This window comes from Cellulomonas sp. PhB143, from assembly GCF_003752595.1.
GTDB lineage: Bacteria > Actinomycetota > Actinomycetes > Actinomycetales > Cellulomonadaceae > Paraoerskovia.
The window spans coordinates 1-57471 of the sequence record NZ_RKIJ01000012.1 but is presented as its reverse complement, the minus strand read 5'-3'; the positions used below and the strand labels follow the sequence as shown (position 1 = coordinate 57471).

Genomic DNA, 57471 nt, shown 5'->3' with positions numbered 1-57471 from the left:
GGTGCTCGCCGGGCAGGTCTCGGTGGGCTGGTCCAACGACTGGCTGGACGCGGGGCGGGACCGCGCCGTCGGGCGCACCGACAAGCCGTCGGTGGCGGGCGCCGTCACCCCGGACCTGCTGCGGACCTGCGCCGTCGCGGCGCTCGCGGTGTGCGTCGTCCTGTCGTTCGCGACGGGGTGGGTCGCGGGGTCGCTGCACGTGCTCGCCGTCGCCGGGGCGTGGTCCTACAACGCGTGGTTCAAGTCGACCGTGCTGTCGTGGCTGCCGTACGCCGTCTCGTTCGGGCTGCTCGCCGCCTTCGTGGTCGCGGCGCCGCAGGACGGGCGCGTCGTGGCCTGGTGGGCGGTGCTCGGCGCCGCGCTGCTCGGCGTCGGCGCGCACGTGGCGAACGTCCTGCCGGACCTGGAGGACGACCGTGCGACCGGGGTGCGCGGGTTCCCGCACCGGCTCGGACGGCGGGGGGCGAGCGTCGCGGCGCCGGCCCTGCTCGTGGCCGCGAGCCTCGTCGTCGTGCTCGGGCCCGAGCGGGTCCCGGGCACGGTGACGGTCGTGTGCGGCGTGCTCGCGCTGGCGCTCGCGGTGGCCGCCGGCGTCGTGGGCGCGACGCGTCCCCGCAGCCGGGCCCCGTTCGCGCTGAGCATGGGCGTCGCGGCGCTGTGCGTGGTGCAGCTGGTCGCCGCGGCGCCGTACGTGGCGGTCGCGTGAGCCTGACCCACGGCCTGGTCCCGATGCGCGGGCGGGACCCGCACGAGCCGCACCGGGCGTCGACCCCGCTGGAGCTGCTCTTCGACCTCACCCTCGTGGTCGCCTTCGGGGCCGCGAGCGACGAGCTCGCCCACCTGCTCTCCGAGGGCTACGTGGCGAGCGCCCTGCTCGGGTTCGCCGTCGCGGTCTTCGCGACGTGCTGGCCGTGGGTGAACTACTCGTGGTTCGCCTCCGCGTACGACACGGACGACTGGGGCTTCCGGCTCCTGACGATGGTCCAGATGCTCGGGGTGCTGCTGGTCGCGCTCGGCCTGCCGGAGTTCTTCGAGTCGGTGGCGCTGCGCGAGAGCCCGGACAACGCCGTGGTGATCGCGGGGTACGTGGTGATGCGCGTGGCGATGGCCGCCCTGTGGCTCCGGGCCGGCCGGAGCGACGCGGCGCGGCGCTCCGTGTGCCGCACCTACGCCCTGCTCATCGTGCTCGTCCAGGTCGGATGGGTCGCCTCCGGGCTCGTCCACCTGTCCTTCGGGGTCGAGATCACCATGGCCGGTGCCCTCGTGGTGCTCGAGATGGCGGTCCCGGTCGTGGCGGAGCGGCGGGGGACGACGTCGACCCCGTGGAACCCGCACCACATCGCCGAGCGGTACGGCCTGCTCGCGATCATCGCGCTCGGCGAGGGGGTGCTCGGCACGACGGCGTCGATCTCCGCCGTCGTCCAGGAGCAGGGCTGGTCGGCCGACGCGCTGCTGGTCGGGTTCGCTGGCGTCGCCCTCATCTTCGGCATGTGGTGGGTGTACTTCCTCGTGCCGTCCGCCCAGGTGCTGCACGCGCGGCGCGACCGCTCGTTCGTGTGGGGGTACGGCCACATGCTCGTGTACGGGGCGATCGCGGCGGTCGGGGCCGGCCTGCACGTGGCGGCGTACTTCGTCGAGGGGCGCACGGAGCTCGGCGAGACCGGGACCGTGCTGGCGGTCGCGGTGCCCTGCCTGGTGTTCGTGGTGCTCGTCTTCGCGCTCTACGGCTACCTGCTGGCCTCCCTCGAGCGGCTGCACCTGGTGCTCCTCGCGGTCACCGCCGCGGTGCTGCTGGTCGCGCTCGGGCTCGCCGCGGCCGGGGCGTCGCTCGTCGTGGCCCTGCTCGCGGTGGCCGCCGCGCCCTGGGTCACGGTCGTCGGGTACGAGGCGACGGGGCACCGGCACCCCGGGGGCGACCTACCGTAGGACCGAACGAACGACGCATCATCGAGAGGACCCAGCATGACGAGCCCCACCCCCAGCACCGGCCCCGTGGCCGTGGTAACCGGAGCGAGCAGCGGCATCGGCGCGGCGACGGCGCGGGCGCTCGCGGGCGCCGGCTACCACGTCGTGCTCGGCGCCCGCCGCGTCGAGCGGCTCGAGCAGGTCGCCGCGGAGTGCGGGGGCACCGCCGTGGCGCTCGACGTGACCGACGACGCGTCCGTCGCCGCGTTCGTCGCGCAGGTGCCGCGCTGCGACGTCCTCGTGAACAACGCCGGCGGCGCCAAGGGCACCGACGCGGTCGCGGACGCGGACCTCGAGGACTGGCGCTGGATGTACGAGACGAACGTCCTCGGCACGGTGCGCGTCACCAAGGCGCTGCTCCCGGCGCTCCTCGCCTCGGGCGACGGCCAGGTCATCACGATCGGCTCGACCGCCGCCCGCGAGGCCTACCAGGGGGGTGCCGGGTACAACGCCGCGAAGTTCGGCGTCGCCGCGCTCTCGCGCGTGCTGCGGCTCGAGCTGCTCGGGCAGCCGGTGCGGGTCAGCGAGATCGACCCGGGCATGGTGCAGACCGACTTCAGCCTGGTGCGCTTCAAGGGCGACCAGGAGAAGGCGGACGCGGTCTACCGCGGCGTGGACGCGCTGACGGCCGACGACGTCGCGGAGACGGTCCGCTGGGTCGCGACCCGGCCCTCGCACGTGAACATCGACCAGGTGCTGATGATGCCGCGCGACCAGGTCTCCGCGAAGGTCGTCCACCGCACCGAGGCCTGAGCCCGGCGCAGCCCGGCGCTCAGCGCCGCGCGCCGGGCCGTCGCGCCTCGCGGGCGGCGAACCCGAGCGCGACGGCCGTGACGACGGCCGCCGCGAACGGGCCGACGGTCTTCACGGTGTCGTCGATCGTCAGCCCGATGAGCCCGTCGAAGGCCTGCACGATCGTCATGGCGCCTCCGACGACGAGCAGCACCCGCGTCGAGCGGGCCGTGAGCACGGCGATCGCGGCGGCCGCGAGGGCGACGCTCCGGCTCGCGGCGTACAGGGCGTACTCGTCGCTCGCCCCGTCGGCGATCACGCCCGCCACGGAGTACCCGAGGCTGACGAACGCGCTGACCAGCGTGACCGCCGCGGCGACCCAGAAGGCCGGCCCGAGGGTGGGGGCGGCCGCGCCGCGGGCCGTGGAGGAGGTCATGCGGCCGAGCCTAGGGCTCGTCGCGGCTCAGGGCGCCGCGAGCAGGTCGTCCAGGTGCGCGTACCCCTCGCTGAGACCGCCCTCCATGCCGCTCGCGATCATCCCGTCGCGGTCCTCGACGGACTCGAACACGGCGTGCGAGCGGGTGCGCGTGCCGCCGCCCTCGAGCGGCTCGAACGTCAGCCGCTCCAGGCTGGCGTGCCCGGGGTAGCCCCCGAACTCGAAGGTCTGGGTGATCGACTCGTCGGGCACGACGGAGTGGAACGTCCCGTGGAAGGCGTACGCCTCGCCGTCGGGCCCGCGGTGGGAGTAGGCCCACGAGCCGCCGGTGCGGGCGTCGTAGTGGTCGATCTCCATGGTCAGGCGGTCCGGCCGGAGCCACTGCGCCACCAGCGAGGGGTCCGTCCAGGCGCGGAAGACGGCGGCGGGCGGTGCGTCGAAGTCGCGGACGACGTCGATGTAGGGCAGGCCTTCGGGGGCGGTCACGGTGGTGGGGTGCGTGCTCATGGCTTCTCCTCGGTGGACAGCAGCCGGTCGAGGCTGCGGAAGCGTCGCTCGGCGGCGAGGCGGTACCGGTCGATCCAGCCGGTCAGCGCCTCGAGTGCGGCCGCGTCGAGATGGCACGGTCGCTTCTGGGCGTCGCGCGTGCGCGTGACGAGCCCGGCCTCCTGCAGCACCCGGACGTGCCGGGAGACGGCCTGCGTGGTGATGGGGAAGGGGGCGGCGAGCTCGGTGACGGTCGCGGGACCCCGGGACAGGCGGGCGACCATCGCGCGCCGGACCGGGTCGGCGAGAGCCAGGAAGGCCCGGTCGAGCCGCGCCTCGTCGGTGCTCGTGGCCATGGGCACGGGTCCCCTCCTCTCTTCATCAACCCATCGGTTGATCAACGGATATGTTGATCACGGTACGCCGCCGGCGCCACCCCCGCACGACGGCGCCCGCCCGTGATCATCGACACGCCCGCACGGTGCGGGCGGCCCGTCGGGGTCCGCCTAGGCTCGGTCCGATGAGCACGGAGAACGGATGAGCACCGAGATCGAGAAGGCACGGAAGAAGGCCGAGAAGGCCTGGCGCCGCGCGCAGAACGACGCCGGCGGGATCGACGGGTTCTTCAGCCGGCGGCGCATCGACGCCGTCGAGGGCGCGGGCGCGCCGGAGCCGCGCCGCGAACGCCGCGAGGCGCGCCCGGCCGAGCGCGACGAGGGTTCCTGGGGCCTCGGGCACAGCGCCTGGTAGGCGTTCCGCGACCGCTCGTGACGTCGGTCACAGTACTTGGACGAGTGTCCGGAACCCGCCATAGTGGGAGCAGCCCCTGACCACCTCTGCGCTGCAGCTCCTGCCGCGGCACCGGCGAAGGACCCCGATGAACCGACGCACGATCCTCCCCGCACGCGCGCGCACGTGGATCGCGGGGTCGACGGCCGCGGTGCTGCTCGGGGCCTCGGCGTTCGCGGGCGCCGTGGTCACGGCGGGCCCCGCCGCCGCGGACCCGCCGAGCGGCGGCACGGCCGTGACGGACGAGACCTTCGAGGGCTCGACGGTCACCGACCCGGCGTGGACCGTGCAGGGGGACGCCTGCCTCACCGGCACGCCCGAGGGCCAGGCCGCCCCCGCGGACCAGGCGCAGATCCCGGACTGCTCCGCCCACCAGGTCGTCGAGCAGCAGAACGGCCCGCACCCCGGTCCGCCGACGGTGGGCGGGACGCCCGGCTACCTGCAGATGACCGACGCCGCCGGGTTCGCCCGGGGCAGCATCCTGTACAACACGCCGCTGCCCTCGTCGGCGGGCATCTCGTTCACGTTCGACAAGTACCAGTACGGGGGCACGGGCGCCGACGGGATCGGCTTCTTCCTCGTCGACGGCGCCACCGACCTCACCGCGCCCGGCGCCGACGGCGGCAGCCTCGGCTACGCGCAGCGCAACGGCACCCCCGGCATCGGCGGCGGCTACCTCGGCGTCGGCATGGACTCCTACGGCAACTTCTACGACGACGGCGAGGCCCGCGGCAACCAGTGCCCGGCCGGCCAGCGCTCGACGAGCTTCACGGAGGGCCCGGCGGCGCCCAACGTCGTCACGCTCCGCGGCCCCGGCAACGGCACGACCGGCTACTGCTTCCTCACCTCCACCGTCGAGCAGCCGGTCGTGGACCCGGAGCGACCGGTCAGCACCCTGCACGGCAGCCTGCGCGGTGACACCCTCGAGGCGTCCGAGCGCACCATCAACGTCCAGGTCACCCCGAAGACCGGTGACGAGGCGCCCCAGGTGATCGTCCAGGTGCAGTACGCGCCGGGCGGCCCCTGGGTCGAGGAGCTGCGCACCGTGGCGCCGAAGGGCACGCCCTCGACGTACAAGTTCGGCCTCTCCGCCTCGACCGGCGGCTCGACGGACATCCACCTGGTCCGTGGCGTGAAGGTGCGCACCATCGACCCGCTCAACGAGCTCAACCTCGAGAAGGCGGTCGACCGGTCGGGCGAGCCGCTGCCCGCCGTGATCACCCCGGGCACGAAGATCCCGTACGTCTACACCGTGACGAACGCCGGGCAGGAGCCCGTCTCGGCGCTCTCGATCACCGACGACAAGATCGACACCGGCGACATCACGTGCCCCACGGACCCGCTGCCCCCGGCGCCCGCCCAGGGGTCGACCGTCACGTGCCACGGCACGTACACGGTCACCGCGGCCGACGCGGGCTCGGACGCGGTCACGAACGTGGCCACGGCCCACGGGACCGCCCCGGTCGCGGGCGACGTGGACTCGAACGACGCCACCGTGACGGTCCCGCTCACCTCCGCGCTCACCCTCGACAAGTCGGTGACGACCCCCGGCCCGTACGCCGTCGGCCAGGACGTGCAGTACTCCTACGAGGTCACGAACACCGGCGGCTCCGCGCTGCGCGGGGTCGCCGTCACGGACGACAAGCTGCCCGGTGCCGACCAGGTGGTCTGCGACGCGGGGGTCCTCGCCGCGGGCGCGTCCACGACCTGCACCGGCACCTACACCGTGGCCGCGGACGACGTCGACGACGCCGGCGAGGTCACCAACACGGCCTACGCGACCGCGGAGACCGCCCTCGGGCAGCAGGTCACCTCGCCGGAGGACCGGGCGACGATCGGCGTCGCCACCGACGTCGCCGTCACCAAGACGGTCGACGACGACACCCCCGTCGTCGGCGACGACGTCACCTACACGGTCACCGCGACGAACGACGGGCCCAGCCTCGCGCAGGACGTGGTCGTCACCGACGACCTGCCCGCCGGCCTTACCTTCGTCTCGGCCGCCTCGCCCGACGCCGACCCCGTCGACTACGACGAGGACACGGGCGCCTGGTCCGTCGGCGACCTCGAGCCGGGCGACGCCGCGACGCTGCACCTGACCGCGACCGTCGGCGCGGGGTCCGAGATCACCAACACCGCGACCCGCACGGGGATGGTCCAGCAGGACACCGACCCGAGCAACGACTCCGCGTCCGCCACCATCGACCCGGTGACGCCGACGCTCGACATCGCGGTGCACAAGTCCGTGCTCGACGCCGACGGCGCCCCGCAGCCCCGCGCGGACGTCCCCGCGGGCTCGCCGGCCACGTTCCGCGTGACCGCGACCAACGACGGGCCGTTCGACGGCACCGGCGTGACGCTCACCGACGCGCTGCCGCAGGGCCTGACCTACGACGCCGACGCCTCCGGGGGCGACGGCACGTACGACGCGAAGACCGGGACCTGGACGATCGGCGACCTCGCCGAGGGCGACACGGCGACCTACGACTTCGTGGTCGGGACGACGCGGCTCGGCGACTTCACGAACGTCGCCACGCTGAGCGCCTCGACGCCGTCCGACACGGACCCCGACAACGACACGGCGTCCGCGACCCTCACGGTCCGCGGGCCCGAGTCCGATCTCGGGGTCACCAAGTCCGTCGACCCGGCCGAGGGCGTCGTCGTCGGCGACACCGTGACCTACACGGTCGAGGCGACGAACCACGGCGACGAGACGGTCGGCAAGGTCGTCGTGCGGGACGAGGGCCCGAAGGGCGTCGACGTCGTCCCGGGCTCGGCCGACGTGACCCAGGGCAGCGTCGACGACGCCGTCCGGCGCTGGCAGGTCGGCACCCTCGAGCCGGGGCAGACGGCTCGGCTCACCGTGCAGGGCACCGTCACCGGTCCGGGCACGCACACCAACACGGTGACGATCGACTCCCGCGCCGCGGGCTTCGTGGACACCGACCCGGACAACGACTCCGACTCCGCGGAGCTCGCGACCACGAAGGCGCCGCTCGACATCGCCGTGACCAAGAAGGCCGCCGCGGTGACGCCCGGCGTGCCCGTCTCCGCGGTGCCGCTGGGCGACCAGGTCGCCTACACGATCACGGCCACGAACCTCCCGGCCGAGGGCGACGCCGGCCGGACCGCGACCGGCCTGGTGCTGAGCGACGTCTTCCCGGACGGGATGACCATCACCTCCAGCGACACCCAGGACGGCACGTTCGACCCGTCGTCGGGCGACTGGACCGTCGGCACGCTCGGGGCGAACGACACCGCGACGCTCACGGTCACGGCGACCGCGGACGCCGTCGGGCCGCAGAAGAACGTCGTGTCCCTGAACCACGTGGACCAGCGGGACACGGACCGCTCGAACAACCGGGACACGGCGCGGGTGAACGTCGTCGCGCTCTCGGACCTCGTGCTCACCAAGGACGTCTCGACGCCGACGGCGCAGCCCGGGGACGGCGTCGACTGGACCGTCACGGTCCGCAACGACGGGCCGGACGACAACAGCGACGTCACCGTCGCCGACCCGGGCCTCGCGGCCGGGGGCGCCGCCGAGGTGACCGACGTCGACGCGCCGGACGGTACGACGTTCGACAGGGCCACGGGCACCTGGACCGTCGGGGACCTGCCCGACGGCGCCTCGCGCACCCTCACGGTCGGCGTCGTCGTCCCCGCGGGGGCGTCCGGCACCGTCCGTAACACGGCGCAGATCGCGAGCCACGCGGTGCGGGACCCCGACCGCTCGAACGACAAGGACTCCGCGGTCTACCGCGTCCCGGTCGCGGACGTCGCGGTGACCGAGGCCGTGGACCGGCCCGTCGTCGCGGTCGGCGACACGGTGACGTTCACGGTCGACGTCGACAACCTCGGCCCCGACCCGGCCGAGGCGGTGGACGTCGACGGCGTCCTGCCCGACGGCCTGACCTACGTCTCCTCCGAGGCGACGGTCGGCTCGCTCGACACCGGCACGTCCGTGTGGACGGTGGGCGACCTGGACGTGGCGCGCGCGGCGAAGGACGAGCCCCAGGCGCAGCTGACGGTCGTCGCGACCGTGGACGAGGCGGCGACCATGACGAGCACCGTGAAGGCGCCCCGCGACGGGAGCCACCCGTACGACCCGGTGCTCGTGAACAACGCCGACTCGGCGACCGTCACGGCGGCGGCCGCGACCGCGGACCTCGCGGTGACGAAGTCGGTCGACCAGCCGCAGGTCGGCGTCGGCGGCACGGTGACCTACACGCTCGGGGTGACGAACCTCGGGCCGGGGACCGCGACCGACGCGACCCTCGAGGACCCGTTCCCGGCCGGCGTCGTCCCGACGGCCGCGCACGTCACGGGTGAGGACGGCGCGGGCGACGGCCGCTCGTGCACCGTCGAAGGGCAGGACGTCGCGTGCGACCTGGGCGACCTCGCCGTCGGCGACGACGTCACCGTGACGGTGACCGCGACGGGCGCGAAGGCCGGCGAGCACACGAACACGGCGACGGTCGCCACGACGGCCCTCGACCCGGTGGCCGCGAACGACACCGCGTCCGCCGACCTGACGGTCGTGGGCGACGGCGGCCCGACGCCGGGCGGCGGCGGGTCGGACGGCGGCTCGGGGGGCGCGGGCGGCAGCCCCGACCACCTCGGCGTCACCGGTGCGGACGTGCTCCCGTGGCTCGCCGGGGCCCTCGTGCTGCTCGTCGTGGGCGGCGGCCTGGTCGTGGTCTCGCGGCGGCGGCGGGGCTGAGCGTGGCTCGTGAGCTGACGGGCGGCGCGTAGGCCATACTTGGTCGGCCGAGCGCGCCTGCGCGCCGGCCGGGACGCTGCCGTCGGCGCGGACCGTGGCACGCACGATCGGCACAGCCATGGCGACCATCACCCCGCAGTCCCTGCCCCACCGCGACGAGGAGCCGGCGGTGCGGCCGCCGGAGATCCGGCGCCGCTTCTGGGGCCTGGTCCCGGACAACCAGCGCCGTAGCCTCGCCGAGCTCACGGACCGGCTCGACCTGGACTCGGGCGACACCCGCGCGAAGCGGTCGGCCTTCTGGGCCATGCTCGTCCTGTCGGGCGTCATCGCCGTCGCGGGCGTCATCACGGACTCCACGGCCACGGTCATCGGGGCCATGATCATCGCGCCGCTCTCGACGCCCATCCTCGGGATCGGGCTCGGCATCGTCACCGGACGGGGCCGGCAGATCGGCCGGTCGCTGGTCTACGTCGTCAGCGGCGTGGCGCTCGTCGTCCTCATCGGCGTGCTCGCGGCGCTCGTGCTGCCGGACGGGTCCGACGTCCTGTCCAACCCGCAGGTCACGGGGCGCACGTCGCCCGGGCTGCTCGACCTCGTCGCGGCCTTCGCGACGGGCTTCGCGGGGTCGATCGCGCTCTCCCGCCGCGACCTCGGGGACGTGCTGCCCGGTATCGCGATCGCCATCTCCCTCGTCCCGCCGCTGGGGGTGGTGGGCGTCTGCCTCGGGGAGGGCGCGCCTGCCCTCGCCGTCGGCGCCCTGCTGCTGTTCACTTCGAACGTCGTCGCCCTGGTCATCGCCTCGACGGTGGTCTTCACCGTCGCCGGCTACCCGCGCGAGGCGGTCGTGGTCCGCGCGGCGACGGCGGAGGGCACCCGGCGCCGCCGCCGGACGTACGTGATCATCGCCCTGGTCGCCGTGGTGGTCGCGGTGCCGATGGTCGCCAACACGGTCAGCGTCGTCCTGCAGTCGCTGTGGACGGTGCAGGTCCAGGGCGCGGCGGAGCGCTGGCTCGCCGACACCCCGGGCGCGAGCGTCGAGGACGTGACGTGGCAGGCCGACCAGGTGCTCGTCTCCGTGCGCAGCCCCGCGGACCTGCCGGACGTCGACGCTCTCCAGGACCGGGTCGACGAGCTCGTGCCGCTCGACCCGGACGTGGTGGTGCTGCACACCGTCGGCGAGCGGGTCACCGAGGCGCCGTCGGGCGACTGAGGCCCCTCAGAGCCCGACGGTCTCGTTCTCGCCGCCCTCGAAGCGCTTCCCGGTGACCTTCGCGCGGACGAGGCTCACGGCGGTGACCAGGCGACCGCCCGGGGCGTCCCAGTACTCCGCGGTCTCGGCGTGCAGGCGCAGGAGCACCACGCCGGGCGTCTCGGGGCCGTCGGGGAACCATGCCTCCGCGGACGGGCCCCAGTGCTCGCGGATCGCGTCGAGGTCGCGGACGACGGCGAGCCGCCCCGAGACCGACAGCCACGACGAGGACGTCGAGAACGCGGCGTTCGCCCGGGCGTCGTGCGCGACCTCACCGGCCGTGTGGGCGTGGGCGTCGGCGAAGAACCAGAGGTCGGCGTCCTCCTCCGTGGCCTGCACGCCCATGGGGCGGCTGACCAGGGCGCCGTCGGCGTCGAGCGTGGTGAGCATGGCGATCCGGGCGTCCCCGACGATCGAGCGGACCGTCTCGCGCTGGGCGTCCGTGGCCTCGGCGCTCACGCCGCGAGCTCCTCGTCCACGGCGGCGAGGAAGTCGTCGAGATCGCGGGGCGTGCGCGACGTGATCAGCGTCCAGCCGCTCGCCGGGCAGGTCTTCACGGGCTCGTCGACCCACTCCGCGGCCCCCGCGTTGCGCAGGTCCGGGGCGAGGGAGGCGTAGGACGTGAGCGTCTTGCCCTCGACGACCCCGGCGTCCACGAGCAGCCACGGGCCGTGGCAGATCGCCGCGACGCTCCGGCCGGAGGTCGCGAACTCCTTCGCGATGCGCCGCGCGTCGTCGTCCTGGCGCAGCGTGTCGGCGTTGATCGTGCCGCCCGGCACGAGCAGCAGGTCGTATCCGGACGGGTCGACGTCGGCCAGGGTCGTGTCCGGCGTGACCGTCCGCCCGGGGTCCTTGTCGCCCACGAGCGTCTCGACCGCGTCGGACGTGGCGGCGGCGACGTCGACCACCGCGCCGCGCGCCCGCAGGTGCTCGACGGGGACGACGAGCTCGTCCTGCTCGACGCCGTAGTTCGTGACGACGGCGAGCACGCGCCGTCCTTCGAGGGTCTGCTCGGCCGGTGCCGGCGGTGTCTGTGTCATGCGTCGAGCGCACCACGCGCCCGGAGAGCTCGCACGCCGGCCTGCTCCGCGCTGCGCGGTGCGGCTCTGCGCGGTGCTGCTCAGCGCGGTGCTGCTCAGCGCGGCCCGGTGGCCAGGGGAACCAGCACCTCGCCGAGGACGCGGTCGAGGAACTCCCGGTCGGCGGGCAGGCCCGCGATCACGCGGTGGTAGGACACCATGGCGGGGACGACCGCCGCGAGGAGGTCCAGGTCGCGACCCGGCGGGACCTCGCCGCGGCGCTCCGCGCGCTCGAGCAGCCCGCGCATCAGGCGGACCTTCGACGCGACGGCGCGCTCGTGGACGGACTGCGCGAGGAGGGGCTCGCGGCGGACCTCCGAGAGCAGGGCGGAGACCAGCGCGTCGTCGGTGTCGTGGTGCATGAGGCGGCGGGCGGCGTCGAGATCCCCGCGCAGGCTGCCGGTGTCGGGGACGTCCTCGACGCCCAGCGTGGGCTTCGCGCACGCGACGGCGTCGACGACGAGGTCGGTCTTCGAGCCCCACCGGCGGTACAGCGTGGCCTTGCCGGTCCCGGCCCGCGCGGCGACCGCGTCCATGGTCGTGCCGTCGAAGCCTCGCTCGGTCACCAGGGCCCGGGCGGCGTCGAGGATGGTCGCGTCGAGGGCGGCGTCCCGCGGGCGCCCGCGGCGGCAGACCGCGGGGCCGGCTGCTGCGGCCTCCGCGAGGATGCTCCCGCTCGTAGGGTTCGTGCCCGCCGTCGTCGCCGAGTCCACCTGAGGTTCCGTCCCTGTCTCTCGTCCGCTGACTCTCGTCCTGCTGCTGCCGTCCATCATACAGAACTCCCCAGTTTCGAAACTCACGGGTTCTGTATTAGGCTGGACGTCTCGAACCCCCAGTCTTTCCCCCGGAGCGCACCCATGCCGTCTGCCCACCCCAGCCACAAGGCCACGACCACCGCCGTGCCGCACCGGCGCCGATGGTTCGTCCTCGCGACCGTCGCCCTGGCCCAGCTCATGGTCGTGCTCGACGCGACCATCGTGAACATCGCGATGCCGTCCGCCCAGGCCGACCTCGGCTTCAGCGACAACAACCGGCAGTGGATCGTCACCGCCTACGCGCTCGCCTTCGGGAGCCTCCTGCTCCTCGGCGGGCGGCTGTCCGACCTCGTCGGCCGGCGCCGGACCCTGCTCATCGGTCTGGTCGGCTTCGCGGGCGCCTCGGCGCTCGGCGGCGCGGCCGGAAGCTTCGGCATGCTCGTCGGCGCCCGCGCCCTGCAGGGCGTCTTCGGCGCGCTGCTCGCGCCGGCCGCCCTGTCGATCCTCACGACGACGTTCACCGACCCGAAGGAGCGCGGCCGCGCCTTCGGCGTCTTCGGGGCGATCGCCGGGATGGGCGGCGCCGTCGGCCTCCTGCTCGGCGGGTACCTCACCGAGAACTTCAACTGGCGCTGGAACCTGTACGTCAACCTGTTCTTCGCCCTCGTCGCGTTCATCGCGGCGCTCGTCCTGCTCCCGAGGCACGAGGAGACGCGCCGCCAGAAGCTCGACATCCCCGGCGTCCTGCTCGTGACCTCGGGCCTGTTCGCCCTCGTCTACGGCTTCTCCCGGGCCGAGCCCGAGGGGTGGGGCTCGCCCTGGACCTGGGTCCCGCTCGCCGCCGCCGTGCTGCTCCTCGCCGGGTTCGTCGCCAGCCAGCGCCGCAGCCCGCACGCGCTGCTGCCGCTGAGCGTCGTCGCCGACCGCGACCGCGGCGGCTCGTACGTCGCCATCCTCGTGGCCGGCTCGGGGATGTTCGGCGTGTTCCTGTTCCTGACGTACTACCTGCAGTCCTCGCTCGGGTACTCACCGATGGAGACCGGCTTCGCGTTCCTCGGCATGGTCGTCTCGATCATGATCACCGCGCAGGTGTCCACGAACTGGGCCCTCGGCCGGTTCGGCCCCAAGGTCCTCGTGCCCTTCGGCCTGACCCTCTCCGGGATCGGCCTCCTGTGGTTCACCCAGCTCGGCGCCGACAGCACGTACGCCTCCGGGGTCCTGCCCGGTCTCGTCCTCATGGGCATCGGCGCCGGCTGCACCATGCCGCCGGCCTTCCAGCTCGCGACGCTCGGCGTGGACCGGGAGCACGCGGGCGTGGCGTCGGCCATGGTCTCCACGAGCCAGCAGATCGGCGGGGCCATCGGCACGGCGGTGCTCAACACGCTCGCCGCGACGGCGGCCGCCACCTACGTCTCGTCGCACCTGCCGGCGTCCCCGGCCGTGGCCGCGGAGGCCGCGCTGCACAGCTACGACGTCGCCTACCTCTGGTCGGCGGGGTTCTTCTTCGTCGGCGCCGTGGTCGTCGCTCTCCTGTTCCGCACCAAGGCCCGCCGCGCGCGGTTCACGGAGCAGCGCGATGCCGCCGCCGCCGGTGCCGTCCGTGGCGCGCACCGGGCCGAGCCGGCGGTGACCGTCGACAGCCCGGAGGACCGCGCCGGCGAGCCCGTGGCCGCGGGCTGACTCAGGCGGTCCGGGGCGTGCGCGGCAGCCAGTCGAGCACGTCCCGGACCTGCCGGTCCCACAGCCCCCACTCGTGCTCGCCGGGGCCGAGGTCGGCGGTGACGGGGACGCCGAGGCGCTCGGCCTCGGCGAGGAAGGCGCGGTTCCCGTCGAGGAGCTCGTCCTCGGTCCCGCAGGCGACATAGAGCGCGGGGAGCTCCGGTGCGCCGTGCCCCGCGGCCTGCTGCTGCGCGCGCGTGCGCAGCAGGTGGAGCAGGTCGCTGTCCGTGCCGACCGGGGAGCGGCCGCCGAGGACGAGGTCGAAGACCTCGGGCCGCCGCTCGCGCACGTCGTCGTCCGCGAGGTCGAGGACGCCCGAGAGGCTCGCCGCGGCCGCGAACTTGTCGGGGTGGCGCAGCGCCCAGCGCACCGCCCCGTACCCGCCCATGGACAGCCCCGCCACGAAGGTGTCCTCGCGGCGCGCGGACACCCGGAAGAAGGCGTGGACGACGCGCGGCAGCTCCTGCGTGAGGAAGGTCCAGTACCGCCGCCCGTGCGCCTCGTCGTGGTAGAAGCTCCGCTCCACGCGGGGCATGACGACGGCGATCCCCCGGTCCGCGACGTAGCGCTCGATCGAGGTGCGGCGGGCCCAGGTCGTGTCGTCGTCGCTCAGCCCGTGCAGCAGGTACAGCACCGGCGGCAGGGCGACGTCGGGGTCCGCGGCGGCGCCGGCCATGCCGATCTGCTCCTCGGTGCGCTGGGGCAGGATCACTGTCATCGAGGTGCTGACCCCGAGGACGTCGGAGAAGAAGTCGCAGCGCATCAGGGCCATGGTCGTGAGGCTATCGCCGGTCAGCCGTGGGCGAGGAGCACGGCGCGACCGGCGCTCGCGAGCCGCGCGGCGACGGCGTCGGGCCCCCCGACGTACCCCGCGACCATCGCGCCGTCGCGCAGCATCATGAGCTCCTCCGCGACGTCCGCCGGGTGGTCGACGCCGAGCTCGGCCGCGAGCCGGCGGAAGGTCTCCGTGTACCAGGCGCGGTGCGCGGCGATCACGGCCCGCACGGGGTGGTCGGCGTCGGGGTGCTCGGCGGCGGCGTTGATGAAGGCGCACCCCCGGAACCCCGGCCGGCACGCGAGCTCGCCGGCGAGCGTCGCGAGGAAGCGCAGCGTGTCGGCGGGGCGGCCGGGGTTCGCGGCGCAGGCGCGGTCGATCAGCGCCCGCTCCCGGGCACCGGTGGCCTCGAGGGAGGCGACCACGAGGGCGTCCTTGGTGGGGAAGTGGCGGTAGAAGGTGACCTTCGAGACCCCGGCCGCGGCGATGATGCGGTCGGCGCTCACGGCGCGGACGCCGTCGGCGTAGAAGAGCTCGGTGGCGGCGGCGAGGATCCGCTCCCGCGCGGATCCTCCGGGGTCTCGCGGGCCACCGGCGCCCGACGACGTCACAGCACCGGTCGCTTGCATCGCACCCGCCTCCGTGGTCTCGTAGTAGACGAACTAGTAACTCTACCGGAGGAGCGCACCATGGCAACCATCTACACCGCGATCGCCACCGCCACGGGCGAGGGCCGCAACGGCCGCTCGCGCACCGACGACGGCATCCTCGACGTCGAGCTCGCGGTTCCGACCGAGATGGGCGGCGCGGGCGGCGCGACGAACCCGGAGCAGCTCTTCGCCGCCGGGTACGCGGCGTGCTTCCACTCCGCCCTCAAGCTCGTCGCGGGCAAGCAGAAGGCGCCGATCACCGACTCGGCCGTCGTCGCCGAGGTCGGGATCCACCCGCTCGAGGTCGGGTTCCAGCTCTCGGTCGCCCTGCACGCCGAGCTCGGCGGGGTGGACCAGGCGACGGCCGACGCGCTCGTGGAGGCGGCCCACCAGGTCTGCCCGTACTCGAACGCGACGCGCGGCAACATCGAGGTCACGGTCGACGCGACGGTGGCCTGACCGGCGTCCCGCCGGCCCCTCACCGACCTTGCCGAACCCTGGCTCCGCCGCGGCTCAGCCGCGGCGGAGCTGGCGGAACATCGGGCAGTCGAACGGGTCGCGGGCCTTGAGCCCGACGGTGTTCAGGTACCGCACGACGATCAGGTACGAGGTGCGCAGGCGGGTCTCGGTGTACGGCATGCCGAGCCGGGCGCAGTGCTCCTTCACGAGCACCCGGGCCGCCATCAGGTGGGGGCGGGGCATGCTCGGGAACAGGTGGTGCTCGATCTGGAAGTTGAGCCCGCCCATGAGCAGGTTCATCCGTCGTCCGCCGATGATGTTGCGCGACGTGAGGACCTGCTTGCTGAGGAAGTCGAGCTTCGAGTCGGCGGGCAGGATGGCCATGCCCTTGTGGTTCGGAGCGAACGAGGCACCCATGTAGACGCCGAACACCGCACCCCAGACGCCGAAGAACGCGAACGCCAGGCCCAGGGGGAGGGCCCAGAAGACGAGCGCCCCCACGATCACGAGGCGCGCCGCGATCGTCGCGAGCTCCTGGACCTTCTCGCGCGACGGCGGCGAGGCCAGCAGGGAGCGGATCGAGACCAGGTGCAGGTTCGCGCCCTCGAGGGTGAGCAGCGGGAAGAACAGCCACCCCTGGTAGCGGTGGATCCAGGTCAGCCAGGTGTCGCGCATCGTGGTCGCGTCGTCCTCGGTGAAGACGATCGTGTCCATCGCGATGTCCGGGTCCTTGCCCACCTTGTTCGGGTTCGCGTGGTGGCGGGTGTGCTTGGACATCCACCACGAGTAGCTGATGCCGACGACGCCGTTCGCGAGCAGCCGGCCCACCCGGTCGTTCGTCCGGCCCGACTCGAAGACGACGCGGTGCGCGGCCTCGTGGGTGAGGAACGAGAACTGGGTCATGACGATCCCGAGCGCTCCGGCCACCAGGAGCTGGAACCACGAGTCCCCGAGCAGCACGAACCCGGCGACGCACCCGGCGAGGGCGAGGGTGAGGACCCCGGCCATGACGCCGTAGAACACCGGGGTCTTGCGGAGCAGGCCCGCCTCGCGGACCGCTCGGGAGAGCTCGGTGTAGGTGCTCGTGACGTTCCGCGCCGAGCCGCTGCGGGGCGTCGTCGGGCGGAAGCCGGGGGTGACGGTGGTCATGCGGGGTCCTCGCTGTCGCAGCTGTTGCACGGTGTCGACTTCCCAGCCGTGGTCCACGAGCGGCGTGCCCGCACATGCAGATCTGTCGATCGTAGGCGGGGGGCGCACGCCGCACAGGGGGGACAACCCACCTCTTGTGGGTGGGAGACGTGTGGGTGCTGTGCCTGCGGCGGCGCTCAGCCTGCGGCGGCGAGGGGCCGGGGCGCGGGGAACAGCGCCCAGACGTGCTTCGCGGTCTCGGTCGAGAACCAGCCGACCTCGCGGGCGAGGCGGTCGGCCACGCGCAGGCCGAAGCCGCCGCGGCCGGCGGGCCGCTGTCCCGCGACGTGCGGCGCCGCGGCGGGGGCGCCGTCGATCACCTCGACGAGGTACGAGCGGCCGTCGCTGCGCAGGCGCACCAGCGCGGGCGTGCCGCCGTGGCACAGCGCGTTCGCGGCGAGCTCGCTCGAGACGAGGACGATGTCCTGCGCGGTCTCGGCGGGGGGATCGGCGCGGGGGTCGCGCTGGAGCGCTGCCCCTGTCCCCGCTGACCCTGTCCCCGCTGCCGCGGTGCCGGCCGGCTCCGCGGTCAGCGACCGCAGCGCGGAGAGCATCGACTCGCGGAAGCGGGAGAGGTCGTCCGTGCCCCACACGCTCCAGCACCGCAGCTCGGCGAAGCCGTCGGGGGCGGGGCGGGAGCTGATCGCTGCGGACACAGACGTCTCCTCACGGCCCCCGGCTGATACGTGTCACGGAGAACCGCAGGGACACCGAGCTGTCCCTTCACCCGTGCTGACCCGTCCAGGATGCACGATGCGGGCGCCCTCCGCAGAGGGACCTCGGGCGGTGTGGACGAGGCGGTCGCGATCTCTGGCGGGGACGTGGCACGGGGCGATACCGTCGAGCATGGTTCAGCGGGAGATCGTCGAGACACGGGTGATGGACGCTCCGCGAGACGCTGTCTGGCGTGTCGTCACCGACACCACGAACGCCGCGCAGGTGCTGCGCGGCGTCGAGAAGATCGAGGTCCTCGAGGGAGAGGTCTACGAGGTCGGGCTGCGATGGCGCGAGACGCGTCGCATCCTCGGCAGGTCCGCCTCCGAGGAGATGGAGGTCGTGGCCGTGGAGCCGGGCGTCTCCACGCGCATCGAGGCGTGGAGCTCGGGCGTGCGGTACACCACGATCTTCGAGCTCCAGGCGATCGGCCCGAAGACGCGGGTCGTCGTGCACTTCCGCGGTGACCCCACGGAGGAGGCGGGCGCCGTGCAGAAGTCGCTCGTCAAGCTCTTCGGCGGGATCGGTGCCATCGCCACCAGCGCAGGCCTGCGCCGCGACCTCGGCGACATCGAGGTGGCAGCGGCGGGCACGCCCAACGAGATGGGCTCGGCGCTCCAGGGCTGATCGCGCCCGTCAGAACGGCGGCGGCAGCGGCGGCTCGGGCGCCCGCACGGCCCGAGTGTCCGCTCGGCGCGGTGCGCGACGGCTGTGGAGGGGCGGGAGAGTCAGGCGACCTGAGCGCGCAACCAGGCCACGTCGTCGGGCGCCGTGGCGTGGGTCTCGCACACGACGGGGGCGTCCGCGGCGCGGACCAGGTCCACGAGCACCTGCGGGTCGATGGTGCCCCCGGTGAGCGCCGTGTGCCGGTCCTGTCCGGAGTCGAAGGCGCCGATGCTCCCGTTGGCGTGCACCAGGTCGATGCGCCCCGTGATCGCGCGGATCGCGTCGACCGCCCCGGCCAGGTCGATCCCGCCCGCGTGCGCGTGGCAGGTGTCGAGCGTGAGACCGACCTCGGCGCCGCCCTCCGCCGCCGTGACGGCCGCCCAGAGCTGCTCGATCCGCTCGAGGCGCCGCGCCATGGAGTGCTCGCCGCCGGCCGTGTTCTCGATCAGGACCGGCACGTCCGTCTCGAGCGCCTCGACCGCCTTGCGCCAGTTGTCGAAGCCCTTCGCCGGGTCGTCGGCGGCGGTCACGTGCCCGCCGTGGACGACGACGCCCGCCGCCCCGATCTGCGCCGCGCCGTCCATGATCTTCTGCAGGAGCTTGCGCGACGGGATCCGGATGCGGTTGTTCGTCGAGGCCACGTTGATGACGTACGGGGCGTGCACCACGAGCCGCAGGTCTGCCGCCGCCGCGTCCGCGCGCAGCGCGTCGGCCCCGCCGGGGTACGTGATGTCGCACCCCTTCCAGGACTGGGGGTCGCTCAGGAACACCTGGGCGACGTCGGCCCCCATCTGCTGGGCCTGGGTGATCGCGTCCGCCTGGTCGACGTGGGCTCCGATGCGCATGTGCCGAGCCTAGGCGGTGCCCGGCGCAGCGCCACGCGCCCGCGCGCCGAGCGCGCGAGGATGAGGCGATGAGCGCCCCGTCACCTCTCACCCGCCCCGCCCCGCGCACCACCCACGAGGTGCGCAACCAGCCGCCGCCCCGCACCGAGGTCGACGAGTACGCCGCCGCGCCCGTGCTCCGCGAGGGCGTCGCCGCGTTCGGCGCCGCCTGGGCCGAGGAGCACCTGACGCAGGTCGGCAGGCTCGTCGGCTCGGCCGGGTTCCAGGCGGACGCCGAGGCGGCGAACGTGCACGAGCCGGTGCTGCGCACCCACGACCGCTGGGGCCACCGCGTCGACGAGATCGACTACCACCCCGCCTACCACCGGGTGCTGGGGGCCGCCGTCGGGCACGGCGCCCACACCAGCGCCTGGGCGGAGCCGCGCCCCGGTGCGAACGTGGCGCGCGCCGCCGTCTTCGGGCTGTTCGCCCAGGTCGAGCCCGGCCACGCCTGCCCCGTCTCCATGACGCACGCGGCCGTGCCGTCCCTCGCGCACGCGCCGGCGCTCGCGGACCTGTGGCGGCCGCGGCTCCTGTCCCGCGGGTACGACGGTCGGCTCGCCGCGCCGGCGGACAAGCCCGGGGCGCTGGTCGGGATGGCGATGACCGAGAAGCAGGGCGGCAGCGACGTGCGCGCCAACACCACCGTCGCCGTCCGGGCCGACGCCGCGGGCGGGGACGGCGAGGTCGGGACCTACCTGCTCACCGGGCACAAGTGGTTCTGCTCGGCGCCGATGTCCGACGCCTTCCTCGTGCTCGCGAAGGTGGCCGACGCCGCCGCGCCCACCTGCTTCCTCGTGCCGCGCGTCCTCGAGGACGGGGCCCGCAACGTCTTCCGGGTCCAGCGGCTCAAGGACAAGCTCGGCAACCGGTCGAACGCCTCGAGCGAGGTCGAGCTCGACGGGACCGTCGGGCACCTCGTCGGCGAGGTCGACCGCGGGGTGCGCACGATCATCGAGATGGTCGGGCGCACGCGCCTCGACTGCGTGCACGGCTCCGCCGCGGGCATGCGGCAGGGCGTCGCCGAGGCGCTGTGGCACGCCGAGCACCGGGCGGCCTTCGGCGCCCGACTCGTCGACCAGCCGGCGATGACGGCGGTGCTCGCGGACCTCGCGCTCGAGTCCGAGGCGGCGACACTGACGTCGCTGCGCCTCGCGGCCGCGTACGACGCCGGCGACGCCGTCGAGGCCGAGCAGGAGCGCGCCTTCGCGCGGCTGGCCACCGCGGTCGGCAAGTACTGGGTGTGCAAGCGCGGCCCCCACCACGCCGCCGAGGCGATGGAGTGCCTCGGGGGCAACGGGTACACGGAGACGTTCCCGCTCGCGCGCCGGTACCGCGAGCAGCCCGTCATGGCGATCTGGGAGGGCTCGGGGAACGTCATCGCGCTCGACGTGCTGCGGGCGATCGCCCGGGAGCCCGCGTCGCTCGAGGCGTTCCGGGCCGAGCTCGCGACCACCGCGGGCGCGCACCCGGTGCTCGACGCGCACACGGCCCGCACCGACCGGCTCGTGCGGGACGCCGTCGCCGACCCGGGCGGCGCGCAGGGGCAGGCGCGCCGCCTCGTCGAGGCGATGGCGCTCGGGCTGCAGGCCTCGCTGCTGGTGCGCCACGCGCCGTCGGGCACCGCGGAGGCGTTCGTCGCGGCCCGGCTGGGGGAGGAGCGGGCGCACGGCTACGGTGCCCTGCCGCGCGGCACGGACCTGACCGCGGTCCTGGCGCGCCACCGCGCGCCCTGACGAGACCGCCCGGGCCCGCCGAGCCTTCCCGCCGAGACGTCGAACTCTGCCCCCGTTCTGGCCAGAACAGGGGCAGAGTTCGACGTCTCGGCGGACGTCGGGCACCGGGCCGCGGGTCGGCATGTGAACGCGCCGTCTGCACGAAACACGGTGCCGCTACCCTCGTGACCGTGACTGACACCGAACCCACCCCGGACCCGTCGGGAGCCGGCCGCGGCCTGGCCCGGCACGACGTCCCGGACCAGCTGCGGGACGACGTCCGCCTCCTCGGCGGCCTGCTCGGGACCGTCCTCACCGAGTCGGGCGGGCAGGCGCTGCTCGACGACGTCGAGCGGCTGCGCGAGCTCGTCATCGAGGCGTACGACGAGTACGACCCGTCCGGCGAGAACCAGGGCGCCCTCGAGGAGGCCGAGGGCCTCGTCGCCGGCTTCAGCCTCGAGCGCGCCGAGCAGGTGGCCCGCGCGTTCACCTGCTACTTCCACCTCGCGAACCTCGCGGAGGAGTTCCACCGCGTGCGCGTCCTGCGCGAGCGCGAGTCGCGGACGACGACGGTCGTGGCCGCGAGCGACGACAGCCTCCCCGCCGCGTTCGAGCAGCTCGTCGGCGAGGTCGGCCACGACGAGGCGCTGCGCCGCGTGCAGGCCCTGGAGTTCCGCCCGGTCCTCACGGCCCACCCCACCGAGGCGCGCCGCCGCGCCGTCTCGCAGGGCATCCGTCGCATCTCGCGGCTGCTCGAGGAGCGCGACACGCTGCACCTCGGCGGTCCGTCGCTCGCCGAGAACGAGCGCGCGATGCTCGCCTCGATCGACGCCCTCTGGCGCACGTCGCCGATCCGCGCGGCCAAGCCGACCGTGCTCGACGAGGTCAAGACGGCGCTCGGCGTCTTCGAGTCCACGATGTTCGAGACCTTCCCGACGGTCTACCGCCGGCTCGACGACTGGCTCCTCAAGGACCAGGCGGGACGCCAGGAGCCGCTCGCCCGCCCGTTCGTGAGCCTCGGCAGCTGGATCGGCGGCGACCGCGACGGCAACCCGAACGTCACCTCGGAGGTCACCCGGGCCGCCGCGGCGCTCGCGTCCGAGCGCGCCGTCGCCGCGCTGCGCGGCTCCGCGGACGAGGTCGTCGCCCGGATCACGCTCGACCAGGACGGCACGCCCGCCTCGCCGGCCCTGCTCGCGCTGCGCCAGCGCCAGCGCCAGCTCTCGCCGGAGGCGAGCGACCACGCCGACGCCGAGTCGCCGAGCGAGCCGCACCGCGCGGCCCTGATGTTCGTCGCCGCGCGCCTCGAGGCCACCCACGCCCGCGACGCCGACCTCTCCTACCCCTCACCGGAGGAGCTGGAGGCGGACCTGCGCGTGATCCAGGAGTCGCTGCTCGCGGCCGGGGCGCCGCGTGCCGCCTACGGCTCCCTGCAGAACCTCCTGTGGCAGGTGCAGACCTTCGGGTTCCACCTCGCCGAGCTCGAGGTGCGCCAGCACTCGCAGGTGCACGCGGCCGCGCTCGCGGACCTCGAGGAGCACGGCGTGCACGGCGACCTGGCGCCCATGACGCGCGAGGTCCTCGACACCTACCGCGCGATCGGCTCCGTCCAGAAGCGCTACGGCATCCGCGCGGCGCGACGGTACGTCGTCTCGTTCACGCAGGCCCCCGAGCACATGGCGGCCGTCTACCGCCTCGCCCGGTACGCGTTCCCGGACCCCGCCGACGCCCCCGTGATCGACGCGGTCCCGCTGTTCGAGACCTTCGACGACCTGAACAACAGCGTCGACATCCTCGAGTCGATGCTCGAGCTCCCCGAGGTCCAGGCGCGCCTGGCCGAGAACGGCCGCAAGGTCGAGGTCATGCTCGGCTACTCGGACTCGTCCAAGGACGTCGGCCCCGTCTCGGCGACCCTCTCGCTGCACGACGCCCAGCAGCGCATCGCGCAGTGGGCCCAGCGCCACGACATCGCGCTGACCCTCTTCCACGGCCGCGGCGGTGCGCTCGGACGCGGCGGCGGCCCCGCGAACCGCGCCGTGCTCGCCCAGCCCCCGGGCTCGGTCGAGGGACGCTTCAAGCTCACCGAGCAGGGCGAGGTCATCCTCGCCCGCTACGGCGACAAGGACATCGCCGAGCGGCACATCGAGCAGGTCGCCGCGGCGACCCTGCTGCAGTCGGCGCCCTCCGTGGAGAAGCGCAACGCGGAGGCGACGGCGCGGTTCGCGGACATGGCCGCCGAGCTCGACCGCACCTCGCGCACCCGGTTCCACGAGCTGGTGCGCGCCGACGGGTTCCCGCAGTGGTTCGCGGAGGTCACCCCGCTCGAGGAGGTCGGCCTGCTGCCGATCGGCTCGCGTCCCGCCAAGCGCGGCCTCTCGGTCAACTCGCTCGACGACCTGCGCGCGATCCCGTGGGTCTTCTCCTGGTCGCAGGCGCGCATCAACCTCGCCGGCTGGTACGGCCTGGGCACGGCGCTGCGGGACTTCGGCGACGTCGAGGAGCTGCGCCGCGCGCACCAGGAGTGGCCGCTGTTCGCGACGCTGCTGGACAACGTCGAGATGTCGCTCGCCAAGACGGACGCGCGCATCGCCGAGCGGTACCTCGCGCTCGGCGACCGCGCCGACCTCGCCGAGATGGTGCTCACCGAGCTGCGCCTGACGCGCGAGTGGGTCCTGAAGATCACGGGCAGCCGCTGGCCGCTGCAGCAGCGCCGGGTCCTCGGGCGTGCCGTCCAGCTCCGCTCGCCGTACGTGGACGCCCTGTCGCTGATCCAGGTACGGGCGCTCGCCGCCCTGCGCAACGGCAACGACGACGGCCTCAGCGAGGCCACCACCGACCAGCTGCGGCACCTGCTGCTGCTCACGGTCAACGGGGTCTCGGCCGGTCTGCAGAACACCGGCTGACCGGGCCCGCCCGTGCCCGACGACGGGGCGCACCCTCCGCGCGAGGGTGCGCCCCGTCGTCGGGCCGGCCGGCGTGCCCTAGGCGGCGCCGTCGGGCGCGGAGATGACCTTGAACGGCGAGCCCTGCGGGTCCGCCAGCACCGCCATCCGGCCGTACGGGGAGTCCTCCGGTGCCATCGACACGCTGCCGCCGAGCTCGACCGCCCGCGCGACCGCCTCGTCGGTGTCCTCGACGAGCAGGTACACACTCCAGTGCGAGGGCTCGTCGCCCAGCCAGGCGGAGGCGTCCATGATCCCGGCGTGCTGCTCGCCGTCGACCTGGTCCACGCAGTACCGGAACTCGTCGCTGTCCCCCTGGACCTCGACGGACCAGCCGAACGCCTCCTCGTAGAAGGCCACGGCGGCGCGGTAGCCCGTGCTCAGCAGCTCGTGCCACGCCGGTGCGCCCGGCTCCGCGACGACCGCGAACCCGGGGTGGCCGCGCGGCTCCCACACGGACACCGCCGCGCCCGACGGGTCCCGCACGCCCGCCATGACGCCCTGGCCGGGGACGTCGTGCGGCCCCCAGAGCACGGTCCCGCCCGCCGCGCGCACCCGCTCGAGCGTCGCGCGCGCGTCGGCGGAGCGCAGGTAGACCGCCCAGCCCGGCGCGCGCGACGGGTCGGGCACCGGCCCGACGCCGGCGACGAGCTCGCCGTCGAGCGTGAAGCTCCCGTAGTGGCCGACGTCGGCCCCGAGGTCGGTGTGCTCCCAGCCGAAGAGCGCCGTGTAGAAGGCGACGGTCGACCCCAGGTCGCGCGTCGCGAGATCGTTCCAGACGGGCGCCCCGACGGGCACCTCTGAGCGTGCGGGCACGGGCGGGCTCCTTCGCTGTCGCTCACGGACGGTCCGGCGGACGCTCGACGACGCTACCGGCGCGGGTGCGCGGCCGCGCGCCGGCGGGGAGTCCCTCAGCCCACCCCGAGGTACGCGACCCAGGTCCCCGCGAAGGCCAGCGCGGCGCCCGACCACGGGTACGGCCAGGCCGGCCTCACCGTCCGGTAGCGCGCGACGGTGAGGCCGGTTCCGCCGACCACGCCGACCGCGACCATCAGCAGGCCGAGCAGCACGACGGCGTCGAACCCCTGCGCGAGCGCGGCGCGGTAGGACGGGAGGGTGCCGAGCGTGGAGACGGCGACGGTCGCGAGCGCGACGACGCCGAGGAACACGCTCGCGCGCTCGCCCCCGGAGCGCGGGGTGACGCGGGGCAGGTCACCGGGGCTCATGGCGCCCAGGATGCCACGGGCGCGCGGCCGCACGAGAGTGGAGGGATGAGCACCTCGATCGACACCTCCGCCCACCTGTCCCTGCCCGACGTCCCCACGCAGCTGTTCGTCGGGGGCCGATGGCGCGACGCCGCCTCCGGGGAGACGTTCACGGTCGAGGACCCGGGCAACGGCGACGACCTCGCCCGCGTCCCGGACGCGGGCGTCGAGGACGCGACCGCCGCGCTCGACGCGGCCGTCGCGGCGCAGGCCGGGTGGGCCGCCACGGCCCCGCGCGAGCGCGGCGAGATCCTGCGCCGCGCCTTCGAGACCGTCACCGAGCGGATCGACGAGCTCGCCGCCGTGATGACCCTGGAGATGGGCAAGTCCCTCGCGGAGTCGCGCGCCGAGATCTCCTACGCCGCGGAGTTCTTCCGCTGGTACTCCGAGGAGGCCGTGCGGATCTCCGGCCGCTGGTCCACCGCGCCCGCGGGCGGCTCGCGCCTGCTCACCATGAAGCAGCCCGTCGGCCCGTGCCTGTTCGTCACGCCCTGGAACTTCCCGCTCGCCATGGGCACGCGCAAGATCGGTCCCGCGATCGCGGCGGGCTGCACGATGGTGGTCAAGCCGGCGTCCGCGACCCCGCTGAGCATGCTCGCCCTCGCGGGCATCCTCGCCGAGGCGGGCCTGCCGGACGGGGTGCTGAACGTCGTCACCACCCGCTCGTCGGGCGAGGTCTCCGGGACGCTGCTCGCCGACCCCCGGCTGCGCAAGGTCTCGTTCACCGGCTCCACCGAGGTGGGGCGGCGCATCGTCGAGCAGTCGGCGCAGAACCTCCTGCGCGTCTCGATGGAGCTCGGCGGCAACGCGCCGTTCCTCGTCCTCGAGGACGCCGACCTCGACCGCGCCGTCGAGGGCGCCATGCTCGCCAAGATGCGTAACGTCGGCGAGGCGTGCACCGCCGCCAACCGGTTCCACGTGCACCGCTCGGTCGCCGACGAGTTCGCCACGCGGCTCGCCGAGCGCTTCGACGCCCTGACCCTCGGCCACGGGACGGCGGAGGGCACCGACGTCGGCCCCCTCGTGGACGACGCGACGCGCGAGAAGGTCGAGGAGCTCGTGGGCGACGCCGTCGAGCGGGGCGCGGAGGCGGTCGTCGGCGGCGAGCGGGTCGACGGCCCCGGCTACTTCTACCGACCCACCGTGCTGACGGGAGTGCCCGACGGCGCCCGCATCCTCCGGGAGGAGGTCTTCGGCCCCGTCGCGCCGATCAGCGTGTTCGACGACGAGGACGAGGCGGTGCGCGCCGCGAACGACACCGAGCTCGGCCTCACCGCGTACCTGTTCACGCAGGACCTCGACCGGGCGATCCGGGTGAGCGAGCGTCTCGAGACCGGGATGGTCGGTCTCAACGCCGGCATCGTCTCCAACCCGGCGGCGCCGTTCGGCGGCATCAAGGCCAGCGGGTTCGGGCGCGAGGGCGGGGCCGAGGGCATCGAGGAGTACCTCGAGACCAAGTACGTGGCGCTGGCGGTCCCGGAGCGCTGACCGGCCGTCAGAGCCTGAGCCCACCCGCCGAGATCGATGCTGGCGCGCGAGTTCGACCCCGCGGCATCGAACTCGCGCCGGTGCATCGAACTCGGTGCCGGACGCCCCGGTCGCGGACGGCCGTCAGAGCGTGAGCCGGCCCGGGTCGAGCCGCTCGACGCCCGGGACGGCGTCGAAGTCGCGGTCGGGGGAGACGAGCGCGGCGAACCCGTGCTGCAAGGCCGTCGCCGCATGCACGGCGTCGCGCCCGCCGAGGCCCGCCTGCTCGACCAGGTCGACGGCCCGGGCCAGCACGTCGGCGTCGAACGGGTGGAGCACGCACGCCGCGGCCGCGCCGCGCGCCTGGGCGACGGCAGCCGCCCGGTCGCCGCGGCGGAGCCGGTGGTGCAGGAGCTCCTGGACCATCTCGACGCTCGCGTGCAGCTCGACGTCGCCACGGGCGGCGGCCTCGAGCAGCGCCCTGCACGGGCCGCGCATCGCGTGCTCGCCGCCGAGCGCGTACGCGAGCACGGCCGTGTCGACGAACAGCCGGCGAGGCGGTTCGGGGCGGGTCACGCGAGCCGCGCGTCGACGTCGTCGGCCAGGTGCTGCTTGGACCGCGACCAGTCCGGCTCGGCGGGCGTGTCCGAAGGCGCCGCGTCGAGGAGGGCCCGGGCCGCCACCGCACGGGCGTCGGCGTCGGACGCGAAGTGCGCGTCGATCGCCTCGCGGACGACCGTCGCCACGGAGGCCCCGCGGCGGGTGGCCTCGTTCTCGAGCAGGGCGTACCGCTCGGTGTCGATGAGGATCTGCAGGCGCCGCTCGAGGACCGACATGCTCATACCGTAGCAGGAGCATGGCCACGGGGCGGGGAACACCGTGGACCGCCGCGGGGTTGCCGAGCCGTGACCCAGCAGCAGACCACGGGCGTCGGCTTCCGGTCCGAGCGGGGCCCGGTGCTGATCGCGCTGATGGTCTCGACCGGGCTGATCGCGATCGACGCCACCATCCTCGCGACCGCCGTCCCCTCGATCGTCGACGACCTCGGCGGGTTCGCCGAGTTCCCCTGGCTCTTCTCGGTGTACCTGCTCGCTCAGGCGGTCTCCGTGCCGATCTACGCCAAGCTCGCCGACACCGTCGGGCGCAAGCCGATCCTGCTGCTCGGCATCGCGCTGTTCCTCGCGGGCTCGCTCCTGTGCGGGTTCGCGTGGTCGATGCCCGCGCTCATCGCCTTCCGGGTGGTGCAGGGCCTCGGCGCCGGGGCGATCCAGCCGATCGCCATCACGGTCGTGGGCGACATCTACACGGTGGCCGAGCGGGCCCGCGTCCAGGGCTACCTGGCCAGCGTGTGGGCCGTCTCGTCCGTCGTCGGCCCGACGCTCGGGGGCGTGTTCTCCGAGCTCGGGATCTGGCGATGGATCTTCTTCGTCAACGTGCCCGTCTGCGTGGCCGCCGCCTGGCTGCTGGCCCGCAGCTTCCACGAGGACGTCGAGCGCCGCCCGCACCGGATCGACTGGTCGGGCGGCGTCCTGCTGACCACCGGCCTGACCCTCGTCATCCTCGCGACGCTCGAGGGCGGCGAGGCGTGGGCGTGGGACGCGTGGCCGAGCCTCGCCGGCTACGGGCTCGGCACCGTGCTGCTCCTCGCTTTCGTCCTGGTGGAGCGGCGCGCGCCCGAGCCCGTCCTGCCGCTGTGGGTGTTCTCGCGCCGGCTGCTGCTCTCGACCGCCCTCGTCGCGCTCGGGGTCGGGGCGGTGCTCATCGGGCTCACCTCGTACGTGCCGACGTTCCTCGAGGGCACGCTCGGCGTCTCGCCGCTGACGTCCGGTCTCGCGCTGGCCGCGATGACGATCGGCTGGCCCCTCGCGGCGTCGCTCTCGGGTCGCTTCTACCTGCGCATCGGGTTCCGCAGCACCGTGCTCGTCGGGTGCGCGCTCGCCGTCCTCGGCGCGGTCCTCATGGCCTGGCTCTCGGGGACCCCGTCGGTGGCCTCGGTCGCGGCGAGCACCTTCGTCGTCGGCCTGGGTCTCGGGCTCGTCGCCGCGCCGAGCACCATCGCGGCGCAGAGCAGCGTCGGCTGGGGCGAGCGCGGCGTCGTCACGGGGACGAACATGTTCTCCCGCTCGATCGGCAGCGCCGTGGGCGTGGCCGTCTTCGGTGCGCTGGCGAACGGGGTCCTCGCGCGCAGCGGCGGCGGGGCGTCCGACGCCGGGGCGGTGCAGGACGCCTCCACCGTGGTCTTCGTGGGGGTCGCCGTGGCCGCCGTCGGGATGACGGCGGCTGCGCTGCTCATGCCCCGCACGACGCCGGCCGCGGAGCCGCGCTGAGCCCTCTGGCGTGCGTGGCGAGAGTTGCTGTGGGCACACTTCAAGTCGCGGCCGGGTCTCGATACTCCCTCGAGATGTAAATTTCCTGATAAATCCTGATGATTCGCTGTGTGATCCACGTCATTCGCGCTTATGTTTGGCGCGGTCCCCGCGTGCGGGGGCGGTCATGACCCGGCGACAGGCACACCACCGCCCGCCGTCGGATCTCCCTCAAAGCGGAGGTTCCACCGTGCAGAGAAGAGTCATCGGAGGCCTCGTCGGCCTCTCGCTCGTCGCGACCAGCGTCATCGGCGCCGGCGCGGCCTTCGGGTCCGACGGGGCATCCCCTCCCGTCGCGCCGGAGTCCGGGCAGGCGAAGTCCGACAACCTGCCCAACCCCCTCGCGGACAAGCAGAGCGCACTGCGCCAGTCCGCCGTCACCGGCGTCCTCGACGGCGACCTGAAGACCCAGAAGATCAACGGCAGCACCGTCGTCAAGGTCGGCGAGACCGTCGCGGACAACGCCGACGCCGCGGCGTCGGCGAGCGCGCAGAAGCTCGGCGCCCCGGCGTCGGCCCAGGCGAAGGCGGACGCGAAGGCCGCCAAGAAGGCGAAGGCCGGCGCCGCGACGAAGAAGTCGCAGTACGTCGAGCTCTCGCGGGAGAAGACGGACAAGATCTTCGTGATCCTCGCGGAGTTCGGGAACGAGCGTCACCCCGACTTCCCCGACGAGGACACGGACCCCGACACACCGGGGCCGATCCGCTTCGACGGCCCCCTGCACAACGAGATCCCCGAGCCCGACCGCACGAAGGACAACTCGACGGTCTGGCAGCCCGACTTCGACCAGCCCCACTTCCAGGACCTGTACTTCGGCAAGGGCGACTCGCTGAAGAACTACTACGAGGAGCAGTCCTCGGGTCGCTACAGCGTGAACGGCGAGGTCACCGACTGGGTGAAGGTGCCCTACAACGAGGCGCGCTACGGCCGCACCGACCAGGGCGCGTGGGCGCTCGTGGCGGACGCGTCGAAGGCCTGGTACCAGGAGCAGATCGACGCCGGGCGCTCGAAGGCCTCGGTCGAGGCCGAGCTCGAGTCCTACGACCAGTGGGACCGCTACGACGTCGACGGCGACGGCAACTTCAACGAGCCCGACGGGTACATCGACCACTTCCAGATCGTGCACGCCGGCGGTGACGAGGCGGACGGCGACCCGACGTACGGCGAGGACGCCATCTGGAGCCACCGCTGGTACGCCTACAACGTCTACCCGGGCCAGGGCGGCGCCGACGGCTCCGACCTCGGCGGCACGCAGATCGGCGACTCCGACATCTGGATCGGCGACTACACCGTGCAGCCCGAGAACGGCGGCCGCAGCGTGTTCGCGCACGAGTACGGCCACGACCTCGGTCTGCCGGACGACTACGACACCGCCGGCGGCACCAACTCGAACGAGTGGTGGACGCTGATGGCGCAGAGCCGTCTGCGGTCCGCGACGGACGCCGGAATCGGCGAGCGCGCCGGAGACATCGGCGCGTGGAACAAGCTCCAGCTCGGCTGGCTCGACTACGAGGTGGTCCCGGCGGGCAACACCCGCACGCTGAAGCTCGGCCCGCAGGAGTACAACACGACCGACGCCCAGGCGGCCGTCGTCGTGCTCCCGAAGAAGAAGGTGACCACGCAGCTCGGCGCGCCCGCGACCGGGACCAAGCAGTTCTACTCCGGCACCGGCGACGACCTCGACGTCTCGATGAGCCGGTCGGTCGACGTGCCGGCCACCGCGGCCACGCTGAGCTTCCAGGCGAGGTACGACATCGAGAAGGGCTACGACTACGCCCTCGTCGAGGTCGACTCCGGCTCGGGCTTCACGCCGCTGCCGACCTCCGCGTCCACCGTCAAGCAGAACAACGGCATCGACGGCACGAGCGACGGCTGGGACACGGTGACCGCGGACCTCTCGGCGTATGCCGGGACGACGGTCGACCTGCGCTTCCGGTACGTGACCGACGGCGGCGCGGCGGGCAACGTCCAGTCGCTCCCCGACGGCTTCTTCGTGGACGACATCACCCTGGGCGGTCTGGCCGAGGGTGCCGAGGACGGCGGGGCGACCTGGTCGTTCGACGGGTTCTCCGTCGTCGGCGCGTCCACGACCGCCGACTTCTCGAACTACTACGTCGCCGGCCAGCGGGACTACGTCAAGCACGACCAGTACCTGAAGACCGGCCCGTACGACTTCGGGTACGGGGCGGCGGCGCCGGACAAGGTGGACAACTTCGCCTACCAGGACGGCCTGCTGGTCAGCTACTGGGACACCTCGGTGGCGGACAACAACACGAGCGTCCACCCGGGCAGCGGTCGCAACCTGATCATCGACGCGCACCCGCAGCCGTTCTACCAGCTCACCACCGGTCAGCCGTTCCGCGGGCGCGTGCAGGTCTACGACGCGACCTTCGGGCTCGACAAGGCCGACTCGATGACGCTGCACGTCAACGGCGCGCCGAACTACGTCCGTGGCCAGGCCGCGGCGCCGACGTTCGACGACACCAAGCAGTTCTGGTACCCGGAGCTGCCGGGCATCGGCGTCAAGCTGCCGGCCGCGGGCGTGAAGATCAAGGTGCTGCAGGACGAGGGCACCAGCATGAAGATCAAGGTCAGCTGACAGCGGTCGGTCTGACGGTGCGGTAGCCGCACGACGACGGCGCCCGGGGAGCCTCCCCGGGCGCCGTCAGTCTGTCGCGAGCGCCGTGAGCACGCGCTGCACGCTCGACCCGAGGCCCCAGCGCTCGGCCAGGGAGCCGAGGGCGGCGGGGTCCGCGGGGGCCGACGGCAGGGCGTCGGCGACGTCCCCCAGCGGTGCGTCCGGGGCGACCGTCACGACGACGGGAGCGGCCTCGAGGTAGTCGGCGGCCTCGACGAGCCGGCGGCGCTGGGTCGCGGTCAGCGTCCGGTCCGCCGGGTCGTCCCGGGCAGCGAGCAGCCCCGCGAGGTCGCCGTGCCGCGCGAGGAGCGCGGCCGCCGTCTTCTCCCCGATGCCCGGCACGCCGGGCAGGCCGTCGGACGGGTCGCCGCGCAGCGTGGCCATGTCCGCGTACGCCCGGCCGGAGGCGACGCCGTACCGCTCCGCGAGCCGGGCCTCGTCGACCACGTCGAGGTTCCGGATGCCGCGCGAGGTGTACAGGACCCGGACCCGGGCGTCGTCGTCCACGAGCTGGAACAGGTCCCGGTCGCCGGTGACGACGTCGACGGGGGAGCGGGCGCCGTCGGCCTCGCGGGCCACGAGGGTGCCGATGACGTCGTCGGCCTCGTAGCCCGGGCAGCCGACCCGCGCGACGCCCAGGGCGGCGAGCACCTCGACGATCACCGGCACCTGCGGGACGAGCGCGTCGGGGACCTCCTCGACGCTCGCGCTGCCCGCGCCGTGGGTGGGCGCGGGGTGCGCGGAGCCGTCGTCGACCCGGACGCGGTGGGCCTTGTAGGAACCGATCGCCGCGACGCGGAAGGCGGGGCGCCAGTCGTCGTCCCAGCAGGCGACGAGGCGCGTGGGGCGGTGCTCGGTGACCAGGGTCGCGACCATGTCGAGCAGGCCGCGCACGGCGTTGACGGGGGTGCCGTCGGGCGCGCGGAGCGAGTCGGGCACGCCGTAGAAGGCGCGGAAGTACAGCGAGGCGGTGTCGAGCAGGAGCAGCTTCTCGCGGTTCTCGGCCATGGCGCCAACCTAGCCGGTCGGCCGTGGCCCCCGTCCCGGGGGGGGGGGGGGGGGGGGGGGGCGGGCGGCCCGGGCGGGGGGGGGGGGGGGGGGGGGGGGCGGGGGGGGGGGGGGGGGGGGGGGGGGGGGGCGGGGGCCCGGGGCCCCCCCCCCCGCGCCCCCGCCCCCCCCCCCCCGGCCCCCGGCCCCCCCCCCCCCCCCCCCCCCCCCCCGGCGCCCGCCCCCCCCCCCCCCCCCCCCCCCCCCCCCCCGCGGGGGGCCCCCCCCCCCCTTCCCGCCGGACGGGGTCCGGCGTCAGCGCGCCGGCTCGAGCTCCCGCTCCCGGGCGCCCGACGGCGTCCGGCCGCCTGTCTCGTCGGCGACGGCGTCCTGATCCGCCGCGACGCCGTCGTCCTCGACCTCGTCGTCGCTGAACAGGTCCTCCGTGCTGGAGGACTCGTACTGCTCGAGGTCGATGATCCCCTCGCGCTTGGCGACGACTGTCGGGACGAGCGCCTGGCCCGCGACGTTCACCGCGGTGCGGCCCATGTCGAGGATCGGGTCGATCGCGATGAGCAGCCCGACGCCCGCGAGCGGCAGACCCAGCGTCGACAGGGTCAGCGTCAGCATGACGAGCGCGCCCGTGAGCCCGGCGGTCGCGGCCGAGCCGACGACGGAGACGAACGCGATGAGCAGGTAGTCGGTGATCGTCAGGTGGATGTCGAAGATCTGCGCGACGAAGATCGCCGAGATCGCCGGGTAGATCGAGGCGCAGCCGTCCATCTTGGTCGTCGAGGCGAGCGGCACCGCGAACGACGCGTACTCGCGCGGGACGCCGAGGTTGCGCTCCACGACGCGCTGCGTCACGGGCAGGGTGCCGATCGAGGACCGGGAGACGAACGCGAGCTGGATCGCCGGCCACGCGCCGCGGAAGTAGCTCATGACCTTCAGGCCGTTCGAGCGCAGGACCAGCGGGTAGACCACGAACAGGACGACGAACAGGCCGGTGTAGATCGCGAGCGCGAAGGTCGCGAGCGGCGCCAGCAGGTCCCAGCCGTACGTGGCGATCGCGTTGCCGATGAGGCCCAGCGTGCCCAGCGGCGCGAGGCGGATGATCCACCACAGCACCGTCTGGATCACGGCGAGCGCCGAGCGGTTCAGGTCGACGAACGGGTCGGCCTTGCGCCCGACCTTCAGTGCCGCGATGCCCACGACGAGCGCGACGACGACGATCTGCAGCACGTTGAAGGAGATCGACGTGGTCGCGCCGGTGGTGGCGCCGTCCGTGCCCGTCTGCAGCTCGGTGCCCGCGCCGATGCCCAGGAAGTTGCCCGGGATCAGGCCGTCGAGGAAGTCCATCCAGGTGCCGCCACCGTCGGGCGCGGAGCCCTGGTCGGGGCTGAGCGAGGAGTTGTTGCCCGGCTGGAACAGGAGCCCGAGGCCGATGCCCACGGTCACCGAGATCAGCGCCGTGATGGCGAACCACAGGAGGGTCTGGCCGGCGAGCCGCGCCGCGTTCGTGACCTTCCGCAGGTTCGCGATCGACGCGACGATGGCGGTGAACACGAGCGGTGGGACGACCGCCTTGAGCAGGGTGACGAACGAGCTGCCGATGGTGTCGAGCGTGGTCGTCAGCCAGTTGGGCGACTCGGCGTCCGTGCCCGCGTCGACGGGGCCCATCGAGAGCGCGAGCCAGCCCAGCAGGATGCCGAGGACGAGGCCCAGGACAATCTGGACCGAGAAGGACGGGAGCCGCAGCCAGCGGGGGCGACGCCGACGCGGGGGCGCGGCGACGTCGTCGGGCGCTGCGGTGTCGGCGGGCGCTGTGCTGGGCGGCGTGGCGGGGACGGAGCTGTGCGTGGAGGGCACGGCGCAACCTTTCGAGAGTGCGTGCGGACCTTGTCAGACCTCAGCCCCGCCAGGGCGGGGCGAGGGTCTGACAGGTCGGGGAGGAGGGGACCTGTCAGACGTGGGCCCCGCTATGGCGGGGCGAGGGTCTGACAGGTCGGGTGCCGGGGCGGGCGCAGCTCAGGGACGAGGAGCGCGCAGCGCGGCACCGGCGCGTCAGCGACGCGCGGGAGCAGGGGTCAGCGACACATCGCGCTGGCGACCCGGTGCAGGTCGACGGCGCGGCGTTCGGTCAGGTGCCACGTGATCACGTGGAGGACTCCCTGTCAGTCAGTCAGTCAGTCAGTCAGTCAGTGCTGGTGCGTGGTGCTCGCCGAGGGTAACCGGCGAGGCACCCGGATCCTTCCCGCGTCCGCATCCTGGGGCCCGACGACGCGGCTAGGCTCGGCATGCACCGCACCCGAACCGCACGGCAGGAGGACCGCATGTACCGCATCCCGTCGCGGCCGCAGTCCGGCCGCCGCCGACCCGCCGCCGCAGGGACGGACGCCGGCGCGCCCGCCCCGACCGCCGAGATCACCGAGTACCGCGGCGGCGTCCCGGTCTCCGCCGAGCAGCAGGCGACCGAGCACCCCGGGCCGCAGACGGTGGCCGCCGCGATCGAGCACGCCACCCGCACCGGGTCCATCGCGCTGGTCACCTACGACCACCCGGACGAGACGGAGATCACGGCGCTCGCCGAGACGCTCTCCCTGCCGCCGCTGCTGGTCGAGGACCTCATCCACGGCAAGCAGCGGCCCAAGCTCGAGCGGCACGGGGACGCGCTCTTCGCGGTCGTGCGCGCCGCGGCGTACCTCGACGACCAGGAGGACGTGGTCCTCACCGAGCTGCACGTCGTCCTGCAGGGGCGCACCGTCGTCGTCGTGCGGCACGGAGCCGAGCGCGGCGCCCCCTGGCCGACGATCGACCACACCCCCGTCCCGCCCGAGGTCCTCGACCTCGGCCCCGAGTCCTTCCTGTACGCGATGCTCGACCAGGTCGTCGACGGCTACGGGCCCGTCCTGGACGGCATCGAGGTGGACGTCGACGAGATCGAGCGGCAGGTCTTCACCGGCGACGACGCCGCCCCCGAGCGCATCTACCGCCTCAGCGGCGAGGTCATCGACCTCCAGCGCGCCGTCGTCCCCCTGCGCGCCGTCGTCGCCCGCCTGCGCCGCGGGTTCGACACCCACGCGGTGCCGCGCGCCCTGCAGGACTACCTGCAGGACGTCGACGACCATCTGCAGCGGGTCGCCGAGCACGTCGCCGAGGTGCGCGACAGCCTCGAGCGCATCCTCACCGTCAACGCCACGCTCGTCGGGCAGCGGCAGAACGAGGACATGAAGCGGATCTCCTCGTGGGCCGCGATCCTGTTCACCCCGACGCTCGTCGCCGCGATCTACGGGATGAACTTCGCGTGGATGCCGGAGCTCGCGTGGCACTGGGGCTACCCGGCCTCGATCGTGCTGATGCTGGTGCTCGGCCTCGGGCTGTTCTGGGCGTTCAAGCGCCGCGGCTGGCTCTAGCTCGCCGCGTCGACCCGCTGCAGGAACTCGTGCATCAGCGGCCCGGCGGTCGTCGACCCGCTCGTGCCGTTCTCGACCATCGCCGCGACCGCGAGGTCGTCCTGGATCGCGATCATCCATGCGTGCGATTTCGAGCCGTCCCCGTACTCGGCGGTCCCGGTCTTGGCAGCCAGGTCCCCGGGCAGGTCCTGCAGGTCGGTCGCGCTGCCGTCGGTGACGACCCCGCGCATCAGCTCGTGCAGCGTGCCCGCCTCGTCCTTCGTGAGGGCCGACGGCGCGGGGGTCGCCTCGGGCGTCGGGGTCGCCGACGCGCCGGGGGTCGCCGCGCCGGCAGCATCGCCGTCCGGCCGCACCAGCACCGGCGAGACGCGCTCCCCCGCCGCCACGCTCGCCGCGAGCGTCGCCATGGACAGCGGCGACGCGAGCACCTTGCCCTGCCCGATCATCGACGCCGCGTGCGTGGTGCCCGTCGAGTCCGCCGGCACGTCGCCGAAGTACGCGGGCACGCCCAGCCCCGGGGCCACGACCCCGAGCCCGAGATCGGCTGCGGCGTCGTGCAGCGCCTGCTGGTCCACGGTGCCGGCCTGGGAGATCATCGCCGTGTTGCACGAGTGCGCGAACGCCTCGCTCAGGGGGATGTCGCCGATCGAGCTGTCCGGATAGCCGGGCACGTTCTGGAACGTGCGGCCGTCGACCGTCAGCGTCTTCGTGCACGGGACCTTTGTGTCGGGGGTGAGCCCGGCCCGCAGCATGCCGAGCGTCGTCGCGACCTTGAACGTCGACCCCGGCGCGTACTGCCCGAGCGTCGCCGTGGACATCCCGTCGCTCCCGGCGCTCGCGGCCGCGAGGACGTCGCCCGTCGGCACGTCGATCGCCACGATGGCGCTGGGCGAGTCGGGCTCGCCGAGCACCTGCTCGGCGATCTCCTGGTCGTCGACGTCGAGGGTCGTCTGCAGCGGGGTCCCCGGCACGGGGTCCGTCGAGAAGACCTCGCGCGTCGTGCCGGCGCTCCCGTCGAGCTGCTTGCCGCCGACGGCGGTCACGCTCACCCCGGGCGTCCCGCGCAGCTGGTCGTCGTAGGCGGCCTGGATGCCGGAGAGGCCGACGACGTCGCCCGCCTCGATCGCGCCGTGCGAGGCGTCGACGACCTCGGCGGTCGCGTCGCCCGCGCGCCCGAGGACGGGCGCCGCGAACTCGCGGGTGGGCGCGAGCGGCTGCTCGTCGGGTATGGACGACGCCCCGGGGACGTCCTCCACCGCGGAGAAGTCGTCCCGGGCCTCGGGCTCGCGCAGCGTGACGAGCTCGACGAACGCCTTGGGGCCGGCGGCGGCGACCTTCGCCGCGAACGCGTCGGGGTCGTAGCCGAGGCCGGACGCCAGGTCGCGCGCCGACTGCTCCTGGCCGGCGGCGTCCACGTGGGTCTTGTCGATCCCGAGGTGCGCGACCTTGCGCTCGGTGACGATCGTCGCCCCGTCCTGCCCGACGACGTCCGCCCGGGGGGGCGCAACCCGCGTGCGGTGCAGGGTGTCGCCCGCCTTCAGGTCGGGCGCGAGGTCGTCGGTGTCCCAGGCGACCTCCCAGCGCGGGGCGGCGTCCGAGGCCCCGTCGCCGTCGTCCGGGCCAGGTTCGGCGAGCTCGAGGTCCACCACGGTCGAGTAGGTCCAGGGCTTCGCCGCGGACACGTCCCAGGTCCAGTCGAGCGTCGCCGTGGCGGTCTTCGGCCCGTCGCCCTCCGCGTCGTGGACCACGACCGTGCCGACCTTCGCGGTGCGCGGGGCGTCGCCGAGGCCCGCGAGCACCGCGTCCCGCTCGGTGGTGACCGTGCCGGCGTCGGTGTCCGTGAAGCGCACGGCGTCGAGCGCGTCGGGGTCCGTGCTCGCGAGACCGGACGCGAGCGCCGTCGCCACCGGCTCGGGCGCGGGGTCGTCGGCCGTGCAGGCGGTCAGGCCCAGCCCCAGGACGGGGGCGAGCGCGACCGCCCAGGCGGTGCGCCGCCGTCGGGCACCTCGCGGGGCTCGACGGGCTCCACCGACAGGACGTGCAGCCATGCGTCTCCCCCTGCGTTCCGACAGCCGGCGCGGTGCGGGCGGTTCGCCCGGGCACAGGTTAGCGGGCCAGGGCTCCCGCCATGCGCTCGACCGCCTCGGTGAGGATCGCCGGGGACGTCGCGAGGTTGACCCGCACGAACCCGGCGCCGCCCGTGCCGAACCCCGCGCCCTCGTTGACGGCCACCCGTGCCCGGTCGTGGAAGAAGCGCGCCGGGGCGCGCGAGACGTCGTCGGGCATCCCCCGGCAGTCGAGCCAGCCAAGGTACGTGGCCTCCGCGGGCGCGTACCGGGCGTCGGGCAGGTGCCGGGCGACGAGGTCGCCGAAGAGGGCCTTGTTCCGCGCGATGCCGGCGAGCGTCGAGTCGAGCCAGCCGACGCCGTCGCGCAGGGCCGCGGCGTGCGCGATGACGGCGAGGTGCGAGACGCCGTGGTTCGCCTCCTCCGGGATGCGCGCGAGGTCCGCGGCCGCGCCCGGGCCGCCGACGACCACGGCCGTCCGGAGCCCCGCGAGGTTCCAGGCCTTGGACGCGGAGAGGACGGCGAACGCGTCGTCCGCGCCCGGGACGGTGAGCAGCGGCGTGTACCGGGGGCCGTCGGTGCCGAGGTGGCCGCCGACCGGGGCGTGGATCTCGTCCGAGACCACCCGCACGCCGTAGCGGGCCGCGAGCGCGAGGACGCCCTCCAGCTCCGCCGGAGTGTGCGCGACGCCGGTCGGGTTGTGCGGGTTGCACAGCAGGTAGACGGCGCGCCGGCCGGCGCCCGAGCCGCGCCCGAACACCCCGGCGCCGGTCGCGCTCGCGAAGGCGGCCTCCAGGGTGGCGGGATCGATCCGGCCGTCGGCCGCGAGCGGGGCCTCGACGATGCGCCGGCCCTCGTTCCCGGGGAAGCCGTAGAAGGGCGGGTAGACGGGCGGGGAGACGACGACGGCGTCCCCCGGCCCGGTGAGGACCTTGATGACGTCGGTGAGCCCGCCCATGACGTCGGCGACCGCGCGGGTGCGCGCGACGTCGAGGGTCCAGCCCCAGCGCTGCTCGGCGAAGGCCGCGAGCGCCTCGGCGTAGGCGGGGCCGAAGTCGTAGCCGGTGTCGCCGTCGCGCAGGGCCCGGCCGATGGCCTCCTGCACGGCCGGGGCGATCGTCACGTCCATCTCGGCGACCCACAGGGGCAGCACGTCCGGCTCGTACGCGCGCCACTTGACGGACGTCCGACGGCGGAGGTCGTCGAGGGTCAGCTCGTCCAGGGGGGTGTGCAGGTCGGTCGCCGGGGCGTCAGGGGTGTCGATGGCCACGCGACCACGCTACCCCGCGCCGGGGAGCTCCCCCGGGGTGCCGCCGGGGTGCCGCGGAGGCCCCGCGGAGGCCCCGCCGAGAAGTCGAATTCCGCCCCAGAAATCCGAGATTTCGGGGCGGAATTCGACTTCTCGGCGGGTGCGGGGCGGGCGGGCGGGTGCGGGTGCGGGGCGGGCGGGCGGGTGCGGGTGCGGGGCGGGCGGGCGGGTGCGGGGCGGGGGTCAGACGACGCCGAGGCGGGCCAGCGGCTCCACCAGCTCGCGCTCCTCGTAGGACAGGTGCGAGAGCAGGGTGTCGCTGAGCAGGTCGACGGCGGCGCGCAGGCCCGCGAGCCCCGCGGCCTGGTCCTCCTCGCCGACCATCGCGACGAGCGCCTGGTCGACCGCCTCGAGCACGTCGTGGATCGCGACGTGCTCCTCCTCGAGGCGGTCCACCACCGGGCCGAGGCGCGGCTCGAACCGCCGCAGGCTCGGGAACATGCTGCGGTCCTCGATCGTGTGGTGCGTCGTGACGAGCCGGCAGTACGACTCGCAGTAGGTGCCGAGCGTCCAGCTGTTCTGCCGCATCGTCATCGTGCTGATGTGCGAGCGCGCCGCGCCGACGCTGATCGCGCCGGCCTCGACCTGCCCGATGAGCTCCTCGACCTGGGCGAGCTCCGCGCGCAGGTGGTCGTGGATGTCGACGAGCTGCTGGCCGGTCGCGTTCTCGTGCGCCGTGTACTCGTGCCCCTCGGGTGCGGCGGGCGCCGTCGGGCGCGTCGACTCGTCCCAGACCTGGACGACGCTGCGGCGGGTCCCGTCGTCGGGCGTGGGGGTGACGGTGAACCCGCCGCGCACGCTCACCGTCCCGCGCGCGTCCTCGACGCCCCGGGACCCGTCGGCCTCCGCCACCGCCGCCGGGTCCTCCTTGGTCGTCGCTCCGCCGGTCAGTCGTTCCGCCTCGACCTGCTCGCGCACGGCCGGGGCGACCTCCTGGGCGAACCGACGGATCACGTCGGGGTCGTCGCCCGCCATGATGAACGCGCTGATCCCCTGGCCCAGCGCGAGGTCCGCGAGCTGCTCCGCCCAGACCGTCGCCGGACCCTGCAGCAGGCCGCGCCCCGACCCCGAGGTGAAGCGCCCGGCGACGTTGTACAGGCGGCGGACGTCCGACGGCGCCCGGCCGGCAGCGAGCGCCGCCTCGTCGATGCGGGCGTGGGCCTCCGGGAGCTTCTCCGGGCCGAGGTACATCATCGACGGCAGCCAGCCGTCCGCGAGCCGGCCCACGAGGCGCTGCATGCGCGGCCCGACGGCGCCGACCCAGATCGACATGTCGTGCGCCGGGGCGGGGCCACGGTGCGCGCCGTGCACGTCGTAGACGTCGCCGCGCTCCTGGACGGCGCCGGTGGCGCCCTCGTCCCAGAGGGCCCGGACGATCCGGACGGCCTCCTCGACGGAGGCGACGGTCTCGCCCGGCGTGCGGCGCGGGCCGCCGTTGGCCTCGATCGCGTCCCAGAACGCACCGCCGCCGAGGCCGAGCTCGACGCGCCCGCCGCTGAGCAGGTCGAGGGCGGCGTGGCTCCGGGCGAGCACCGCGGGCGGCCGCAGCGGGAGGTTGGCGACGTTGAGCGCGACCCGCACGTTCACGGTCGTCGCGGCGATGGTCGACAGCAGCGTCCACGCGTCGAGGAACCGCGCCTGGTACGGGTGGTCCTGGACCGTGACGAGGTCCAGCCCGACCTGGTCGCTGAGCTGCCCGAGCCCGACGACGCGCTCGGGCGCCGAGGCGTCGGGGGTGAGGAAGCTGCCGAACAGCAGGTCGTGGCCGTAGTCCATGGTTCGGACACTATCCCTGGATGACACGTCAACCAAACGGTAGGCTGGCGCGATGACCACCACCTCCACCCGCGCCGAGCCCGGCGCCGCCGCGACCGCCGCCGACGTCGGCTCGCTCGACCCCGTCGAGGAGCGCGCCTGGAGGTCCTACCAGCGGATGCAGATGCGCGTCGGCCAGCATCTCGCGCGCGAGCTCGCCGCCGAGGCCGACCTCTCGGACGCCGACCTCGCCGTCCTGGCCGCCCTCGACGTCCGGCCCGGCGGCCGCCGGCGCACCATCGACCTCCGCCGCGCCGTCGAGTGGGAGAAGTCCCGACTGTCCCACCAGCTGCGCCGCATGGAGTCCCGCGGGCTCGTCGAGCGCGAGGCGGCCGCCGACGACGGCCGGGGAGCCGACGTCGTCCTCACCCCCACCGGGCGCGCGGCCGTCGCCGCGGCCCGCTGCAGCCGGGCCCGGTCCATCCGCCGCCACCTGCTCGCGCACCTGACCCCCGCGCAGGTCGCCGAGCTCGCGGAGATCGCCGACACCGTGAACGCGGGGCTCGACGCCGCGTGCCCGGCGGCGGCCGACCGGGAATGAATCACGCCGAGCACGTCGTCCGTCGCGGATCCGACGTCGGGAACGGCACCGATGACGTGCTCGGCACCCGGGGTGGACCGGTCTAGGCTCTGACCTCGTGCCGGTCCTGACGCGCGTGGTCGCCCGCCTGCGCGGGCTGCACCCCGCGCAGGTCATCGTGCTCGGCTTCTTCTCCGCGCTCGCGGTCGGCACCGCCGCGCTCATGCTGCCGGTCGCCCGCGCCGGGCGCGGCGGCGCAACGTTCATGGACGCGCTGTTCACGGCGGCGTCCGCCGTCTGCGTCACCGGGCTCTCGACCGTCGACGTCCGCACGTACTGGACGGGGTTCGGCGACGTCGTGATCCTCCTGCTCGTGCAGGTCGGCGGGCTCGGCGTGATGACGTTCGCGACCGTCCTCGGCATCGTCGTGGCCCGGCGCATGGGCCTGCGCACGCGGCTCACCGCCGCGAGCGAGACGAAGACGGAGCAGATCGGCGGCGTCCGGGGCCTGGCCACGCGGATCCTCACGACCGCCCTGCTCTTCGAGGGCGGGGTCGCCCTGGTCCTGTGGCTGCGGTGGTGGGTCGGCTACGGCGAGAACCCCGTGCACGCGCTCTGGCTGGCGGTCTTCCACGCCGTCTCGGCGTTCAACAACGCCGGCTTCGCGCTCTTCTCCGACAACCTCATCGGGTACGGGACGGACCCGGCGATCCTCCTCCCGCTGTGCGTGGCCGTCATCGCCGGCGGGATGGGGTTCCCCGTGCTGCACGAGCTCCACCGCACCTTCCGCCGACCCGTGCACTGGACCATGAACACGCGGATCGTCGTCGTCGTCTCCGCCGTCCTCCTCGCGGTCGGCACCGGGTTCTTCCTCGCCGTCGAGTGGACCAACCCCGCGACCCTCGGCGGGCTGGGCCTCGGAGGCAAGCTCCTGGCGGCGTTCACCCAGTCGACGATGGCGCGCACCGCGGGCTTCAACAGCATCGACACCGGCGCCATGACGTCGACCGGCTGGTTCGGGACGGACATCCTCATGTTCATCGGCGCCGGCCCCGCCGGCACCGGCGGCGGCATCAAGGTCACGACGTTCGCCGTCCTGTTCTTCATCATCCTCGCCGAGGTCCGCGGGGACGTCGCCGTCAACGTCCTCGGCCGTCGGCTGCCCCGCTCGACCCACCGCCAGGCGATCAGCGTCGCCCTGCTCTCGGTCGCGGCGGTCGTCGGTGCGACGATGGTGCTGATGATGCTCGAGGACTTCGGGCTCGACCGGACGCTGTTCGAGGCGATCTCGGCGTTCGCCACGGTCGGGCTGTCCACGGGCATCACCGCCGACCTGCCCGCCCTCGGTCAGCTCGTCCTCGTCGTCCTCATGTTCGTGGGCCGGCTCGGCCCCATCACCCTCGCGACGGCGCTCGTCCTGCGCCGCCGCACCCGCCTGTACGAGCTCCCGAAGGAGAGGCCCATCATTGGCTAGGGGACAGTGGTTCGGTCAGCGCCCCGCGGAGCGGCTCGCCGACGCCGACTCGGTGGCCGTCATCGGCCTCGGCCGGTTCGGCCGCTCGCTCGCCCGCGAGCTCGTCGCGACCGGGACCGAGGTGCTCGGCATCGACTCCGACGAGGAGGTCGTGCAGAGCCTCAACGGCCAGCTCACGCACGTCGTGCGCGCCGACTCGACCAAGGACGAGGTGCTGCGCCAGCTCGCGGTGCACGAGTACGACCGCGCCGTCGTCGGGATCGGCAGCAACATCGAGGCGAGCCTGCTCACCACCTCCCTGCTGCTGCGCTACGACAGCGTGCAGATCTGGGCCAAGGCGATCAGCCACGCGCACGCCCAGATCCTCGAACAGCTCGGCGTGCCGCACGTCATCCGCCCCGAGCACGACATGGGCAAGCGCGTCGCGCACCTCGTGCGCGGCTCGATGCAGGACTTCATCGAGGTCGAGGACGGGTTCGTCATGGTCCGGACGACGCCGCCCGCCGAGTTCGTCGGGATCCCCCTCGGCACGTCGAACCTGCGGCCGAAGTATGACGTGACGATCGTCGCGTTCCGCCCCCAGGGCGGGACGTGGACCTACGCGAGCAACACGACCGTGCTCACCGAGGACGACACGATCATGGTCGCAGGCGACGTGAAGAAGGCGGAGGCGTTCAGCCGCCTGCGCTGAGGGCCCGGGCCGGGACCGCCGGTCACGTCCGGCCCGGGCGGTTCGTCGAGCAGTCGACGGATCGAACCGGAAGGGTGTGCCCCGTGGGACAGACGGAGATCTTCGAGGGAGAACGGACGCGCCTCGTCGGCATCGCCGCGCGGGTGCTGGGAGACCGCACCGAGGCCGAGGACGTGGTGCAGCAGGCATGGCTCCGGCTGCACCGGACCGACGCCGACATCGAGAACCTTCCCGCCTGGCTGACCACGGTGACCACCCGGCTGTGCCTGGACAGGTTGCGAGCACGGGTGCCCGCACCGGTCGGGGAGGTCGCGGAGTCCGCGACCTCCGCGGGGACTCCGGACCCGGCCGACGCCGTCGCGCTCGCCGCCACCGTGGGCGCCGCCCTCCAGGTGGTCCTCGACCGGCTCTCGCCCCAGGAGCGGGTGGCGTTCGTGCTGCACGACAGCTTCGGCTTCGAGTTCTCCGCGGTCGCCGCCGTCCTCGGCACCACCCCCGTCGCGGCGCGGAAGCTCGCCTCGCGCGCCCGCGCGAAGGTCGCCCAGCCTGCGCACGAGGACGCGCTCGCCACCTGGGAGGTCGTCGACGCGTTCATGGCGGCCGCGCGGGAGGGCGACTTCGACCGGCTGCTGCGGCTCCTCGCCCCCGACGCGGTGGTCACGGCCGACGACGCGGCGATCCGGGTCGGCACGCCGGGGCGGATCGAGGGGCCTCGCGAGGTCGCGACGTTCTTCGACGGCAGCGCCCGGGCGGCGCTCGCGGTGTTCGCCGACGACCGCCCCGGCGCCGCGTGGTTCCACCGTGGCGAGGCGAGGGTCCTGTTCGACTTCGCCGTCTCCGGTGGCCTGGTGCGGGGCATCACGTTCCGCGCCGAGCCCGAGGTGCTTGCCCGGGTGGTCCGCCGGGACGGTGCGGAACGACAGCGACGACCCGGACAGCCACGACCCGGGCAGCACTGAGCGGTGCTGGTCACGTTCGCGGCGTGCCGATCGTCGGACAGACGAGCACCATCGACCGCAGGCACGAACCGGCCGCGACGCGGTCCGGACCACACCGAAGGAGACGGAACGATGAAGACCATGACCTGCCGCCAGCTCGGCGGCTCCTGCGACCTGGAGCACCACGGCGAGACGGCCGACGACGTCATCAACGCCCAGGACCAGCACCTCAAGGAGACCCGGAAGGCGGGCGACGAGAGCCACCGCGAGGCGAGCGACGCCATGCGGGGCCGCTGGATGCACCCGAAGAAGTCCATGGGTTGGTACAACGACACCAAGGCGGCCTTCGCGGAGCTCCCCGAGAGCTGACCGCGGGCCCGCCCCACCGCCGAGCGCGTCATCTGTCGGCCCGATCGACGTTCTCGACCGACAGATGACGCGCTCGGCAACGTGTGGGTCAGCGGCAGCTGACCGCGTCGTAGTCGGCCGTGACGTCCGTCGTCACGTCCTGACCGTCGACCGTGCCGGTCGCGGTGACCGTCACCGACCCGCCCTCGATCGACCCGGCACGCGAGTTGAACGACTGCGACGCGCTCTTGCCCGGCGCCACGCCCGCCACCGTCGTCGACCCGAACGGGGTCTGCAGCCGCAGACCCTGCACGACGTCGTCGGTGTTCGTCGCCCGCACGGCCACGTAGGCGTTCTGCCCCACGCACCGCCCGACCGCCGTCACGTCCACGGCGAGCGCGGGCGCGTCGTCCGCGTCGAGCGCGGCGACGTCGGCCGCCGGCAGCGCGCGCTGCCAGGCCCGGACGTCGTCGACCGCCCCCGGCCAGAGGTCCGCGGCCCTGCCCCCGGCCTTCCCGCGACCGACGGCGAAGGCGCCCGACGTGGCCGGCCCGCTCGCCTGGCTGAGCACCTGCTTCTGGGCGACGCCGTCGACGTACAGCGTGTACGTGCCGGCGTTGGCGTCCCGCACGCCGACCAGGTGGTACCAGCGACCCTTCTCGGGGACGGCGTCCGCGAGCGCCCGGCCCTGCTCCGTCGAGAACGCGAACCGGCCGTCCGCGGCGGAGTACTGCAGGAAGAAGCCGCTCGTCGTGGTCCCGTCCTGGCTGACCGCCGTCGCCCACGAGCCCGTGGACGCGAGGTTCACCCGCGCGGAGACCGTGAAGCTGCCCGAGGTGTCGAGCACCGGCCCGCTCGTGGCCGCGCTCTGCGCCTTCCCGTCGAACGTGAGCGCGGTGCCCCCGCCCGCGCCGGTGCCGCCAGGAGCGCCGGCCGTCCAGGACGGCCCGCCGGCCAGCGCCAGGTCGTGCCCGCCGCCGGAGGAGTCCGCCGCGACCGTCCCGCGGCCCTCGTCGAGCGACCACGCGCCGACCGGCGCCGTCGGCCCCACCGGGTACGCCACCCGCAGGCTCTGGCGGGTGTGCGTGCTCGCGGCGCCGCCGGGTCCGGTGTAGGTCGCCTCGGCCCGGACGTCCGCCGTCGCGCCCGACGCCGCCCCGGCCGGCGGGGTGACGGTGAACGCCCAGTCCGCCGTGCCGCCCGCGGGCACCGCCCCCGGGGCGCTCCCCACCGGTGCGCTCGTCCACCCCGCGGGCAGGGCGAGCGACGCCGCCGCGTCGGCGAGCCCCTCGCCGGTGGTGTCGCGCACCGTCACGGTGACCCGCGTCGGTCCGTCCACGGGCACCGGTCCGGCCGCCGACGCCGGACCGACGCTCACGTCGGCGTCCAGGCTCGACGCCGACCACGCCTCCAGCTCCGTGACCCCGACGAACGCCCCCGCCGGGTTGGTGAACAGCAAGCGCAGCTGCGTCGTCGTCACCTGCGGGAAGGTCACGTCGTTCGGACCGTTGCCGACCGGGGCGTCGCTCGCGCGAGTCTGGTCGGGGACGTCCGTCCACGCGCCGTCGTGCAGGTACTGCAGCCGGTACCCGGCCGCCGGGCGCACGCCGCCGCCGTCGGAGTACCCGGACCAGCGCACGTGCGAGACCGGCGTCGGGACGCCGAGGTCGACGCCGTACCAGTCCTGGGCGTTCGGCGAGGAGTAGTTGGTCCACCGCGTGCTCTGCGGCACCTCGTCGTACCAGGTCTTGCCGTCGATGCCGTTCCACGCGTCGTCCGAGCGCCAGGTGTACGAGGCGATCGGCTTCGGGTAGCCGGTGCGCAGCGCGTTCGCGGCGTCGTTCACGACCCTCGGCGCGTCCTGGCCCGGCGCGGGCAGCGTCTCCCCGACCGTCACGGTCGTTCCCTGAACCGTGTCCGACGACGTGACGAGCCGCCCGTCGACGTACACCTTCAGGCCTGGGCCCTGTCCATAGTGCGAGCCGTCCTCGTCCCACAGCACGCTCACGTCGTGCCCGTGGTACGGGGCGTTCTCCACCGCGAAGTGGTCCCAGTCGGCGGGCACGAGCGGGTCGATCCGTAGCGTGTCGTCGGCCTGCGGCTGGAGGCCGAGCAGCCCCGAGAGCACCAGGTCCGTGTACGTCGAGTGCAGGTAGTCCTCGCTGTGCGCCTGCCCGTCGTAGATCCAGCGGTCCTGGTCGGCCGAGTGCGCCTCGGCGACGTAGGGCTTGCCGTTCTTGTACTGCGTGCGCGCGTAGGTCTCGAGCGCGTCGGCGTAGTCGTCGCGGGTCACGACGTCCTGCACCGGCCCGTCCTGCAGCAGGTTCGCGAGCCCGGTCAGGGTCTGCGACGTGGAGAACGGCCAGCTCGGGCCGTCCCAGTGGCAGCAGCCGTCCGAGCCGTCCGTGTACCAGGGGCTGCGGCGCTCCGCCGTCGTCGGCCCGAAGGGCGCGGCGAAGCCCTGCGGGTCGAGGAGCTGGGACCACGCGGCGCTCGTCCCGTCGTCGGCCGCGCCGAACTGCCAGGGGACGTAGCCGATCTCCTCACGGGTGTCGAGCAGCTCGTGGTCCGGGTTGTCCTCGCGCGGCATGGCGAGGTAGAACTGCCGCTCCGGGTCCCACAGCCACTTCTTCATCGCGGCCTTCAGCGCTCTGGCCTTCGCCGCGTACTCCGCGGCGGTCTCGTCGTCCCCGACGAGGCGCGCGATGTCGCTGATCGCGCTCGCGTCGCCGTACTGGTAGGAGTTCAGCGTCGGCCGGAAGCCGTCGCCTCCGTGGTACGGGTCGTCCGACTGCGCGGACGAGGCCGAGAGCTCCATCGCGTCCCACACCGGCACCGACCAGTACAGGCCGAGGTCCTCGTCGAACTGCCCGTCCCAGCCGGCGTACTGCTTCTTCAGCTCCGGCAGGAGGTCGGCGAGGCCGTCGAGGTCGCCGGTGACCTTCGCACGGCCGTAGGCCGCGCTCGCGACCCAGAAGCTGTACTGGTGCGCCCAGTCGGTGGTGTCGGGGTTGAACGTCTCGGTCGCCGGCTTGGCGCCCGCGCCCGGACCGGTCAGCCAGAACTTCGTGTAGTCGTCGAGGTACTCGCGGTCGCGGACCCAGCGGCCCTCGGTGATCTGGTGCCCGGCCGCCGCGTCGATCGCCTGGTAGGGCGCGGCGTACCCGCAGCAGTCGAGGAACTCGGTGAGGATCCACCCGTCGTCCGGGTTCGTGTACCGCAGGTGCTCCTTCCACACGCGCCATCGGTAGTAGTAGACGTCCTGGATCTTCTCGTCCGGGAGGTCGACGAACGGGATGTTCGACTCGTACCAGTCCGGGTCGTTCATGCCCTCGAGGTACGAGGCGTGGTCGAGGAAGTGCGTGCCCTGCCCGACCTCGGGCGGTGCATCGGCCTCGGCGGCCACCGCCCCGAAGGACGGGAGGGTCGCGGCGAGCGCGACGGCGAGCACGGCGGCGGTGCCGGCGCGGCGCCCGCGGCGTGGTGGGACGGGGTGGTTCGGCATGGCGACCTCGATGTCGTCGTCGGGATGGCGCCGAGCGCGCCATCCGTCGGTCCCCCGGCTCCGGAGGGCCGACAGATGACGCGCTCGGCGGTGGTGCTGTGCGGCTCAGGTCAGCGGCAGCTGACCGCGTCGTAGTCGGCCGTGACGTCCGTCGTCACGTCCTGACCGTCGACCGTGCCGGTCGCGGTGACCGTCACCGACCCGCCCTCGATCGACCCGGCACGCGAGTTGAACGACTGCGACGCGCTCTTGCCCGGCGCCACCCCCGCCATCGTCTTCGACCCGAACGGGGTCTGCAGCCGCAGACCCTGCACGACGTCGTCGGTGTTCGTCGCCCGCACGGCCACGTAGGCGTTCTGCCCCACGCACCGCCCGACCGCCGTCACGTCCACGGACAGGTCGGGCGTCTCGGCGCCCTCGCCGTTCATGACGTCGACGACCTCGTCCGCGCTCAGCGCGCGGTCGAACGTCCGGACGTCGTCGATCGAGCCCGGCCAGTAGTCCACGGGGTTGCCGTGCCACTCGCCGCGCCCGATGGTCAGCGGGCCCGACGGGTCGAACCCACCGCAGACGGACGACTGCCCGACCTGCTTGCCGTTGACGTAGAGCGTGAGCGTGTTGGTCGCGGAGTCGCGGACGCCGGTCACGTGGTACCAGCCCTTGCCGACCGGGTCGACCTCGTAGGTCGCCCGCGGCTCGCCCTCGTAGGAGAACGCGAACACGTTCTTGCCGTTGTCGTTCCCGTACTGGAGGTAGAAGGCGCTGTTGCCCGTCGCGTCGTCCTGCGCAGCGATCGTGGCCCAGTTGTTCACCTTCTTGTCGAGCTGGACCCACGCGGAGACCGAGTAGCTGTTCTGCGTGTCGACGACCGGGCCCTTCGTGGCGAAGGCGTCCTTGGTGCCGTCGAGCTTGACCGCGGAGCCCGCGCCACCGTGCCCGGCGACCCACTGCGGGTTGCCGACGGCGGTCGCCGTCGCCCCGCCCACGGAGTCCTTCGCCGTCGTGCCGGAGCCCTCGTCGAGGTTCCACCAGCCGGTGCCCTTCAGGCCGGGCGTGCCCGGGTCGACGTCGTCCGAGGTCCGCTCGGCCGCGGCGATCACCTTCTGGTTGACGTCGCGGACCTGGTCCCCGTCCATCTTGAGGACCTTGCGGTCGTAGGTGTAGAAGCCGTTGAGCTCCCCCTCGACGTCGCTGATCTCCGTGTACACGGAGCCCGACAGGTAGCACTGCGCCGGCCGGACGAGCGCCTCGGTGTTCTGCACGTACGCCTTGGTCAGCGACGCCTTGTCGGTCACCTCTCCGTAGGGGTTGACCGAGCCGCCGGGCCACATGTGCCCGAGCACGCTGAGCGAGAACCCGCCGTGCTCACCGTCCATCGCCGCACGGGTGGCGTCCGGCTTGGGGAACGCCGGTCCCGTGTACTGGTGGTAGTCGATCATGTCGCCCTGGCCGGAGTCGCCCTTGGACGAGCAGCAGTTCACGCCGGAGTGGCCGTCGACCAGCCGGCTCGGGTCCTGCGCCTTGACCGACTTGATGATGCGGCCGGTGTCGGTGAGGTTCCACTCGCCCCAGCCCTCGTTGAAGGTGACCCAGCCGATGATCGAGGGCACGGACTTGTGCTGCTCGATGATCTCGTGGTTCTGGGCCTCCCACGTCTGGCGCGCCTGCGCCGTCACGCCGGCGTCGTTGAACCAGCCGCTCGGCATGTCCTGCCAGATCATCAGGCCCATCTGGTCGGCGTGGTAGTAGAACCGCGCCGGCTCGACCTTGATGTGCTTGCGCAGCGTGTTGAAGCCGAGGTCCTTGTGGGCCTGGATGTCGAACTTGTACGCCTCGTCCGACGCCGGGGTGTAGAGACCGTCGGGCCAGAAGCCCTGGTCGAGCGTCGACATGAGGAACGTCGTCTTGTTGTTGAGCTGGACGCGGTTGACCCCGTTGACCTTCGTCACCTGGATCTTGCGCATGCCCACGTACGAGCCGACGCTGTCGCTCGCCGCGCCGTCCGTGAGGGTCACGTCGACGTCGTACAGGTACGGGTCGTCCGGCGACCACAGGTGCGCGTCCGGGACGGGAAGGGTGAGCTCCTCGCCCGGCGCTCCGCTGACCGTGCCGACCTCGTCGCCGTCCTTGTCGCGGGCGACGGCGGTGACCGTCGCGTCGTCGGACGCCGAGGCGGACTTCACGGTCAGCGCGACCGTGCCGTCGTCGATGTCGGGAGTGGTCTGCACGGCGTCCACGGACGCCGTCGGCACCGGCTCCATCCACACCGTCTGCCAGATGCCCGACGTGGGCGTGTAGAAGATGCCGCCCGGGTTGTTCGTCTGCTTGCCGACGGCCTGCTTGGTCCCGTCGGTCGTGTCGACGACGCCGACGACGACGTCCTGCGGGCCGGTGCCCTGCAGCGCGTCGGTGATGTCCATCGAGAACGCCGTGTAGCCGCCCTCGTGGGTGCCCACCTGCGTGCCGTTGACCCACACGGTCGCCGCGTAGTCGACCGCGCCGAAGTTGAGCATCAGGCGGTTGCCGTCACCGACGTCCCAGCCCTCCGGGACCTCGACCGTGCGGTGGTAGAACATGTGGTCCTCGCGGCGCTCGATGCCCGAGAGCTGCGACTCGACCGCGTACGGGACGGTGATCTTCTCGTCGTAGGAGACGTCGGCGGGGGTGTCCCCTGCCTCGGCCCCGGCGAAGTCCCACTGCCCGTTGAGGTTCTGCCAGTCGTCGCGCGTCAGCTGCGGGCGCGGGTACTCCGGCAGCGGGGCGTCCTTGTCGAAGTCGTCGGCCCACGGGGTGGTGATCCGGTAGGTCGAGCTGTTCTCGACGGGGAAGTTCAGCGCGGGCACGGCCTCGCCGCCGACGGTGAGGTCGCCCTCGCCGTCGTAGACGAACCGCGGGTCGTCGCCGCGGCTGATCGCGGCCGCGAGGTCCGCGTGCAGGACGTCGCCCGAGGCGCTCGTCGCGTCGATCGGCCAGCTCGTGCCGTCGACCGTCAGGCGCACGTGGTCCGCCAGGTCGTCGGCGCCGCCGACCTCGTCCGCGAAGGTCACGTCGAGGCCGGTGCCGTCCTCGTCGACCTCGCCGAAGGCGGGGAAGCTGTCGTAGTCCTCGGGCAGCGAGAAGGCGCTCGCCGGCACGACCTGCTTCTCGAGGCCGTCCGTGGACCAGGACAGGTGCATGTTCGCCCCGCCGGTGGCCTGGAACATGTCCATCCGGAACGAGTAGGACTTGCCGGCCTCGAGGGTGATCGTCGTGGACTTCTGCTCGATCTCCCAGTCGTTGACCCAGTGGTCGAGCAGCTGCTTGCCGTCGACCCACAGGCGCATCCCGTTGTCGCCCTTGGCGTAGAACGTGTACGTGCCGCTCTTCTCCGGCGTGATGCTGCCGGTCCAGCGCGCGCCGGTCTGCTCGCTGCGGCCCGTGAGGTCCTCGAAGGTGCCGGTGAGGCTGCCGAAGTCGATCTGGCGGTCGATGACGGTGGCCTTGAGGTTGGCGTCCGTGAGCTGCCAGTCCGGCGTGGTCGTGACGAAGTAGTCACCCTTGAGGCCCGCGCGCAGGTCGGGCTGGTCCGCGGTGGGGGCGACCGCCCCCGTGGCACCCCCGGCCGAGCTCGGCGCGGCCGCGACGGCCACCCCTACCCCCAGCGGGATCGTCAGGGCGGTGGCGACCACGGCGGCCATCGTGCGTCCGCCCGGTCTCACCCCCCGTGCCAGCGCTGTCAGTCGAGACATCGTCCACTCCTCGTCGAGTCTGATGGATCTCTGGTGCTCCGGGGCCGCGCGCGTCGTCCGCAGGTCCGCGCCCGAGCGACGTCGCTCCGGCGAGGGTGGTCCCCGCACGACCCTCCGTCGGGTCGTCGGTCCATCACACACGTTCGTTCACAAATGCGCAAGAGTTAGCACGGCGAGCGGGCGAGGAGGCCCGCAGCGGCACTGAACGGCCCGCATCGGGCACGACACATCCGAGGGATGTTGCCTATTGTTCGTTTACCGAGCCGACGTGCGGGCCCGCCGAGGTCAGCGGTCGACGCCCGCCGGCCGCACGACGCCCTGCCAGTCCTCGGGCACCAGGTCGGGCACCGAGGCGTCCACCTCGCCCGACCACGCGCGGCACTGCGCGACGGCGTCCGCCAGCAGGTCGTGCAGCACGGCGTCGGTGTCGAACACGTAGGCCTCCGCGAGCGCCTGGACCGCCACCGCGACGATGCTCGGGGCGGCGTCGCGCACGAACCTGCTCGTGCGCACCCGCCCGCCCACGCAGAACTGCTCGGCCCACGCCGTCGTCGTCGGGAGCGCGTCGAGAACCTGCGCGGACCGGTCGGTCCGCGAGCCCGGCGCCCGGCCGTCGAGGTCGTCGAGCATCCGCTCGCAGCCGAGGACCGCCACCGCGAGGGTCTGCTGACGGTCGGCCGGCGCCACGGGGAGCGCCGTCTGCGCGGCGAGCAGCGCGATGCGCACCGCCCACCGCGGGTCGCTGCTGTTCAGCCCGATCACGGACGGCACCAGCGGCGCCAGGCGCGGTCGTCCCGCGTTCGACGTCAGGTCGTTCACCGCGCGCGCCAGCATCGCCAGCAACGGGTGGGTGCACGCGGGGTGGTCGGACCACTTCTCCCCCGCCAGGTAGGACGCGAGCTCCATGAAGCACGCGCCCCGCTTCGGGTTGCGGTGCTTGCCGCGTCCCAGCATCGGAAGCATGTCGAACGAGTCGGTCAGGGTCACTCCGGTCACCCCCGGGCAAGAGAATCTCGTCCGTCCAGTGTGCGACCGTCCCGGACGCCGCGCAACGGGTCGGGCCCCCGGGGCGGATACTGTGGCGCATGACCGACGCGACGGCGCTGCACGACCTGCTCGAGACAGGCCTCGGGCGCGCGCAGCCCGACCCGTCGTTCGACCGCTTCGCCCGCCTGGTCCAGCGCCAGCTCGGCGTGCCGACGGCGCTCGTCTCGCTCGTCATGGACGACGAGCAGGTGTTCCCCGGCGCGCTCGGCCTGCCCGACGAGATCCAGCGCTCACGACGCACCCCGCTGAGCCACTCCTTCTGCCAGTACGCGGTGGCCGACGACGCCCCGCTGGTCGTCAACGACGCCCGCACCCACGACCTGGTCCGGGACAACGGCGCCGTGCTCGACCTCGACGTGATCGCCTACGCCGGGTACCCGATCCACGACCTGCGCGGCCGAGCCGTCGGCGCCCTCTGCGCCATCGAGCCGGAGCCCCGCGTCTGGACCGAGGAGGAGCTCGCCGCGCTCGCCGACCTCGCCGAGGCGTGCACCGCCGAGCTGCGGCTGCGCGCGGAGCGCGAGCGGGCCCGCCGCATCCAGCACGCCGCGGTCCGGGCCAACCGGCAGAGCCGGGCACTGCTCATGCTCAGCGAGGCCTTCGCGGACGCGACCTCGCTCGAGGACGTCGAGGAGACGCTGACGCACGTCGCCACCATCGGCCTCGGCGCCCGCTGGACGGGGCTCGCGCTCGCCGACGCCACCGGCGCCGCCCTGACCTTCACGTCCAACACGTTCCACCCGCCGGGCGAGGTGCACGAGCCGCTCATCGTGCCCGTGGACGACGACTCGGCCGTCGCCACCGCCGCCCGGACCCAGTCCGTCCTCGCGTTCCGCGACGCCGCCCACGCCGCCGAGGAGTTCCCGGCCGACCGCATCGACCCGGGCACCGGCGCGCGGGTCCTCGTGCCGATGCTCTCGGGCAAGCGGACCGTCGGCGTCGTCGTCATCGTCTGGGAGGCGGCGCACGAGCCCGACGACGACGAGCGCTCGGTCGAGCGCGCCCTGGCCCGCTACACCCTGCAGGCCGTCGACCGGGTCCGCCTGCTCGAGGACCGGCGCGAGGTCGCGACCACGCTGCAGACCGCGATGCTCACCCGCCTGCCCCCCGTCCCGGGTCTCGAGCTCGCGGCCACCTACTCTCCCGCCGCGCGCGTCGACCAGGTCGGCGGGGACTGGTACGACGCCGTCGTCCTCGACGAGCACGCCACCGTGCTGATGATCGGCGACGTCACCGGGCACGACATGCGCGCCGCCGCCCAGATGGGCCAGCTGCGCTCGATGCTGCGCTCGTTCGCGTGGAGCCAGGACGAGTCCCCCGCGACGCTGCTGCGGCTGCTCGACCGCGCCAACGACGGCCTCGGTCTCGACGCGACCGGCACGGCGCTCGTCGCGCGGCTCGACCGGACCCGCGGCTCGCGCAGCTACACGCTCACGTGGTCCAGCGCCGGGCACCTGCCCCCGCTCGTGCTGCGCGCGGACGGCACCGCCGAGATCCTGCACGGTGCCTCCGACCTGATGCTGGGCGTCGTGCCGATGACCCCGCGCACCGACCACGTCGCCGAGCTGCACCGCGGCGACACGCTCGTGCTCTACACGGACGGCCTCGTCGAGGACCGCACCGCGCCCACGGGCACCGACACCGAGTCCGTCCTCGCCTCGTTGCGCCAGCACGCGGACACCCCGACCGGCGCGCTGCCGAACTCCGTGGTGCGCGGCGTCGTCGGGCAGGGCCAGCGGGACGACGTGGCCGTGCTCGTCGTGCGCGTGCGGGCGGGCGTCGCCGAGCGGGCCACCGCGACACGGAGCCCGGTCCGTCGCACCCGCTCCGTCGCGCCGGGCCCGGCGTCCACGGGCCCGACCCGCCGCTGGGTCGACGACCTCCTCGAGAGCTGCGCGGTCAGCGCCCGCGTGCGGCGCGACGCGATGCTGCTGACGAGCGAGCTCGTGACGAACGCGCTGCGCCACGGCCTCCCCCCGGTCGAGATCAGCGTGCGGGTCGACGACGCGCGGGTCCGGGTCGCCGTCTCCGACGCGTCGCCCGAGCACCCCGTCGTGCGCGACCCGTCCCCGTCGGAGTCCGGCGGCCGGGGCATGCAGCTGGTCGCCCGGTTCGCCACGCGGTGGGGCGTCGTGAGCCGCGCCCGCGGCAAGTCGGTGTGGTTCGAGCTGCGCCGGGACCCCGGCAGCGCCCCCGAGGCGCTGCCGGTGCGCCACTGATGCGGGCGGCGGGCGGCCCCGCGGACGCCGCGCGCCCCGCGCACCTGACGCCCGCGCTCGTGGCCCTGGTCGCGGCCGGCGGCGCCGTCGGGACCGCCGGGCGCTACGGTCTCGCGCTCGCCCTGCCGGTCGCCGCGGGCTGGCCGCTGCCGACGCTCGTCGCCAACGTGCTCGGCGCGTTCGCGCTCGGCGCGCTGCTCGAGGCGCTGCTCGCGCCGGGCACCGAGACGGCGCGTGCCCGGCGGGCGCGGCTCGGGCTCGGCACCGGCGCGCTGGGCGGGTTCACCACCTTCTCCAGCCTCGCGTTCGAGGTCGAGCGCCTGCTCGCGGACGGCGCGGTCGCGACCGCGCTCGGCTACGCGGGCGCGACGCTCGTGCTCGGCTACGCCGCGTGCGTGCTGGGCGTCGGGTGGGCAGCACGCCGCCGGCGCGGCCGGCGCCGCCGGGAGACCGGGGCCGCCTCGTGACCTTCCTGCTGGTGATGCTCTGCGGCGGGCTGGGCGCCGCGACCCGGTTCGTGGTCGACGGCGCGGTCCGCACGCGCCTGCGCACGGCGTTCCCGTGGGCGACGGTCACGGTCAACGTCAGCGGCTCGCTCCTCATCGGGGTCGTCATGGGCGCCGTGCTGTTCCACGGCTCCGGCGAGGGCTGGCACCTGCTCGTCGCCACGGGCTTCTGCGGCGGCTACACGACGTTCTCGACGGCGATGGTCGAGACGGTCCGGCTCGCGCAGTCCGGCCGCGCGCGGCTGGCGGCGACCAACGCGCTGGGGACGCTCCTGCTCGCGGTCGCGGCGTGCGCGGCGGGGCTGGGCCTCGCCGCCCTCCTCTGAGCGCGGCGCGTCAGAGGTCGTCCCCGATCACCGAGAGCACGTTGCCGGCCGGGTCCGTGAACCACGCGATCTCCGGCCCGCTGCCGCCGGGGTCCGGGTCGGGCCCGCCCCGGAACACCCCGTCGTCGTCCACCTGCATCGGCGTGCCCTCGTAGGTCTCGAACTCGACGCCGCGCGAGCGCAGCTCGGCGACGGCGGCCGCGACGTCGTCGGCCACGAGGTTGAGGACCGTGAAGCTCGCGGGCACGTGCGCGGGGCCCTTCGGGTAGATCAGGACCGTGCGCCCCGGGCCGAGCGTGACGCGCAGCATCTGCTCGCCCTCGACCCGCAGCCCGAGGACGTCGGCGTAGAAGCGGCGCGCCGCCCCGACGTCGTCCACCGAGAACCCGCTGAACCCTGTGCTGAACATGCTGCCTCCCCGGCACCGTCGTGTGCTCCCATCGTGCGGCCCGCCGTGCGAGGCTGCCTCCCGTGCCGTCCTACCGCGTGACCCTCGCCGTCGGGCTCCTGAACCGCTCGACCGACCCGGCCGACGTCGTCCCCGCGGCCGCCGCCGCGGCGGCCGGCCTGGCGACGGTCGAGTCGAGCGACGTCGGCGTGGTCCGGGGGCGGGCGCGGGTCACCGTCCGCTTCACCACCGACACGGACGGGGCGGCGGCGCAGGTCGCCCAGGCGGTGTACCACCGGGTCGAGGAGCTCGCCGAGGCGTCACCGCCGCGCGTGACGCGCCGCTGGGGCAGCCGTTGGCACCCGCTGCGCTGACTCCCGGCCCTCCCCCCGCCCGCCGCACTCCGCCGAGAAGTGGGGGGGGGGCCCCCCGGCCCCCCCCCCCCGGGGGGGGGGGGGGGGGGGGGGGGGGGGGGGGGGGCCCCCCCCCCCCCCGGGGGGGGGGCGGGGGGGGGCCCCCCCGGCCCCCG

At 74.0% G+C, this 57471-nt stretch carries 49 protein-coding genes (1 of these 49 only partly in view); 24 read left to right on the top strand and 25 right to left on the bottom strand.

The window, feature by feature from the left end; all coding sequences use genetic code 11:
• The 3 genes in view from EDF32_RS08505 to EDF32_RS08495 are tightly spaced (at most 36 nt apart) and all read left to right on the top strand, a layout consistent with a single transcriptional unit that may run on beyond the window.
• Positions 1–706, top strand: partial view of a UbiA family prenyltransferase gene (locus EDF32_RS08505; RefSeq protein WP_123308119.1) — the 3' portion only. Its footprint begins 140 nt before the window's first position; 706 of the gene's 846 nt are visible here — the last part of the coding sequence; the start codon falls outside the window, past its left edge; the stop codon is at positions 704–706.
• Complete coding sequence (locus EDF32_RS08500; protein WP_233565817.1) at positions 703–1926, top strand: low temperature requirement protein A; 1224 nt, start codon at positions 703–705, stop codon at positions 1924–1926. The genes EDF32_RS08505 and EDF32_RS08500 overlap by 4 nt, the downstream gene beginning before the upstream one ends.
• 36 nt (positions 1927–1962) lie before the next feature.
• Positions 1963–2718, top strand: a complete 756-nt coding sequence (locus EDF32_RS08495) for an SDR family NAD(P)-dependent oxidoreductase (RefSeq protein ID WP_123308118.1) — start codon at positions 1963–1965, stop codon at positions 2716–2718.
• 19 nt (positions 2719–2737) lie between these two features.
• Here EDF32_RS08495 and EDF32_RS08490 read toward each other — a convergent pair whose 3' ends face one another.
• From EDF32_RS08490 to EDF32_RS08480, 3 genes are read right to left on the bottom strand one after another with little or no spacing between them, the layout of a single operon-like run.
• Positions 2738–3133, bottom strand: a complete 396-nt coding sequence (locus EDF32_RS08490) for a hypothetical protein (protein ID WP_123308117.1) — start codon at positions 3131–3133, stop codon at positions 2738–2740.
• A 27-nt stretch (positions 3134–3160) separates the two neighbouring features.
• Complete coding sequence (locus EDF32_RS08485; protein ID WP_123308116.1) at positions 3161–3640, bottom strand: SRPBCC family protein; 480 nt, start codon at positions 3638–3640, stop codon at positions 3161–3163.
• Positions 3637–3975 carry a helix-turn-helix transcriptional regulator gene (locus tag EDF32_RS08480; protein WP_123308115.1) on the bottom strand — a complete coding sequence of 113 codons (339 nt, stop codon included), beginning with the start codon at positions 3973–3975 and terminating at the stop codon, positions 3637–3639. Before EDF32_RS08480 ends, EDF32_RS08485 begins: the two co-directional genes overlap by 4 nt.
• Positions 3976–4156: 181 nt before the next feature.
• On the opposite strand from EDF32_RS08480, the gene EDF32_RS08475 reads away from it, so the two are divergent.
• The 3 genes from EDF32_RS08475 to EDF32_RS08465 all read left to right on the top strand — a co-directional run bounded on the left by EDF32_RS08475 (position 4157) and on the right by EDF32_RS08465 (position 10341).
• Positions 4157–4369, top strand: coding sequence for a hypothetical protein (locus EDF32_RS08475; protein WP_123308114.1), 213 nt, complete (start codon positions 4157–4159; stop codon positions 4367–4369).
• A gap of 127 nt (positions 4370–4496) precedes the next feature.
• Positions 4497–9131, top strand: coding sequence for a DUF11 domain-containing protein (locus EDF32_RS08470; RefSeq protein ID WP_123308113.1), 4635 nt, complete (start codon positions 4497–4499; stop codon positions 9129–9131).
• Between the two features lie 94 nt (positions 9132–9225).
• Positions 9226–10341, top strand: a complete 1116-nt coding sequence (locus tag EDF32_RS08465) for a TIGR00341 family protein (RefSeq protein WP_233565816.1) — start codon at positions 9226–9228, stop codon at positions 10339–10341.
• Positions 10342–10347: 6 nt separating this feature from the next.
• Here EDF32_RS08465 and EDF32_RS08460 read toward each other — a convergent pair whose 3' ends face one another.
• The 3 genes from EDF32_RS08460 to EDF32_RS08450 form a co-directional block, all read right to left on the bottom strand.
• The gene (locus tag EDF32_RS08460) at positions 10348–10839 is read right to left on the bottom strand and encodes a pyridoxamine 5'-phosphate oxidase family protein (protein ID WP_233565815.1); all 492 of its coding nucleotides are present in this window, start codon (positions 10837–10839) and stop codon (positions 10348–10350) included.
• The gene (locus tag EDF32_RS08455; RefSeq protein ID WP_123308111.1) at positions 10836–11420 is read right to left on the bottom strand and encodes a type 1 glutamine amidotransferase domain-containing protein; all 585 of its coding nucleotides are present in this window, start codon (positions 11418–11420) and stop codon (positions 10836–10838) included. Before EDF32_RS08455 ends, EDF32_RS08460 begins: the two co-directional genes overlap by 4 nt.
• Positions 11421–11515: 95 nt before the next feature.
• The gene (locus EDF32_RS08450; protein WP_158614073.1) at positions 11516–12172 is read right to left on the bottom strand and encodes a TetR/AcrR family transcriptional regulator; all 657 of its coding nucleotides are present in this window, start codon (positions 12170–12172) and stop codon (positions 11516–11518) included.
• Between the two features lie 144 nt (positions 12173–12316).
• Between EDF32_RS08450 and EDF32_RS08445 the strand changes: the two genes are divergently transcribed.
• The gene (locus EDF32_RS08445; protein WP_123308109.1) at positions 12317–13894 is read left to right on the top strand and encodes an MFS transporter; all 1578 of its coding nucleotides are present in this window, start codon (positions 12317–12319) and stop codon (positions 13892–13894) included.
• Position 13895: 1 nt separating this feature from the next.
• Here EDF32_RS08445 and EDF32_RS08440 read toward each other — a convergent pair whose 3' ends face one another.
• Both EDF32_RS08440 and EDF32_RS08435 read right to left on the bottom strand, forming a co-directional pair.
• Positions 13896–14705, bottom strand: a complete 810-nt coding sequence (locus EDF32_RS08440) for an alpha/beta hydrolase family protein (RefSeq protein ID WP_123308108.1) — start codon at positions 14703–14705, stop codon at positions 13896–13898.
• Between the two features lie 20 nt (positions 14706–14725).
• The gene (locus EDF32_RS08435; RefSeq protein WP_123308107.1) at positions 14726–15337 is read right to left on the bottom strand and encodes a TetR/AcrR family transcriptional regulator; all 612 of its coding nucleotides are present in this window, start codon (positions 15335–15337) and stop codon (positions 14726–14728) included.
• 60 nt (positions 15338–15397) lie between these two features.
• Between EDF32_RS08435 and EDF32_RS08430 the strand changes: the two genes are divergently transcribed.
• On the top strand, positions 15398–15817 hold the full coding sequence (locus EDF32_RS08430; protein WP_123308106.1) for an organic hydroperoxide resistance protein: 420 nt from the start codon (positions 15398–15400) through the stop codon (positions 15815–15817).
• Between the two features lie 54 nt (positions 15818–15871).
• Here EDF32_RS08430 and EDF32_RS08425 read toward each other — a convergent pair whose 3' ends face one another.
• Both EDF32_RS08425 and EDF32_RS14570 read right to left on the bottom strand, forming a co-directional pair.
• On the bottom strand, positions 15872–16966 hold the full coding sequence (locus tag EDF32_RS08425) for an acyl-CoA desaturase (protein WP_123308105.1): 1095 nt from the start codon (positions 16964–16966) through the stop codon (positions 15872–15874).
• Between the two features lie 176 nt (positions 16967–17142).
• A complete protein-coding gene (locus EDF32_RS14570; RefSeq protein WP_158614072.1) occupies positions 17143–17661 on the bottom strand; it encodes an ATP-binding protein in 519 nt (172 codons plus the stop codon).
• A 97-nt stretch (positions 17662–17758) separates the two neighbouring features.
• Here EDF32_RS14570 and EDF32_RS14565 point away from each other — a divergent pair, with 97 nt between their 5' ends.
• Positions 17759–18346 carry an SRPBCC family protein gene (locus tag EDF32_RS14565; RefSeq protein WP_370449948.1) on the top strand — a complete coding sequence of 196 codons (588 nt, stop codon included), beginning with the start codon at positions 17759–17761 and terminating at the stop codon, positions 18344–18346.
• A 101-nt stretch (positions 18347–18447) separates the two neighbouring features.
• Here EDF32_RS14565 and EDF32_RS08410 read toward each other — a convergent pair whose 3' ends face one another.
• The gene (locus EDF32_RS08410; RefSeq protein ID WP_123308102.1) at positions 18448–19230 is read right to left on the bottom strand and encodes a deoxyribonuclease IV; all 783 of its coding nucleotides are present in this window, start codon (positions 19228–19230) and stop codon (positions 18448–18450) included.
• Between the two features lie 68 nt (positions 19231–19298).
• Here EDF32_RS08410 and EDF32_RS08405 point away from each other — a divergent pair, with 68 nt between their 5' ends.
• Together EDF32_RS08405 and EDF32_RS08400 are read left to right on the top strand one after the other, a co-directional pair.
• Positions 19299–21005, top strand: coding sequence for an acyl-CoA dehydrogenase family protein (locus EDF32_RS08405; protein ID WP_123308101.1), 1707 nt, complete (start codon positions 19299–19301; stop codon positions 21003–21005).
• Positions 21006–21169: 164 nt separating this feature from the next.
• Positions 21170–23887, top strand: a complete 2718-nt coding sequence (locus EDF32_RS08400; protein ID WP_123308100.1) for a phosphoenolpyruvate carboxylase — start codon at positions 21170–21172, stop codon at positions 23885–23887.
• A 78-nt stretch (positions 23888–23965) separates the two neighbouring features.
• On the opposite strand, the gene EDF32_RS08395 is transcribed toward EDF32_RS08400, so the two are convergent.
• Entirely contained in the window at positions 23966–24742 is a 777-nt protein-coding gene (locus EDF32_RS08395) for a VOC family protein (RefSeq protein WP_123308099.1), read from the bottom strand.
• A gap of 95 nt (positions 24743–24837) precedes the next feature.
• On the bottom strand, positions 24838–25152 hold the full coding sequence (locus EDF32_RS08390) for a hypothetical protein (RefSeq protein WP_148061581.1): 315 nt from the start codon (positions 25150–25152) through the stop codon (positions 24838–24840).
• Between the two features lie 45 nt (positions 25153–25197).
• On the opposite strand from EDF32_RS08390, the gene EDF32_RS08385 reads away from it, so the two are divergent.
• Positions 25198–26679: an NAD-dependent succinate-semialdehyde dehydrogenase gene (locus EDF32_RS08385; RefSeq protein ID WP_123308097.1), complete on the top strand. Its 1482-nt coding sequence runs from the start codon at positions 25198–25200 to the stop codon at positions 26677–26679.
• A 123-nt stretch (positions 26680–26802) separates the two neighbouring features.
• Here the strand turns inward: EDF32_RS08385 and EDF32_RS14875 are convergent, their stop codons facing one another.
• Complete coding sequence (locus EDF32_RS14875) at positions 26803–27234, bottom strand: type II toxin-antitoxin system VapC family toxin (protein ID WP_233565813.1); 432 nt, start codon at positions 27232–27234, stop codon at positions 26803–26805.
• Positions 27231–27494 (bottom strand): antitoxin, encoded by a 264-nt coding sequence (locus EDF32_RS14870; protein WP_123308385.1) that lies wholly within the window; start codon positions 27492–27494, stop codon positions 27231–27233. Before EDF32_RS14870 ends, EDF32_RS14875 begins: the two co-directional genes overlap by 4 nt.
• Positions 27495–27563: 69 nt before the next feature.
• On the opposite strand from EDF32_RS14870, the gene EDF32_RS08370 reads away from it, so the two are divergent.
• Entirely contained in the window at positions 27564–28985 is a 1422-nt protein-coding gene (locus EDF32_RS08370; protein ID WP_370449947.1) for an MDR family MFS transporter, read from the top strand.
• Positions 28986–29214: 229 nt separating this feature from the next.
• Positions 29215–31623, top strand: coding sequence for an immune inhibitor A domain-containing protein (locus tag EDF32_RS08365; RefSeq protein WP_233565812.1), 2409 nt, complete (start codon positions 29215–29217; stop codon positions 31621–31623).
• 66 nt (positions 31624–31689) lie between these two features.
• Here EDF32_RS08365 and EDF32_RS08360 read toward each other — a convergent pair whose 3' ends face one another.
• The 3 genes from EDF32_RS08360 to EDF32_RS15080 all read right to left on the bottom strand — a co-directional run bounded on the left by EDF32_RS08360 (position 31690) and on the right by EDF32_RS15080 (position 34808).
• Positions 31690–32670, bottom strand: coding sequence for a 5'-3' exonuclease (locus EDF32_RS08360; protein WP_123308095.1), 981 nt, complete (start codon positions 32668–32670; stop codon positions 31690–31692).
• A 294-nt stretch (positions 32671–32964) separates the two neighbouring features.
• The gene (locus EDF32_RS08355; protein ID WP_123308094.1) at positions 32965–34518 is read right to left on the bottom strand and encodes a dicarboxylate/amino acid:cation symporter; all 1554 of its coding nucleotides are present in this window, start codon (positions 34516–34518) and stop codon (positions 32965–32967) included.
• Between the two features lie 218 nt (positions 34519–34736).
• Complete coding sequence (locus EDF32_RS15080) at positions 34737–34808, bottom strand: putative leader peptide (RefSeq protein WP_370449955.1); 72 nt, start codon at positions 34806–34808, stop codon at positions 34737–34739.
• A gap of 138 nt (positions 34809–34946) precedes the next feature.
• On the opposite strand from EDF32_RS15080, the gene EDF32_RS08350 reads away from it, so the two are divergent.
• Positions 34947–36062 (top strand): magnesium and cobalt transport protein CorA, encoded by a 1116-nt coding sequence (locus tag EDF32_RS08350; RefSeq protein WP_123308093.1) that lies wholly within the window; start codon positions 34947–34949, stop codon positions 36060–36062.
• Here EDF32_RS08350 and EDF32_RS08345 read toward each other — a convergent pair.
• The 3 genes from EDF32_RS08345 to EDF32_RS08335 all read right to left on the bottom strand — a co-directional run bounded on the left by EDF32_RS08345 (position 36059) and on the right by EDF32_RS08335 (position 41213).
• On the bottom strand, positions 36059–38110 hold the full coding sequence (locus EDF32_RS08345) for a penicillin-binding transpeptidase domain-containing protein (protein ID WP_123308092.1): 2052 nt from the start codon (positions 38108–38110) through the stop codon (positions 36059–36061). The two genes, EDF32_RS08350 and EDF32_RS08345, sit on opposite strands and share 4 nt — an antisense overlap.
• Before the next feature lie 58 nt (positions 38111–38168).
• Positions 38169–39398 (bottom strand): MalY/PatB family protein, encoded by a 1230-nt coding sequence (locus EDF32_RS08340; RefSeq protein ID WP_233565811.1) that lies wholly within the window; start codon positions 39396–39398, stop codon positions 38169–38171.
• 222 nt (positions 39399–39620) lie between these two features.
• On the bottom strand, positions 39621–41213 hold the full coding sequence (locus tag EDF32_RS08335; RefSeq protein ID WP_123308091.1) for an LLM class flavin-dependent oxidoreductase: 1593 nt from the start codon (positions 41211–41213) through the stop codon (positions 39621–39623).
• A gap of 52 nt (positions 41214–41265) precedes the next feature.
• On the opposite strand from EDF32_RS08335, the gene EDF32_RS08330 reads away from it, so the two are divergent.
• The 5 genes from EDF32_RS08330 to EDF32_RS08310 all read left to right on the top strand — a co-directional run bounded on the left by EDF32_RS08330 (position 41266) and on the right by EDF32_RS08310 (position 45244).
• Positions 41266–41793: a MarR family winged helix-turn-helix transcriptional regulator gene (locus EDF32_RS08330; RefSeq protein WP_123308090.1), complete on the top strand. Its 528-nt coding sequence runs from the start codon at positions 41266–41268 to the stop codon at positions 41791–41793.
• Positions 41794–41890: 97 nt separating this feature from the next.
• On the top strand, positions 41891–43246 hold the full coding sequence (locus tag EDF32_RS08325; RefSeq protein ID WP_233565810.1) for a TrkH family potassium uptake protein: 1356 nt from the start codon (positions 41891–41893) through the stop codon (positions 43244–43246).
• Positions 43239–43937: a TrkA family potassium uptake protein gene (locus EDF32_RS08320; RefSeq protein WP_123308089.1), complete on the top strand. Its 699-nt coding sequence runs from the start codon at positions 43239–43241 to the stop codon at positions 43935–43937. Before EDF32_RS08325 ends, EDF32_RS08320 begins: the two co-directional genes overlap by 8 nt.
• Before the next feature lie 83 nt (positions 43938–44020).
• Positions 44021–44896, top strand: a complete 876-nt coding sequence (locus EDF32_RS08315) for a sigma-70 family RNA polymerase sigma factor (protein ID WP_123308088.1) — start codon at positions 44021–44023, stop codon at positions 44894–44896.
• Positions 44897–45007: 111 nt separating this feature from the next.
• Positions 45008–45244, top strand: a complete 237-nt coding sequence (locus EDF32_RS08310) for a DUF1059 domain-containing protein (RefSeq protein ID WP_123308087.1) — start codon at positions 45008–45010, stop codon at positions 45242–45244.
• 88 nt (positions 45245–45332) lie between these two features.
• On the opposite strand, the gene EDF32_RS08305 is transcribed toward EDF32_RS08310, so the two are convergent.
• The 3 genes from EDF32_RS08305 to EDF32_RS08295 all read right to left on the bottom strand — a co-directional run bounded on the left by EDF32_RS08305 (position 45333) and on the right by EDF32_RS08295 (position 53452).
• Positions 45333–48728 carry a LamG-like jellyroll fold domain-containing protein gene (locus tag EDF32_RS08305; RefSeq protein ID WP_123308086.1) on the bottom strand — a complete coding sequence of 1132 codons (3396 nt, stop codon included), beginning with the start codon at positions 48726–48728 and terminating at the stop codon, positions 45333–45335.
• 110 nt (positions 48729–48838) lie between these two features.
• Positions 48839–52396, bottom strand: coding sequence for a LamG-like jellyroll fold domain-containing protein (locus EDF32_RS08300; protein WP_199734868.1), 3558 nt, complete (start codon positions 52394–52396; stop codon positions 48839–48841).
• A gap of 345 nt (positions 52397–52741) precedes the next feature.
• Positions 52742–53452, bottom strand: coding sequence for a hypothetical protein (locus tag EDF32_RS08295; RefSeq protein WP_233565809.1), 711 nt, complete (start codon positions 53450–53452; stop codon positions 52742–52744).
• Positions 53453–53541: 89 nt separating this feature from the next.
• Here EDF32_RS08295 and EDF32_RS08290 point away from each other — a divergent pair, with 89 nt between their 5' ends.
• The 3 genes from EDF32_RS08290 to EDF32_RS08280 are packed head-to-tail and all read left to right on the top strand — an operon-like array spanning position 53542 to position 56554.
• Complete coding sequence (locus EDF32_RS08290) at positions 53542–55722, top strand: SpoIIE family protein phosphatase (RefSeq protein ID WP_123308084.1); 2181 nt, start codon at positions 53542–53544, stop codon at positions 55720–55722.
• Positions 55722–56189 (top strand): CrcB family protein, encoded by a 468-nt coding sequence (locus tag EDF32_RS08285; RefSeq protein WP_123308083.1) that lies wholly within the window; start codon positions 55722–55724, stop codon positions 56187–56189. The genes EDF32_RS08290 and EDF32_RS08285 overlap by 1 nt, the downstream gene beginning before the upstream one ends.
• Positions 56186–56554 carry a CrcB family protein gene (locus tag EDF32_RS08280; protein ID WP_123308380.1) on the top strand — a complete coding sequence of 123 codons (369 nt, stop codon included), beginning with the start codon at positions 56186–56188 and terminating at the stop codon, positions 56552–56554. Before EDF32_RS08285 ends, EDF32_RS08280 begins: the two co-directional genes overlap by 4 nt.
• A 10-nt stretch (positions 56555–56564) precedes the next feature.
• On the opposite strand, the gene EDF32_RS08275 is transcribed toward EDF32_RS08280, so the two are convergent.
• A complete protein-coding gene (locus tag EDF32_RS08275; protein ID WP_123308082.1) occupies positions 56565–56963 on the bottom strand; it encodes a VOC family protein in 399 nt (132 codons plus the stop codon).
• A gap of 62 nt (positions 56964–57025) precedes the next feature.
• Between EDF32_RS08275 and EDF32_RS08270 the strand changes: the two genes are divergently transcribed.
• Positions 57026–57316: a hypothetical protein gene (locus EDF32_RS08270; RefSeq protein ID WP_123308081.1), complete on the top strand. Its 291-nt coding sequence runs from the start codon at positions 57026–57028 to the stop codon at positions 57314–57316.
• The last annotated feature ends 155 nt before the right edge of the window (positions 57317–57471 follow it).

Excerpts from the sequence above, each read along its gene's own strand:
- EDF32_RS08490 (WP_123308117.1), bottom strand. The coding sequence starts at position 3,133 with ATGACCTCCTCCACGGCCCGCGGCGCGGCCGCCCCCACCCTCGGGCCG.
- EDF32_RS08410 (WP_123308102.1), bottom strand. The coding sequence starts at position 19,230 with ATGCGCATCGGAGCCCACGTCGACCAGGCGGACGCGATCACCCAGGCC.
- EDF32_RS08470 (WP_123308113.1), top strand. The coding sequence starts at position 4,497 with ATGAACCGACGCACGATCCTCCCCGCACGCGCGCGCACGTGGATCGCG.
- EDF32_RS08430 (WP_123308106.1), top strand. The coding sequence starts at position 15,398 with ATGGCAACCATCTACACCGCGATCGCCACCGCCACGGGCGAGGGCCGC.
- EDF32_RS08455 (WP_123308111.1), bottom strand. The coding sequence starts at position 11,420 with ATGACACAGACACCGCCGGCACCGGCCGAGCAGACCCTCGAAGGACGG.
- EDF32_RS08405 (WP_123308101.1), top strand. The coding sequence starts at position 19,299 with ATGAGCGCCCCGTCACCTCTCACCCGCCCCGCCCCGCGCACCACCCAC.
- EDF32_RS08345 (WP_123308092.1), bottom strand. The coding sequence starts at position 38,110 with ATGGCTGCACGTCCTGTCGGTGGAGCCCGTCGAGCCCCGCGAGGTGCC.
- EDF32_RS08475 (WP_123308114.1), top strand. The coding sequence starts at position 4,157 with ATGAGCACCGAGATCGAGAAGGCACGGAAGAAGGCCGAGAAGGCCTGG.
- EDF32_RS08495 (WP_123308118.1), top strand. The coding sequence starts at position 1,963 with ATGACGAGCCCCACCCCCAGCACCGGCCCCGTGGCCGTGGTAACCGGA.
- EDF32_RS08310 (WP_123308087.1), top strand. The coding sequence starts at position 45,008 with ATGAAGACCATGACCTGCCGCCAGCTCGGCGGCTCCTGCGACCTGGAG.
- EDF32_RS14565 (WP_370449948.1), top strand. The coding sequence starts at position 17,759 with ATGCGGGCGCCCTCCGCAGAGGGACCTCGGGCGGTGTGGACGAGGCGG.
- EDF32_RS08485 (WP_123308116.1), bottom strand. The coding sequence starts at position 3,640 with ATGAGCACGCACCCCACCACCGTGACCGCCCCCGAAGGCCTGCCCTAC.
- EDF32_RS08335 (WP_123308091.1), bottom strand. The coding sequence starts at position 41,213 with ATGGACTACGGCCACGACCTGCTGTTCGGCAGCTTCCTCACCCCCGAC.
- EDF32_RS08425 (WP_123308105.1), bottom strand. The coding sequence starts at position 16,966 with ATGACCACCGTCACCCCCGGCTTCCGCCCGACGACGCCCCGCAGCGGC.
- EDF32_RS08285 (WP_123308083.1), top strand. The coding sequence starts at position 55,722 with ATGCGGGCGGCGGGCGGCCCCGCGGACGCCGCGCGCCCCGCGCACCTG.
- EDF32_RS08480 (WP_123308115.1), bottom strand. The coding sequence starts at position 3,975 with ATGGCCACGAGCACCGACGAGGCGCGGCTCGACCGGGCCTTCCTGGCT.
- EDF32_RS08435 (WP_123308107.1), bottom strand. The coding sequence starts at position 15,337 with ATGCAAGCGACCGGTGCTGTGACGTCGTCGGGCGCCGGTGGCCCGCGA.
- EDF32_RS08360 (WP_123308095.1), bottom strand. The coding sequence starts at position 32,670 with ATGGCCGAGAACCGCGAGAAGCTGCTCCTGCTCGACACCGCCTCGCTG.
- EDF32_RS08445 (WP_123308109.1), top strand. The coding sequence starts at position 12,317 with ATGCCGTCTGCCCACCCCAGCCACAAGGCCACGACCACCGCCGTGCCG.
- EDF32_RS08390 (WP_148061581.1), bottom strand. The coding sequence starts at position 25,152 with ATGAGCCCCGGTGACCTGCCCCGCGTCACCCCGCGCTCCGGGGGCGAG.
- EDF32_RS14870 (WP_123308385.1), bottom strand. The coding sequence starts at position 27,494 with ATGTCGGTCCTCGAGCGGCGCCTGCAGATCCTCATCGACACCGAGCGG.
- EDF32_RS08440 (WP_123308108.1), bottom strand. The coding sequence starts at position 14,705 with ATGGCCCTGATGCGCTGCGACTTCTTCTCCGACGTCCTCGGGGTCAGC.
- EDF32_RS08305 (WP_123308086.1), bottom strand. The coding sequence starts at position 48,728 with ATGCCGAACCACCCCGTCCCACCACGCCGCGGGCGCCGCGCCGGCACC.
- EDF32_RS08330 (WP_123308090.1), top strand. The coding sequence starts at position 41,266 with ATGACCACCACCTCCACCCGCGCCGAGCCCGGCGCCGCCGCGACCGCC.
- EDF32_RS08275 (WP_123308082.1), bottom strand. The coding sequence starts at position 56,963 with ATGTTCAGCACAGGGTTCAGCGGGTTCTCGGTGGACGACGTCGGGGCG.
- EDF32_RS08350 (WP_123308093.1), top strand. The coding sequence starts at position 34,947 with ATGCACCGCACCCGAACCGCACGGCAGGAGGACCGCATGTACCGCATC.
- EDF32_RS08385 (WP_123308097.1), top strand. The coding sequence starts at position 25,198 with ATGAGCACCTCGATCGACACCTCCGCCCACCTGTCCCTGCCCGACGTC.
- EDF32_RS08290 (WP_123308084.1), top strand. The coding sequence starts at position 53,542 with ATGACCGACGCGACGGCGCTGCACGACCTGCTCGAGACAGGCCTCGGG.